Source organism: Cupriavidus alkaliphilus (assembly GCF_014191175.1).
In the GTDB taxonomy this organism is placed as follows: domain Bacteria; phylum Pseudomonadota; class Gammaproteobacteria; order Burkholderiales; family Burkholderiaceae; genus Cupriavidus; species Cupriavidus alkaliphilus.
On sequence record NZ_JACHWE010000003.1, the window covers coordinates 666,503 to 711,348 of the forward strand.

The 44,846-nt window shown below is 70.6% G+C and carries 35 protein-coding genes and 1 pseudogene (1 of these 36 cut by a window edge); 20 read left to right on the forward strand and 16 right to left on the reverse strand.

Features of this window, described 5'->3' with window-relative positions:
- On the reverse strand, nt 1–444 hold the 5' portion of the coding sequence (locus FHX60_RS14675) for an FAD-dependent oxidoreductase (protein WP_183283765.1). 1,032 nt of this gene lie to the left of the window's left edge; the window shows 444 of its 1,476 coding nt (coding positions 1–444); the start codon lies at nt 442–444; its stop codon lies off the left edge, out of view.
- Entirely contained in the window at nt 437–1,465 is a 1,029-nt protein-coding gene (locus FHX60_RS14680; protein ID WP_183283766.1) for a LysR family transcriptional regulator, read from the reverse strand. The genes FHX60_RS14675 and FHX60_RS14680 overlap by 8 nt, the downstream gene beginning before the upstream one ends.
- Before the next feature lie 217 nt (nt 1,466–1,682).
- Here FHX60_RS14680 and FHX60_RS14685 point away from each other — a divergent pair, with 217 nt between their 5' ends.
- On the forward strand, nt 1,683–3,191 hold the full coding sequence (locus FHX60_RS14685; RefSeq protein ID WP_258397096.1) for a glycine betaine ABC transporter substrate-binding protein: 1,509 nt from the start codon (nt 1,683–1,685) through the stop codon (nt 3,189–3,191).
- Here FHX60_RS14685 and FHX60_RS14690 read toward each other — a convergent pair.
- A complete protein-coding gene (locus FHX60_RS14690) occupies nt 3,188–4,606 on the reverse strand; it encodes an aminotransferase-like domain-containing protein (protein WP_112776929.1) in 1,419 nt (472 codons plus the stop codon). The two genes, FHX60_RS14685 and FHX60_RS14690, sit on opposite strands and share 4 nt — an antisense overlap.
- Before the next feature lie 156 nt (nt 4,607–4,762).
- Here FHX60_RS14690 and FHX60_RS14695 point away from each other — a divergent pair, with 156 nt between their 5' ends.
- Genes FHX60_RS14695 through FHX60_RS14705 form a run of 3 tightly spaced genes read left to right on the forward strand, consistent with a single transcriptional unit; the run spans nt 4,763 to nt 8,142 of the window.
- Complete coding sequence (locus FHX60_RS14695) at nt 4,763–4,948, forward strand: DUF2970 domain-containing protein (protein ID WP_092316343.1); 186 nt, start codon at nt 4,763–4,765, stop codon at nt 4,946–4,948.
- 13 nt (nt 4,949–4,961) lie between these two features.
- Nucleotides 4,962–6,287, forward strand: coding sequence for a c-type cytochrome (locus tag FHX60_RS14700; protein ID WP_183283768.1), 1,326 nt, complete (start codon nt 4,962–4,964; stop codon nt 6,285–6,287).
- A gap of 7 nt (nt 6,288–6,294) precedes the next feature.
- Nucleotides 6,295–8,142 carry an NAD(P)/FAD-dependent oxidoreductase gene (locus FHX60_RS14705; RefSeq protein ID WP_183283769.1) on the forward strand — a complete coding sequence of 616 codons (1,848 nt, stop codon included), beginning with the start codon at nt 6,295–6,297 and terminating at the stop codon, nt 8,140–8,142.
- Between the two features lie 7 nt (nt 8,143–8,149).
- Here FHX60_RS14705 and yihG read toward each other — a convergent pair whose 3' ends face one another.
- Nucleotides 8,150–9,052 carry a 1-acylglycerol-3-phosphate O-acyltransferase, YihG family gene (gene yihG, locus FHX60_RS14710; RefSeq protein WP_112776926.1) on the reverse strand — a complete coding sequence of 301 codons (903 nt, stop codon included), beginning with the start codon at nt 9,050–9,052 and terminating at the stop codon, nt 8,150–8,152.
- 205 nt (nt 9,053–9,257) lie between these two features.
- A complete protein-coding gene (locus tag FHX60_RS14715; RefSeq protein WP_183283770.1) occupies nt 9,258–10,214 on the reverse strand; it encodes a SphA family protein in 957 nt (318 codons plus the stop codon).
- A gap of 245 nt (nt 10,215–10,459) precedes the next feature.
- On the opposite strand from FHX60_RS14715, the gene FHX60_RS14720 reads away from it, so the two are divergent.
- The 14 genes and pseudogenes from FHX60_RS14720 to FHX60_RS14785 all read left to right on the forward strand — a co-directional run bounded on the left by FHX60_RS14720 (nt 10,460) and on the right by FHX60_RS14785 (nt 28,155).
- Nucleotides 10,460–11,245 carry a hypothetical protein gene (locus FHX60_RS14720; protein WP_183283771.1) on the forward strand — a complete coding sequence of 262 codons (786 nt, stop codon included), beginning with the start codon at nt 10,460–10,462 and terminating at the stop codon, nt 11,243–11,245.
- A 31-nt stretch (nt 11,246–11,276) separates the two neighbouring features.
- A pseudogene (locus FHX60_RS14725) lies at nt 11,277–11,725 on the forward strand (BamA/TamA family outer membrane protein); the annotation flags it as partial.
- A 154-nt stretch (nt 11,726–11,879) separates the two neighbouring features.
- On the forward strand, nt 11,880–13,124 hold the full coding sequence (locus tag FHX60_RS14730; protein WP_183283772.1) for a formylglycine-generating enzyme family protein: 1,245 nt from the start codon (nt 11,880–11,882) through the stop codon (nt 13,122–13,124).
- A gap of 58 nt (nt 13,125–13,182) precedes the next feature.
- Nucleotides 13,183–14,256, forward strand: a complete 1,074-nt coding sequence (locus tag FHX60_RS14735) for an HAD family hydrolase (RefSeq protein ID WP_183283773.1) — start codon at nt 13,183–13,185, stop codon at nt 14,254–14,256.
- A gap of 54 nt (nt 14,257–14,310) precedes the next feature.
- Nucleotides 14,311–16,068 carry an arylsulfatase gene (locus tag FHX60_RS14740; RefSeq protein ID WP_183283774.1) on the forward strand — a complete coding sequence of 586 codons (1,758 nt, stop codon included), beginning with the start codon at nt 14,311–14,313 and terminating at the stop codon, nt 16,066–16,068.
- A 69-nt stretch (nt 16,069–16,137) separates the two neighbouring features.
- Nucleotides 16,138–18,804, forward strand: coding sequence for a fused MFS/spermidine synthase (locus FHX60_RS14745; protein WP_183283775.1), 2,667 nt, complete (start codon nt 16,138–16,140; stop codon nt 18,802–18,804).
- Nucleotides 18,801–19,775, forward strand: a complete 975-nt coding sequence (locus tag FHX60_RS14750; protein ID WP_183283776.1) for an AAA family ATPase — start codon at nt 18,801–18,803, stop codon at nt 19,773–19,775. The genes FHX60_RS14745 and FHX60_RS14750 overlap by 4 nt, the downstream gene beginning before the upstream one ends.
- Before the next feature lie 19 nt (nt 19,776–19,794).
- Nucleotides 19,795–20,817, forward strand: coding sequence for a DUF58 domain-containing protein (locus tag FHX60_RS14755; RefSeq protein ID WP_112776922.1), 1,023 nt, complete (start codon nt 19,795–19,797; stop codon nt 20,815–20,817).
- The gene (locus tag FHX60_RS14760) at nt 20,814–21,329 is read left to right on the forward strand and encodes a DUF4381 domain-containing protein (RefSeq protein WP_183283777.1); all 516 of its coding nucleotides are present in this window, start codon (nt 20,814–20,816) and stop codon (nt 21,327–21,329) included. The genes FHX60_RS14755 and FHX60_RS14760 overlap by 4 nt, the downstream gene beginning before the upstream one ends.
- Nucleotides 21,316–22,383 carry a vWA domain-containing protein gene (locus FHX60_RS14765; RefSeq protein WP_183283778.1) on the forward strand — a complete coding sequence of 356 codons (1,068 nt, stop codon included), beginning with the start codon at nt 21,316–21,318 and terminating at the stop codon, nt 22,381–22,383. Before FHX60_RS14760 ends, FHX60_RS14765 begins: the two co-directional genes overlap by 14 nt.
- Nucleotides 22,383–24,044: a VWA domain-containing protein gene (locus FHX60_RS14770; protein ID WP_183283779.1), complete on the forward strand. Its 1,662-nt coding sequence runs from the start codon at nt 22,383–22,385 to the stop codon at nt 24,042–24,044. The genes FHX60_RS14765 and FHX60_RS14770 overlap by 1 nt, the downstream gene beginning before the upstream one ends.
- Before the next feature lie 11 nt (nt 24,045–24,055).
- Nucleotides 24,056–25,432: a BatD family protein gene (locus tag FHX60_RS14775; protein ID WP_260163915.1), complete on the forward strand. Its 1,377-nt coding sequence runs from the start codon at nt 24,056–24,058 to the stop codon at nt 25,430–25,432.
- Nucleotides 25,433–25,466: 34 nt separating this feature from the next.
- Nucleotides 25,467–27,164: an aspartate-alanine antiporter gene (aspT, locus tag FHX60_RS14780; RefSeq protein ID WP_183283781.1), complete on the forward strand. Its 1,698-nt coding sequence runs from the start codon at nt 25,467–25,469 to the stop codon at nt 27,162–27,164.
- A gap of 112 nt (nt 27,165–27,276) precedes the next feature.
- Entirely contained in the window at nt 27,277–28,155 is an 879-nt protein-coding gene (locus tag FHX60_RS14785; protein ID WP_183283782.1) for a class II glutamine amidotransferase, read from the forward strand.
- A gap of 30 nt (nt 28,156–28,185) precedes the next feature.
- On the opposite strand, the gene FHX60_RS14790 is transcribed toward FHX60_RS14785, so the two are convergent.
- The 11 genes from FHX60_RS14790 to FHX60_RS14840 all read right to left on the reverse strand — a co-directional run bounded on the left by FHX60_RS14790 (nt 28,186) and on the right by FHX60_RS14840 (nt 42,391).
- On the reverse strand, nt 28,186–30,597 hold the full coding sequence (locus tag FHX60_RS14790; RefSeq protein ID WP_183283815.1) for a spermine/spermidine synthase domain-containing protein: 2,412 nt from the start codon (nt 30,595–30,597) through the stop codon (nt 28,186–28,188).
- A gap of 56 nt (nt 30,598–30,653) precedes the next feature.
- Nucleotides 30,654–31,400 carry a protein-L-isoaspartate(D-aspartate) O-methyltransferase gene (locus FHX60_RS14795; RefSeq protein ID WP_258397089.1) on the reverse strand — a complete coding sequence of 249 codons (747 nt, stop codon included), beginning with the start codon at nt 31,398–31,400 and terminating at the stop codon, nt 30,654–30,656.
- Between the two features lie 113 nt (nt 31,401–31,513).
- The gene (locus FHX60_RS14800) at nt 31,514–34,294 is read right to left on the reverse strand and encodes an Hsp70 family protein (RefSeq protein WP_183283816.1); all 2,781 of its coding nucleotides are present in this window, start codon (nt 34,292–34,294) and stop codon (nt 31,514–31,516) included.
- Between the two features lie 16 nt (nt 34,295–34,310).
- Nucleotides 34,311–36,158: an Hsp70 family protein gene (locus FHX60_RS14805; RefSeq protein WP_183283783.1), complete on the reverse strand. Its 1,848-nt coding sequence runs from the start codon at nt 36,156–36,158 to the stop codon at nt 34,311–34,313.
- Nucleotides 36,155–36,745 (reverse strand): DUF2760 domain-containing protein, encoded by a 591-nt coding sequence (locus FHX60_RS14810; RefSeq protein WP_112776914.1) that lies wholly within the window; start codon nt 36,743–36,745, stop codon nt 36,155–36,157. Before FHX60_RS14810 ends, FHX60_RS14805 begins: the two co-directional genes overlap by 4 nt.
- Before the next feature lie 37 nt (nt 36,746–36,782).
- Nucleotides 36,783–38,750, reverse strand: coding sequence for an RNA polymerase sigma factor RpoD (gene rpoD, locus FHX60_RS14815; RefSeq protein WP_183283784.1), 1,968 nt, complete (start codon nt 38,748–38,750; stop codon nt 36,783–36,785).
- Nucleotides 38,751–39,080: 330 nt separating this feature from the next.
- Entirely contained in the window at nt 39,081–39,539 is a 459-nt protein-coding gene (locus FHX60_RS14820; protein ID WP_092316295.1) for an Lrp/AsnC family transcriptional regulator, read from the reverse strand.
- 56 nt (nt 39,540–39,595) lie between these two features.
- A complete protein-coding gene (locus FHX60_RS14825) occupies nt 39,596–40,159 on the reverse strand; it encodes a cysteine dioxygenase family protein (RefSeq protein ID WP_183283785.1) in 564 nt (187 codons plus the stop codon).
- A gap of 201 nt (nt 40,160–40,360) precedes the next feature.
- Complete coding sequence (tolA, locus tag FHX60_RS14830; protein WP_112776911.1) at nt 40,361–41,125, reverse strand: cell envelope integrity protein TolA; 765 nt, start codon at nt 41,123–41,125, stop codon at nt 40,361–40,363.
- 127 nt (nt 41,126–41,252) lie between these two features.
- The gene (locus tag FHX60_RS14835) at nt 41,253–41,621 is read right to left on the reverse strand and encodes a VOC family protein (RefSeq protein ID WP_183283786.1); all 369 of its coding nucleotides are present in this window, start codon (nt 41,619–41,621) and stop codon (nt 41,253–41,255) included.
- A 74-nt stretch (nt 41,622–41,695) separates the two neighbouring features.
- Nucleotides 41,696–42,391, reverse strand: a complete 696-nt coding sequence (locus FHX60_RS14840; protein ID WP_112776909.1) for a TetR/AcrR family transcriptional regulator — start codon at nt 42,389–42,391, stop codon at nt 41,696–41,698.
- 347 nt (nt 42,392–42,738) lie between these two features.
- Between FHX60_RS14840 and FHX60_RS14845 the strand changes: the two genes are divergently transcribed.
- Complete coding sequence (locus tag FHX60_RS14845; RefSeq protein WP_183283787.1) at nt 42,739–44,463, forward strand: AMP-binding protein; 1,725 nt, start codon at nt 42,739–42,741, stop codon at nt 44,461–44,463.
- 57 nt (nt 44,464–44,520) lie between these two features.
- The coding region (locus FHX60_RS14850; protein ID WP_311729258.1) for a carboxyl transferase domain-containing protein at nt 44,521–44,846 on the forward strand (326 nt) is incomplete at its 3' end.

A 44,846-nucleotide genomic window follows, 5' to 3' on the forward strand; every position in this document is an offset into this window, starting at 1 on the left:
CACCTGGCGGTACCAGCGCAGGTAATCCATCCATTGCAGGCGCGGGATCTTGTCCAGCGCCTGCCACGCGGCCTCGCCGAACTGGGCCTCGTACCAGGCGCGGAAGGTCAGTGCCGGCAGGCCCAGCGCGGGACCGGTCAGCTGCTTGGGCGAGCGCAGCGTCTCCATGCGCGCGGTGGTCGCCCACGGGCCTTCATAGCCCGCCGGGGCGCGGTCGAAGGCGCGCACGCGCATACCGAGGTGGGTCAGCGTGGCGCTTGCCGCGAGGCCGGCCATGCCGCCGCCGATCACGGCGACGTCCAGCACCTCCTGCCCGTCGACGCTGCGCGGCATGGTCCAGGCCTTGGCGGGCAGCTCCAGCCAGGACAGGTCCTGGCGCAGCCGGGCTTCGAGGGCGGCCAGGCCCGGGGGCGGGGGAACGGTCGCAACGGTGGGGTCAGTCATGGCTAGTCAGTCTCGAATCCTGGGTTGGACGGTCCGTGGCATCGCCCGCATCATCCGGGCCGCCCGCGTCACCATAGAGCGATTGCAGCAGCGCGCCGTGCTCCGCCGGCTCGCGCCGCACCAGGTCGGGCAGCAGCGCGGCAGCGGCGTCGGCCACCGCCTGCACCAGCCCCTGCACGGCGGCGCTGGCAGGGCGTGCCTGCGGCGTGATCACCCCGAAAAAGAACGGGATATCGGCATCGATGGGCCGCACCGCGATATCGGTCAGCGGCAGCCCGCGCGCGGTCACCGGCTCCAGCAGCGCGATGCCCAGCCCGGCGCGCACCAGGGTCAGGGCGCTGATCGAGGTGTTGGTGTCGATCACGCCCGCCGCCGGCACCCCGGCGGCGGCCAGCGCGCGGTCGACGCGGCGGCGCAGCCGGTAGGGGTTGTGCATGGTGATCAGGCGGCGGCCGCGGCAGTCATGCAGCGCGATGGCGGGCTGCGCCGCCAGCGGGTCGTCGGCACGCAGCGCCGCCACGCAGGCGGACTGGCCGATCCAGTGCACGGTCACGCCGCGGTGCTCCAGCGGCAGGCTGTTCAGGCCGATGTCGGCGGCGCCGGTCAGCACCGCGTGCACCACCTGTTCGGGCGACTGGCTCTGCACCGCGACGCGCTCCGGCGCGCACAGCCCGCGCGCGAACGCCAGCGCCAGCGCCGGCGGCAGCAGGCCCGCGGCCAGTGCCGGGGTGGCGGCAATGCGCAGCGGCCGGCCATCGCCGCGCGCCAGCGCCGCGGCGCGCGTGCGGATCTGCTGCATGCCCGCCAGCGTCTGCTCGACCTCGTCGTAGAGCAAAAAACCCTGCTCGGTCGGGCTGACGCGCGGGCCGCTGCGGGTGAACAGGGCGAAGCCGAGTTCCGCCTCCAGCTCCTGGATCAGCCGCGTGATGGCCGGCTGCGAGCGGCCGAGCAGCCGCCCGGCGGCGGTGACGCTACCGGTGGTGACGACTGCGGCGAAGGCTTCCAGTTGCCGGATTTCCATTGGGCGGTGGTTGACGTTGGCAATGTATATGTAATCTGGATTCTGACGTGTCCATCATGCAATTGGCAAATACTATTTCGGGATAAGGCTATGCCGCGGCTATGATGTAGAGATGCCGGACGCACACCGGCCCACCAAAAGGACGGATGTGTTTGCCTGGCTCCCCGGCAATTGGCATGACCATGTAAGGGCCACGCTGTGGCGCGTGGCACTTTTGGTGCTGACAACGGCACTTGTGATTGCGGAGCCCGCGCAGGCCGCCGACCCGCTGCGCGTCGGCTCCAAGCGCTTTACCGAGTCCTACGTCCTTGGCGAACTGCTGACGCAGGCTGCTGGCCCGCCTGGCACCGCGCAGCACCATCAGGGGCTGGGCAATACCGCGATCGTGTTCGAGGCGCTCAAGGCCGGCAGCATCGACCTCTATCCCGAGTACACCGGCACGCTCGCCGCCGAGATCCTGAAGCTGCCGCCTGGCGCCGGCCTGGAGGACATCCAGCGGGCACTGGCCCCGCTGGGGCTCGGCGCCACGATCCCGCTCGGCTTCGAAAACACCTACGCCCTGGCCGTCTCCGATACCCGCCCGCTCCACCTGCGCCGGCTCAGCGACCTGGCCGCGCAGCCACGGCTGCGGCTGGGCCTGTCGCATGAATTCCTCGGCCGGGCGGACGGCTGGCCCGGTCTTGCCAGCCGCTATCGCCTGCCGCAGCAGCCGGTCGGGCTGGACCACGGCGTTGCCTATGAGGCGCTGGCAGCGGGGCAGGTGGATGCCATCGACATTTATTCGACCGACGCCAAGATCCTCAAGTACCGGCTGCGCGTGCTCGAAGATGACCGCCGCTATTTCCCGCGCTATGACGCCGTGGTGGTGTACCGGCTGGACGTGCCGCGGCGCTTCCCGCAGGCGTGGCAGGCGCTGCAGCGCCTGTCGGGCCGCATCAGCGCGGCCGACATGGTGGCGATGAACGCCGCGGCGGAGATCGACCGCAAGCCGTTCGATCTCGTCGCGCGAGAGTTCCTGGCCCAGGGCCCGAACCCCGGCACCGAAACCGCCGCGGCGCCGGCATCCGAGGCCGCTGCGGCCGGTACCAGCGGTCGCGGCCTGCTCGGCGCACTGCTTGGGCCCGATACCAACCGGCTGGCGCGGCGCCATGTCGGCCTGGTGGCCGGCGCGGTCGGTGCGGCCACGCTGGCCGGCGTGCCGCTGGGCATCCTGGCCGCGCGCCGGCGGCGCACCGGCCAGGTGGTGCTGGGTGCCGTCAGCGTGCTGCAGACCGTGCCGTCGCTGGCCCTGCTGGCGATGCTGATCCCGCTGCTGGGCCGCATCGGCGTGTGGCCCGCGCTGGTGGCACTGTTCCTGTATGCGTTGCTGCCGATCGTGCGCAACACCGCCACCGGACTGGAGCAGGTGCCAGCGGGCATGCGCGACGCAGCCCGCGCGCTCGGGTTGCGCGGTGGCCAGGTACTGCGCTACGTCGAGCTGCCGCTGGCGTTGCCGGTGCTGCTGGCCGGCGTCAAGACCGCGGCCATCATCAGCGTGGGCACGGCCACCATCGCGGCGTTCGTCGGTGCGGGCGGTTTCGGCGAGCGCATCGCCACCGGGCTGGCGCTGAACGACACCACGCTGCTGCTCGCCGGCGCGATCCCGGCCGCGGTGCTGGCGCTGGCGGTGCAGGCTGCGTTCGAGGCGCTGGAGTGGGCGCTGCGCCGCCATCGCGGCGCGCGCTAGCCGGCCGGCTGCTGCGCGATGAGCCGCCCCAGCGTGGCCACCGCGGCCTCGGCCTCGTCGTTCCACAGGTGGCCATAGTTGAGCCGGATGCAGTTGCGGTAGCCTTGCCGCGCCGAAAAAATCGGCCCCGGCGCGATGCCGATACCGGCTTCCAGCGCGGCATGGTGCAAGGCCAGTGCATCGAAGCCGGCCGCGAACTCCACCCACAGGAAATACCCGCCCTCGGGCCGCGACACCCGCACCTGTTCCGGAAAATGCCGGCCGATCGCATCGATCATGCGGCCCTGCTGCATCTCCAGCACGTGGCGCAGCTTGCGCAGGTGCTTGTCGTAGCCGCCATGCTGCAGGTATTCGGCCAGCGCCACCTGCGCGGGCACGCCGGCCGACAGCGTGGTCATCAGCTTGAGCCGCTGGATCGCCTCGCCAAAGCGGCCCGGCGCGACCCAGCCGATGCGGAAGCCCGGCGCCAGGGTCTTGGAGAACGAGCTGCAATGCATCACCAGCCCTTGCGTATCGAAGGCCTTGGCCGGCAGCGGGCAGCGGTTGCCGAAGTAGAGCTCGCCATAGACGTCGTCCTCGATCAGCGGCACCTGATGGCGCGCGAGCAGGGCCACCAGCGCCTTCTTCTTGTCCTCCGACATGCTGGCGCCGAGCGGGTTCTGGAACTGCGTCATGAACCAGCACGCCTTGACCGGGTGGCGCGACAGCGCCGTGTCGAGCGCGCCCAGGTCGATGCCTTCGGCGGGGTCGACCGGGATTTCGACGGCCTTGAGCCGCAGCCGCTCCAGCGCCTGCAGCGAGGCATAGAAGCCGGGCGATTCGATCGCGACCACGTCGCCCGGCTGCGTCACCGCCATCAGGCACAGGTTCAGCGCCTCGAGCGCGCCGTTGGTGACGACCAGGTCTTCGGCCGGCTGCGGCGCGCCTGCGCCGAGGTAGCGCAGCGCGATCTGGCGGCGCAGCGCGGCATTGCCGGGCGGCAGGTCGTTGACCGAGTACCACGGGTCGAGCGCGCGGCCGGCACGCGCCAGCGACTTGCCCAGCCGCTCCCACGGGAACAGCTCGGGCGACGGAAAGGCCGAGCCGAACTGCACCAGCTCGCGGTCGCGCGCGCCTTCGAGCACGGCGAACACCAGCTTGGAGATGTCCACCTGCGTCGACACCTGCCGCGACGGGCGCGCCTGCGGCTGCGGCAGCTCGCGCCGCGCCGCGCCCGCCACGTAGTAGCCGGAGCGCTCGCGCGCCCGCACCAGTCCGCGCTCTTCCAGCCGGTAATAGGCCTGGAACGCGGTCGACGGGCTGACGCCGTACTGGGCCACGGTCTTGCGGATCGACGGCAGGCGCGTGCCCGGGGGCAGGCTGCCGTTGCGGATGTCGGCGGCCAGGGTTTCGGCCAGGGCTTCGTACCGTTTCATGGTGGGGGCAGGGCGGCGTCGGTCAGGGGATTATCGCCCGGGCGCAACCAACTGATACGTAATTTTTCCAGTTATCTGATGCTGGTATGGCAGGCGGCGCCGGACCATAATCGGCCTCTCGACCCGATACCCGTTGCCGTTGTGCCAGGAGATGCCATGAACCCGTTGAGGCTGTTGCGGACCGTGCTGTGGGGCTTCTTCGGCCTGCGCCAGGGCAGCGAGCACCAGCGCGACCTGGACAACCTGCGCCCGGTGCCGCTGATCGCGACCGGCGTGGCCGTCGCCGCCGCACTGGTGGCCTGCCTGGTGCTGGCGGCCAACTGGGCCGTGTCGGCGGCATGACCTGACTGCACCCATGCGCTTCCCTTGTCACGGGCCGGGCCTCGCTGTGTCCCGCGCGTTGCGCAACCTGGCCGGCCTGGCGCTGGCGCTGCTGCTGCCCGCGGGCCTGGCGCAGGCCGCCGGCGACGCGCAGCAGGTCGAGCGCGGCCGTTACCTGGCCCGCATCGCCAACTGCGCCGCCTGCCATACCAGCGCGGGCGGCAAGCCCTTTGCCGGCGGGCTGCCGATCCGCACCGCGGTCGGCACGCTCTATTCGACCAATATCACGCCCGATGCCGGCAGCGGCATCGGCGCCTACACGCTGGCCGAGTTCGACCGCGCCGTGCGTCACGGCGTGGCGCGCGACGGCAAGCGCCTGTATCCGGCGATGCCGTACCCGTCGTATGCGCGCATGCAGGGCGACGACGTGGCGGCCCTGTACGCCTACCTGCGCGCCGAGGTGGCACCGGTGGCGCAGCGCAACCCCGCGCCGCAGATGCGCTGGCCGTTCGGCATGCGCGGCCTGCTGGCGGTGTGGAACGTGCTGTTTCTCGATGACAAACCGGTCCGCAACGAGCCGTCGCGCGACGCCGCCTGGAACCGCGGCGCCTACCTGGTGCAGGCGGTGGCGCATTGCGGCGCCTGCCATACGCCGCGCGGCACGCTGTTCGCCGAGAAGGGCCTGGATGAGCGCAGCCGGCATTTCCTGTCCGGGGCCAGCGTGGAGGGATGGTCCGCCACCAACCTGACCGGCGACCAGCTCACCGGGCTGGGCGCCTGGTCGCGCGCGGACATCGCGGAATTCCTGCGCACCGGGCGCAATGCGCACGCGACCTCGTTCGGGCCGATGTCCACGGTAGTTTCCACCGCCACCCAGTACATGACCCCGGCCGACCTCGACGCGGTTGCCGCCTACCTCAAGTCCCTGCCGGGCGCGCGCGGCGAAGACAAGCCGTTCCGGCACGATCCCGCCACGGCGCAGCAGCTGCGGCAGGGCCGCTTCGACCTGCCCGGCGCGCGCCAGTATGCGGTGTTCTGCATGCCTTGCCATGGTGCCGACGGCAAGGGCTTCGCCCGGGTATTCCCGCCGCTGGCCGGCAGCCCGACCGTGGCCGATCCGGATCCGGCATCGCTGGTCAACCTGCTGCTCGACGGCGCCGTGACCGCTCGGGTGGGGACCGCGCCGTCGGACTACCACATGCCCGGCTATGGCTGGACCCTGGACGACCAGGAGCTGGCCAACGTGCTGACCTTTATCCGCGGCAGCTGGGGCAACCGCGCCACGCCGGTGGCAGAGGCCGACGTAGCCGCGCGGCGCCGGGCGCTGGCCGCGCAGCGCCAGGCCGACGCCCAACCATGAGCCGCCGATGACGATCACCCGAAGAGACTTCCTCAATGGCACCGCGCTGGCCATTGCCGCGGGGCTGGCGCCGGCGCAGCTGCTGCACGCGCAGCCGCGCGCGGGCGCGCCAGCCGCCGCGTACCCGCCGGCGCTGACCGGGCTGCGCGGCAACCATGCCGGCACCTACACGCTGGCCCACAGCCTGGCGCGCGAAGGCGCGAAGTATCCCGCAGTGCTGGCGCGCGAGGCCTTCGACCTGGTGGTGGTGGGCGGCGGTCTCAGCGGCCTGGCGGCGGCGTGGTTCTACCGCCGCCGCTTCGGCGCCAACCGCCGCATCCTGATCCTGGACAACCACGACGATTTCGGCGGCCACGCCAAGCGCAACGAGTTCACGGTGCGCGGCAAGCGGCTGGTGACCTATGGCGGCAGCGCCGAGATGCCGGCAAGCGCGGCAGGCGACGCGGCGGTGCGCGAGCTGCTGGCCGGGCTCGGGCTCGATGCCGCGCGTCCGCCCGCCGCGTCCGCGGACCCGTATGCCGCGCTCGGCATGGGCCGCGCGGTGTTCTTCGATGCCGAGCACTTCGGGCGCGACCAGTGGGTGGCGGGCGACCCCTTCGGCGAAGCGATCGACGCGCGCAGCGGCGCGCGCGCGGGCGGCCCGGATGCGGCGGCGCTGTCGCGCTTTCTGGACCGCGCGCCGTTGCCCGCGGCGGACCGCGCCGCGCTGGCGCGGCTGGCCGCCGGCACCACCGATTACCTGCCGGCGCTGTCGGGCGCTGAACGCAGCGCGGCGCTGCGCACCATGCGCTACGCCGCCTTCCTGCGCGACAAGGCCGGCATCGGCCTGGCCGGGCAGCGCTTCCTGCGCAGCCGCAGTCTCGATGCCTACGCACTCGATGCCGACGGCATCTCGGTGGCCGACGCCATCGCCATCGGCCTGCCCGCCGGCGCCAACATGCCGGCGCCGGCGGGCAATGCGCGGCTGGGCAAGTCGCCCGGTTCGCGGCTGTGGTTTGCCGATGGCAATGCCTCGCTGGCGCGGCTGCTGGTGCAGAGCCTGATCCCGGGCGTGGCGCGCGTGGCCGCGCCGGCGCAGGTGGTATCGGCGGCGTTCGACTACGGCCGCCTGGATCGCGAAGGCGACCCGGTGCGCCTGCGCCTGAACAGCACCGCGATCGCGGTCGAGCCCGACGGCCCGATCACGCGCGTGACCTATGGCTTCAGCGGCAACCTGCATCGGGTCGAGGCGCGCCACGTGGTGCTGGCCGGCTACAACATGATGATCCCGTACCTGCTGCCGTCGCTGCCGGCGCAGCAGAAGGCCACGCTGCACAACGAGGCCAAGGCGCCGCTGGTCTATACCAAGGTGGCGCTGGACCACTGGCAGGCGTTTGCCGCGCTGCGCACGCGCCGCATCCATGCGCCGGCCATGCCCTACACCGATCTCTGGCTGGAGCCGCCCGCGGGCCGGGAACCCTCCGACCCGGCGGTGCTGCACATGCTCTATGTGCCGACCGTGCCCGACAGCGGCATGCCCGCGCGCGACCGCTTCCGCGCCGGCCGCGCCTTGCTGCTGGGCACGCCCTTCGATGCGATGGAGCGCGACATCCGCGCGCAGCTCGACCGCATGCTGGGGCACCAGGGCTTTGCCTCGAAGGACGTGATCCGCGGCATCACCGTCAACCGCTGGGCGCACGGCTACAGCTACATGCCCGACAGCCTGGCCGGCGAGAACGTGGCGCCCGAGGCGGCGTGGCCCGGGCTGGCCGGCGTCGGCAACATCAGCATCGCCAACAGCGACAACGCCGGCAGCCCTTCGCTGACGGCGGCGGTGGCGCAGGGCAAGCGCGCCATCGAGCGGCTGCCCGGCTAGCGCCCGCTCAGCCCTGGCGCGGCGGCGTCAGCGCGTCGATCTCCGCATCCTTGGACTCCCACTGGCGTGCCAGCCAGTGGTGGAATTCGGTGCGGAAGGCCTTGTCGCTGCCGTAGTCGGCGTTGCAGAAGGACGGCGGCACCGGCAGCTGGCGCATGCGCACCAGCACCGGGCCCGCCCGCCCGCAGGCCAGGTCCCAGAAGCCTGGCGCGCCTTGCGGGTAGACGATGGTGACATCGATCAGCGAGCGGAACTTGTCGCCCATCGCGTTCAGCGCCACCGCCAGCCCGCCGGCCTTGGGCTTGAGCAGGTGGCGGTAGGGGGAATCCTGCGCGGCGTGCTTGGCCGCGGTAAAGCGCGTGCCTTCGGCAAACACCATCACGCTGGTCGGCACCAGCGAGAACTTGGCGCAGGCGCGCCGGGCGGTTTCCTGGTCCTGGCGCCGCAAGGCCGGATTGCGGCGCAGCTCGGCCTTGCCGTGGCGCTTCATGAACGGGAAGTCCAGCGCCCACCAGGCCAGGCCGATCACCGGCACATAGATCAGCTGCTGCTTCAGGAAGAACTTCAGCAGCGGGATGCGGCGGTTCAGCGCCCGCTGCAGCACGAAGATATCGGCCCACGACTGGTGGTTGCAGTTGACCAGGTACCAGTCGGCATAGCGCAGCCCCTCGTTGCCCCGGATGTCCCAGGGTTCGCGCTGGATCCACGCGAACCAGCCGGCGTTGCCGGAGATCCAGGCGGTGGCGATGCCATTGAGCAGCGGGTCGATGCGGCGCCTGGCCGCGGCGAACGGCAGCGCCAGCTTCAGCAGCGCCAGCGGAAACAGCAGCGCGCACCAGAACAGCGTGCTGCCGATCAGCAGGGTCCAGCTCAGGATGCCGGTGACAAAGGCGAAGCGGCCGCGCGGCACCGGCGCCCGGCGGCGTGGCGGCACGGCAGGGGCGGCGGAGGCGGGCTGGCTGGCGTCGGCGGAATCGGGGGCGGCGGTGGAAGCGCGGGAAGATGAGGGCAACGTCGTCATGGGCGCCAGTTTGCAGGCAGGAAAGGAATTGGAGCTTGCGCTTGATCAACGCAGACGCTGGCTCGTGGGTATCTCAAGTTGACGCGCGATGCCTTCAGAACACCAGCGTCGCCGTGCCCATGAAGGTGTTGGTGCTCTTCAGCCGGTTCTTGCTCGCCACCGACGGCACCCAGCGCAGGCCCAGCGACAGCAGGCTCTTGGCGCCGACCTTGGTGTCGTAGGTGACGATCGGGCCCACCGCCCAGTCATGGCCGCGGAAGCCGTTCAGGCGGTCCGCCAGCGGCCCGCTGTCGTCGCCCAGCTGCTGCGTGGTGCCGGCGATCAGGCCCACGCCGGCGCCGTTGGCAAAGCGCTTGAGCAGCATCGTGTCGAGGGTGAACAGCGGCGCGTTCTGGTAGTCGGTGGCATGGTTGCGGGTGTAGAACTGGATGCCGGCAACGGCGTCGAACTCGAGCCCGTGTTCGGGGAACAGCCTGGTGTAGGCCACTTGCGGAATGAAGGTCCAGTTGTTCAGGCTGGGATTGGCCAGGGCGTTGGGATCGTACTTGCCGGTCGGCGCCCACACGTTCAGGCTCAGCGCCACGTGTTCGGTCCTGGAAAAATGGTAGCCGGCGATGACCGGCGCGAACGAGATGTCGAACAGGTTCGAGGTGGTGTCCTGGGTGCTGACGCCGCGGCCGCCGACGGCAAGGTTGGCCGTGACCTTGGTCCACACATAGGGCAGCGTAAAGCTGGAGGCGAAGTTCCAGGCGCCGGTGTCGGTGTCCCACACTTTCATCACCGTGGCCAGGGTGAAGGCGATCTTGCCGTCGATGCCGACCGAGGCCTTGCCTGCGATCGGCACGGTGCGGCTGCCGCCGATCGAGCCGTCGAGGTAGATCTCGCCGACATTGACGATCAGCGCCGGCTCGGGCGACACCACCCCCGCATTGGGGACCACGCTGGTGCCGGTGACGGGGCGCCCGAGCGCGCCTTCGGTGGCGTGGGCGCCGGCGCAGGCCAGCAGCAGCGGGGCAGTCATGGCAAGCCGTTGTGCGAAAGTCTTTGGCATGGGCATCAACAGGTAGGACCGGCCGGCCAGCGCGTGCGGGCGGTGCCCGCGCCGGTTTTTCGACATTGCATACTAGCAGCAAACCCCCGCGTCGCTGTTGGCGCGAAACACGCAAAAACTTTCATTACGGCATCGCAAATATTTACTTCACAAGGCCGAAGCCGCTCTGCCATGATGGCTCTCGCCATATTGGAGCCGCGATGGTAGCGATTTCATTGAGCGCGGCCCCCGGGGGAAATGTGTTCATGCAGAAGTCCAGGTGTGCTGCAGTGTGCGTGGCGGCGGTGGCGCCGATGTTTGCCTTCGCCGCCGGCCCGTCGAGCGACGACATGAATGCGTCGAACAATCCGCTGAGCCCGACCATTACCCTGAACCTGCAGGACCAGTACGTGGGGCGTTATTACGGGCTGGGCGACGAGGACGGCAATAGCGTGCTGCTGCGCGGCACCGTGCCGCACAAGCTGTTCGGGCTGCCGCAGATCGTCCGCTTCACCCTGCCGGTGGTCACCACGCCCGGCGTTGCGCCCGATGGCAGCAAGACCGGGCTGGGCGACCTGAACCTGTTCAACCTGGTGCTGGTGAAAGGGCTGGGCATGGAGTGGGGCATCGGCCCACAGCTGACCATTCCCACCGCTTCGCGCGACCAGACCGGCACCGGCAAGTGGCAGGCCGGCCTGGCGGCGGTGGGCATCTCGCCGCAGCAATGGGGCCTGCTGGGTGGCCTGGTGACCTGGCAGCATTCCTTTGCCGGAGCGGGCGACCGCCCCACGCAAGATAACCTGACCGCGCAGCCGTTCGTGATCTACAACCTGCCACAGGGCTGGTACCTGCGCAGCAGCGCGACCTGGAATTTCGATCTCCGGCGTGGCAGCTATTACATCCCAGTCGGCGTTGGCGCCGGCAAGATCTGGAAGATCGGCAAGGACACCTACAACCTGTTCGCCGAACCCCAATGGACGCTGAAGCATGATGGCAGTGGCGTACCCAAGTTCCAGGTGTTCATGGGGCTGAATATCCAGTTCCCGCTTTAGCGCGAGCGGCGACGCAAAGGCCCAGCCGACCGCGAGCTTCAGGTTTGGCGATGCCGGCGAGCCGGGCAGCTTCGACCGGACCCAGCGTATCGGCAAGGCCGGCCCGGTGATCGACTACGACTCGCGCGCCAACATCTTCTACCCCCGCCGCGGCAGCTATGCCGAACTCGAGGCGCAGTTCGCGCGCGGCGGCTTCGGCAGTACCCAGTCGTTCAAGATGTACAACGCACGCGGCTTTACCTGGCTGCCGCTGGCGCGCAACGTGATCCTCGGCCTGCGCGCCGATACGCGCTTTTCCAGCGGCGACGTGCCGTTCTATGCGCAGCCGTCCGTCGACCTGCGCGCGTGCAGACGGGGCGCTACCAGGACCGCAATGCGTTCGCGGCGCAAATGGAATTGCGCTGGGACGTGACCCCGCGCTGGTCGCTGCTGGGCTTTACCGGCATCGGCAAGGCCTATGGCCGCTGGCACGATTATTCCTCCAGGCGGGCAGCGCCTGGCGCTGAGGCGCTGCAGCTGCGAAAAAGCTTAATTCACTGCGCGCTGAAATCATAAAACGCTGACTTCTGATTGAATAAGCCATCTGACATCATTGTTTGCGCTGAATCAGAGCGGTTTTTGCAGAGACAATGGAATGAGCGGACAACGTGAAGGTGGCAATCCCGACGCAGGTGCGGGGCGTTCCGGCTCGGCGGCGCGGGCGCCAGCATGGCGCGGCGCAAGGCGGGTGTGGCTGCTGGCCCTGCTGAGTGCCGGGCTGGCCGCAGGCTTGGGCGGCAGCTACTGGTATCTGAAGGGCCGTACGCCGGCGTCGCCGGCTATCGTCGTCGGCGATGGCAAGAACGGTCCCGCCGGCATGGTGCGCGTGCCGGGCGGCGAATTCCTGATGGGCAGCGACAGCAAGATGGCGCAGCCCAATGAAAAACCGGCGCACAAGGTGCGCGTGCATGCGTTCTGGATGGACCGGCACCACGTCACCAACGCGGAATTCCGCAAGTTCGTCGAAGCCACCGGTTATGTCACCACTGCCGAGCGCGTGCCCGACTGGGAAACGCTGCGCGTGCAGCTGCCGCCCGGCACGCCGCGCCCGCCCGACAGCGCCATGGTCGCGGGCGGCATGGTCTTCGTCGGCACGCCGCGGCCGGTGCCGCTGCAGGATTACTCGCGCTGGTGGCGCTATGTGCCCGGCGCCGACTGGCGCCATCCGGCCGGCCCCGGCAGCTCGATCGAGGGCAAGGACAACCACCCGGTGGTGCAGGTCTCGTACGAAGACGCACAGGCCTATGCCAGGTGGGCCGGCAAGCGGCTGCCGACCGAGGCGGAATGGGAGTTCGCCGCGCGCGGCGGACTGGAGCAGGCGACCTATGCCTGGGGCGAGCAGTTCGCCCCCGACGGCAGGCAGATGGCCAATGTCTGGCAGGGCCAGCAGAACCAGCCGTTCCCGGTGGTCAGCCCCAAGGCGGGCGGGGCGCTGGGGACCAGCCCGGTCGGGACCTTTCCGCCCAACGGCTATGGCCTCGCCGACATGACCGGCAATGCCTGGCAGTGGGTCGCGGACTGGTACCGCGCCGACCAGTTCCGGCGCGAAGCCGGCAAGGCAAAGCCGATTGAAAACCCGATGGGCCCGCTGGTGTCCTGGGACCCCTCCGAACCCGGCGTGCCGGTCAACGCGCCCAAGCGCGTCACGCGCGGCGGCTCGTTCCTGTGCAACGAGGACTTCTGCCTGAGCTACCGTCCCAGCGCAAGGCGCGGCACCGATCCCTTCAACAGCATGTCGCACCTCGGCTTCCGGCTGGTGATGGACGAAGGCCGCTGGGCCGAAATGCAGCGGCGGCCGCCGGTGGCGATGGCCGGATCCGCCAACCCGGCAGCGCGCTGACGACGCGCGCGGACCACGATTCTTTCCGGCAGGACAACACGCGTCAGGAGCGAGCAATATGACCATGGCAGCGCCCCCCGCAATCCTTGCCAGCCAGACGCGCAAGGCCATCGCCGCGCTGGCGCTGGCCGGCCTGGCACTGGCCGGCTGCTCGACCTCCGCCACCGCGCCGGCTGCGCCGGATGCGGCCGCGCAGCCGGTGCAGACGGCGGCCACGGCGCTGCCGTCGTGGCGCGAGGGTGCGGCCCGGCAGGCGCTGCTGAAATTCGTCGCCGACGTGACGCGGCCGGGTTCGCCCGGCTTCGTGCCGCCCGAGGAGCGCGTCGCCGTGTTCGACAACGACGGCACGCTGTGGAGCGAGCAGCCGCTGTACTTCCAGTTCTTCTTCCTGCTCGACCAGATCCGCGCCGCGGCGCCGCAGCATCCGGAGTGGCGCAGCAACCCGGCCTTCAAGGCGCTGATGGCCAACGACATGCAAGCCCTGATGCGCAACGAAAAGGCGCTGGCCGCGCTGGTTGCCAAGGCCAACAGCGGCATGACCGTGGACGAGTACGACCGCACCATCCGCGACTGGCTGGCAAAGTCCCGGCATCCCAGGTTCAACCGGCCGTACACCGAACTGGTGTACCAGCCGCAGCTGGAACTGCTGTCCTACCTGCGCGCCAACGGCTTCAAGACCTACATCGTCTCGGGCGGCACCATCGATTTCATGCGGCCGTGGAGCCAGGCCATCTACGGCATTCCGCCCGAACAGGTGATCGGCTCCTCGCAGGCGGTGCGCTACCAGGTGCGCGACGGCAGGCCGGTGCTGGTGCGCGACCCCAAGCTGGATTTCATCGATGACGGGCCGGGCAAGCCGGTCGGCATCTACCGCCATATCGGCCGCCGGCCCATCCTCGCGGTGGGCAACTCCGACGGCGACCTGCAGATGCTGGAGTACACCACGGGTGGCGACGGCCCGCGCCTGGCCGTGCTGGTGCATCACGACGATGCCGAGCGCGAGTTCGCCTATGACCGCCAGTCCAAGGTGGGCAAGCTCGACAAGGCCCTTGACGCGGCCCGCGCCAAGGGCTGGACGGTGGTCAGCATGAAGCGGGACTGGCAGCAGGTCTATCCGGCCGGCAAGCCATGACCACACGTATCAGCAGCAAACCGACCGTAACGGGTCAATGAGCGGAGGCGGGACATGCACAGAGTTGAAGAACGCATAGTCAGAGGGCGGAGTTCCAGGCTGGCGATGCTGGCCGTGGCCGCCGTGGTGGTCGCGCTGGCAGGCTGCGACAAGAAGGAAACCCCGCCCAAGGCGCAACAGCCGGCGGCGCAGGCGCCTGCCGCGACGCCGGCAACGGGCGCGGCCGCACCGGTACCGGCCCGCGAGAATCCGCCGGTGGCGACCAGCGCGCCGGTTGCCGCGGCCTCCGCGCCCGCGCTGGCGGCGCCGGCGGCATCCGGCAAGAAGCCGAACATCCTGGTGATCTTTGGCGACGACATCGGCCAGACCAACATCAGCGCCTACAGCCATGGCGTGGTGGGTTACCGCACCCCGAATATCGACCGCATCGCCCAGGAGGGCATGCTCTTCACCGACTACTACGGCGAGAACAGCTGCACGGCTGGCCGCTCCACCTTCATCACCGGTGAAGTCGGGCTGCGCACGGGACTGCTGAAGGTCGGCATCCCGGGCGCCCCGGTCGGCCTGCAGGCGCAGAACGTGACCATCGCGCAGGCGCTGAAGCCGCTGGGCTATGCGACCGGCCAGTTCGGCAAGAACCACCTGGGCGACCGCAACGAATACCTGCCCACCGCGCACGGTTTCGACGAGTTCTTCGGCAACCTCTATCACCTGAACGCGGAAGAGGAGCCAGAGCGCCCGTACTACCCGAAGAACGACGAGGCCTGGGTCAAGGCCAACGCGCCGCGCGGCGTGATCCACTCGTTCGCGGATGGCAAGGTCCAGGACACCGGGCCGCTGAACCGCAAGCGCATGGAGACCATCGACGACGAGACCACCACGGCGGCGATCGGCTTCATGGACAAGCAGGTGAAGGCCGACAAGCCGTTCTTCGTGTGGATGAATACCACCCGCATGCACGTGTTCACCCACGTGCGTGAGTCGATGCGGGGGCAGAGCGGCATGCCGGGCAACGAGTACGCCGACGGCATGATCGAGCACGACGGGCATGTCGGCAAGCTGCTCAAGGCGCTCGACGACCTCAAGGTGGCCGACAACACCATCGTGATCTACAGCACCGACAACGGCCCCAACCAGTTCAGCTGGCCGGATGCCGCGACCACGCCGTTCCGCAGCGAGAAGGACACCAACTGGGAAGGCGCGTTCCGGGTGCCGGCAATCATCCGCTGGCCGGGCCGGATCAAGCCCAACACGGTGTCCAGCACGATGATCTCCGGGCTCGACTGGTTCCCGACGCTGCTGGCCGCGGCCGGCGATACCGATATCAAGGAGCGCCTGCTCAAGGGCACCAGCCTCGGCGGCAAATCGTTCAAGGTGCACCTGGACGGCTATAACTTCCTGCCCTACCTGACCGGGCAGACCAACACCGGGCCGCGCCAGGACTTCTTCTACTTCAACGATGACGGCCAGCTGGTGGCAATGCGCCACAACGACTGGAAGTTCGTGTTCTGCGAGCAGCGCCAGCCGGGCGGCTTCCAGGTCTGGGCCAACCCGTTCACCTGCCTGCGCGTGCCCAAGGCATTCAACCTGCGCATGGACCCCTATGAGCGGGCCGATACGGTTTCCGACCAGTACTACGACTGGACCGCGAAGAACGCCTACATGATCAGTTATGCGTCCTCGCGGGTGGCGCCGTTCCTCCAGTCGTTCAAGGACTATCCGCCCAGCCAGCGGCCGGCCAGCTTCACCATCGACCAGATGACCGAGGCGGTGATGTCGTCGCTCGACAGGGGCGCGGCCGGCGGCAAGTAGCCTTCGGCGTGACCGGCCAGCCGGCTTCCGCTGCAGGGGCTGGCTGGCCCATTCCACAGGGATCGCACCATGGCAGAAGCGCGCGCCGGCGCAGGCTCCGGCAAGGATAAGGTGCGGTATGCGACGGCCATGAACGGGCAGGGCGCCCGGGCCGCCGCGCAGGCGGGGCAGGACAAGCAGGCGTGGCATGACGCCGCGCTGGTGCCTGCCCTGCTGCTTTTTGCCTCGGGCACCGCGGGGCTGGTCTTCCAGGTGCTCTGGATCAGGCAGCTTGCCCTGGTGGTGGGCGTCGAGGTGCACGCCGTCACCACGGCAGTGAGCGCGTTCTTCGGTGGCCTGGCACTGGGCGGCTGGGTCTTCGGCCGCATCGCCGACCGCCATGGTGATCCGCTCAGGCTGTATGCCTGGCTCGAGATCGCGGTGCTGGTACTGGGCGTCGGCGCGACCCTGGCACTGGCGCAAGCCGCCGCGCCGTTTGCCTGGCTGGAGGGCCGCGTAGGCCTGCTGGCGTGGGCTTTGCCGTTCGTGCTGGTGATCCTGCCGGCGGCCGCGATGGGCGGCACGCTGCCGGTGCTGATGCGCGTGCTGGGGTCGCGCCCGGGCCGCGTTGGCACGCACGGCGGGCGGCTCTACGCCGCCAACACCGCCGGCGCGATCGCCGGCACGCTGCTGGCGGGCTTTGTGCTGGTGCCCGGGCTTGGCATCCTTGGCAGTGCCATCGCGGCGGGCGTGCTCAACGGCGTCGCGGCACTGGGTGCCTGGCTGCTGGCGCGGCGGGCAACTAGTCCGTCCGCTCCCATCGGCGCCCACGCGGCGCGCGGTGCCGCCGATGCCGCCACGGATGCTGCCGCCGGCGATGTCGCCAACGGCCGGCTCGCGCTGCTGCTTTACGCCGCCGCCGGCGGCATTGCGCTGGGCTACGAGGTGGTCTGGTCGCAGGCCATCGTGCAGTTCCTCAGCACGCGCACCTTCGCCTTCACCGTGGTGCTGGCCACCTATCTGGCCGGGCTCGCCATCGGCAGCGCGCTGGCCGCGCGCCATGCCGACCGCGTGCGCGACCCGTGGGGCGCGTTCGGGCTGCTGGTGGCGGCGGCCGGGCTGGTGGCTTTGCTGGAATTCGTGTTGCTGGGTGAATGGCTGCTGCGCGCACAGGGCAGCCTGTCGGCGTGGGTGCAGGGGCTGACTGCAAGCCCGCTGCTGGCGGCCTGCGCGCGCTTTGCGCTGGCGGCGCTGACGGTGGTGTTCGTGCCGACGCTGCTGCTAGGCGCGGCGTTCCCGTTCGTGCTGCGCGTCAGTGTGGACAGCCGGCGTATCGGCGCGGGCGTGGGCAGCGTGATCGCGCTCAACACGCTCGGCGGCATCGCCGGCACGGCGCTGGCCGGCTTCGTGCTGGTGCCGTACCTGGGGCTGGTGCGCACGCTGTCGCTGCTAGCGGTCGCGGCGGCGGCGGTCGGCGTGGTGGCGGTGGCGCTGGGCAGCGGCGTGCGGCCCGCGGCGCGCTGGGCGGTGCCGATGTTGGGCGTGCTCGCGGTGATCGCCGCCGCGCTGGCGCCGCCCGACCGGCTCGCCACGCTGCTGGCGCGGGCGCGCGGCGGCGAACTGGTGTTCTACGAGGAAGGGCGCGGCGCCACCGTGGCGGTGGTCGAGCAAAGCTCCGCCACCAACCGTTTCCGGCGCCTCTACATCCAGGGCGTGTCCAATTCCGGCGATGCCATGACCTCGCAGCGATATATGCGGCTGCAGGCCCTGCTGCCCTTGATCGTGCACAACGGCACGCCGAAGTCGGCGCTGGTGATCGGGCTGGGCACCGGCATCACGGCGGGCGCGACGCTGGCGTGGCCCGGGCTGGAGCGGCGCGTGGTGGCGGAGCTGCTGCCGCCGGTCGCGCGCGCGGTGCCCGGCTTCAAGGGGAATTTCGGCGTCACCACCGACCCGCGCGTGGAGATCCGCCTGCGCGATGGACGGCGCGAGCTGCTGCAGAGTCCGCAGCAGTACGATCTGATCACGCTGGAGCCGCCGCCGCCGTCGGCCGCAGGGGTGGCCAACCTGTATTCGACCGATTTCTACCGGCTCGCAGCGGCGCGGCTGCAAGCTGGCGGGCTGGTGGCGCAGTGGCTGCCGCTGCCGACGCAGAACGACGAAGACACGCGCATGCTGGTGCGCAGTTTCCTGGACGTGTTCCCGCACGCCACGCTGTGGACCACCGAGCTGCACGAGATGCTGCTGGTGGGTTCGATGTCGCCGCTGGCGCTGGATGTGGCGCAGGTCCGTGCGCGCTTTGCGCAGCCCGAGGTTGCCGCGGCGCTGCAGGCGGTGGGCGTGCGCTCGGCGGCGGCACTGCTGGCCACCTGGGTCACCGACCGGGCCGGGCTGGACTGGTATGCGGCCGACGCCCCGGCCGTGACCGACGACCGCCCGCGCATCGAATACGCCGGCTGGGTCCGCCCCGATGCGTTCCCGCAATCGTTGTCCAGGCTGCTGGCGCTGCAAAGCGACCCGCCGCTGGCGGGCGCCGACGATGCCTTCTGGCGCGAGCTGCGCCACGAGCGCGAGATCCTGCACACGTTCTACCGTGCCGGCCTCGATGCCTACCGAGGCGACCGCGAAGCATGGGCCAGCCATATCACGCAGGCCATGCGCGCCGATCCCGACAATCCCTACTACGCGTGGTTCGTCGGCGGCCAGGCCCGCCGCGCCCCGGCCGCACCAGCGAACGCCCCAAGGAACGCCCCATGAGCACACGCGACGACGTCCTCGCCCTGCAACAGCGCATGGGCGAATCGATCGTGGGCCAGCAGCGCATGATCGAGCGCCTGCTGCTGGGCCTGCTGGCCGACGGCCACCTGCTGGTGGAAGGCCTGCCGGGGCTGGCCAAGACCCGCGCCATCAAGATGCTGGCGCGCAACCTCGATGCGCGGCTGTCGCGGATCCAGTTCACCCCGGACCTGCTGCCGGCGGACATCACCGGCTCGGAGATTTACTTCAGCGAAGGCGGCAAGGGCGAGTTCCGCTTCCAGCCCGGCCCGGTGTTCGCCAACCTGGTGCTGGCCGACGAGGTCAACCGCTCGCCGGCCAAGGTCCAGGCGGCGCTGCTGGAGGCGATGGAAGAGCGCCAGGTCACCGTCGGCGGCACCACCCACAAGCTCGAGCCGCTGTTCCTGGTGATGGCGACGCAGAACCCGATCGAGCAGGAGGGCACCTACCCGCTGCCCGAGGCGCAGATGGACCGCTTCCTGATGCATGTCAGCGTGGGCTATCCCGAAGCGCAGGCCGAGGCCGACATCGTCAGGCTGGCGCGCGCGGAAGAGGCGGGCGGCGCGGCGGCTGGCGCAAGCGCGGCGGTGCGGCTCTCGCCCGAGGCCATCTTCGCCGCGCGCGCGGCCATCCATGGCATCCACGTCAGCGAGGCGGTCGAGCGCTACATCGTCGCGCTGGTGCAGGCCACGCGCGCGCCCAAGCCCGTCGACGACGACCTCGACCAGTGGATCCAGGTGGGCGTGAGCCCGCGCGGCTCGATCGGGCTGGACAAGGTGGCGCGCGCGCATGCGTGGCTGCACGGGCGCGACTTCGTCACGCCCGAGGATGTGCAGGCCGTGGTCGGCGATGTGTTCCGCCACCGGCTGATCCTGTCGTACGAGGCGCATGCAGCCGGCATCGGCGCCGATGCCGTGATCGAGCGCCTGGTGCAGCAGGTGGCGGTGGCCTGAACAACCGCGAGGGCTTCCCATGCGCTTGCCGTTCCGCGCCATCGCCCGCGCCGCCCCGGCGGCGGCGCACCCACCGTCTTCGCAGGCGGTGCCCGGTGTCAGCGTGGATGCCGCGGCGCTGGCCCGGCTCGAGGTGGCCGCGCGCGACTTCCATTTCCTGCCGCGCCAGCCGGTGCACAGCGTGCTGGCCGGGCGCCATGCCTCGCGCGTGCGCGGGCGCGGGCTGACCTTCGAGGAATTGCGCCTGTACCTGCCCGGCGACGATATCCGCAGCATGGACTGGCGCGTGACCGCGCGCACCGGCCGGCCCCATGTGCGCGTCTACACCGAGGAAAAGGACCGCCCGGTGCTGCTGGTGGTGGACCAGCGCATCAACATGTTCTTCGGCAGCCGGCGCGCGATGAAATCGGTCAGCGCGGCCGAGGCGGCGGCGCTGGCCGCGTGGCGCGTGCTCGCCGAAGGCGACCGCGTCGGCGGGGTGGTGCTGGGCGACGACCGCATCGAAGCGTTTGCGCCGCGCCGCAGCCGCGACGCAGTGCAGCAGCTGCTGGGCGGCATCGCGCGTTTCAACCAGGCCCTGCGCGCCGACGCGCCGGCGCGCCGCGCCGCGGGGCAGCTCAACGCGGCGCTGGAGCGCACCGCGCGCATGGCGCGCCACGACTGCCTGGTGATCGTCGTCAGCGATTTCGACGGCCATGACACCCGCACCCGCGACCTGATGCTGGCGCTGGCGACGCACAACGATGTGCTGACCATCCTGGTCCACGACCCGTTCCTCGGCGCGCTGCCGGGTTCGGGGCAGCTGGTGGTCAGCGATGGCGAGCTGCAGGTCGAGCTGGGCTTCGGCCACGCCGCCACGCGGCGGGGCATCGCCGGGTTTGCCGATGCCCGCGCCAGGTCGCTGCTGGACTGGCACCATGCCATGGGCGTGCCGCTGCTGCCGCTGTCCGCCGCCGAGGAGACCGCGCCGCAGTTGCGGCGGCTGCTGGGCCGGCCGCTGCAGCAGGCGCCGGTGCGGCAACGCGCGGGGGCGGCGCCATGAGCCTCACGCACAGCGCCGCCCCGGCGACCCTGGCAACGCTGGCCGACCTCGCCGTGCCGCCGCCGCCGTCGTGGACACCGCAGACCATCGGCTGGCCGATCGCCGGCGGCGTGCTGCTGCTGGCGCTGGCCTGGGCCGGCTGGCGCGCGTGGCGGCGCTACCGCGCCAACCGCTACCGGCGCGAGGCGCTGGCCGAACTGGCGGCGCTGCCGCAGGACCCGGACCCCGCACACCGCGCCGCGGCCTTGCGCGCGATGGCGGCGCTGCTCAAGCGCACCGCGCTGGCGGCGTGGCCGCGCGCGCAGGTGGCCAGCCTGGCCGGCGGCGGCTGGGCCGAGTTCCTGCGGGCGCATGCGGGGCGGGCACAGGATGTCGCGCCGCAGCTGGCGGCCCTGGTGCAAGACGCCGAGTACCGCGGCGACGCCGCGCTGGCGCAATGGCCCGACACCGAGGTGCGCGCCGTGGCCGCGGCATGCCGGCGCTGGATCGCGGAGCACCATGTACCAGTTTGAATATCCCTGGCTGTTCGCGCTGCTGCCGCTGCCCCTGCTGCTGTGGTGGTGGCTGCCGCCGTACCGCGAGGAAAGTCCGTCGGTACGGCTGCCATTCTTTGGCGAGGTCGCCAGTGCCGCCGGACTGACGCCGGCCGCCGGTGCCGTGGTGCGGCGCCGCAACCGGCTGCAGTGGGTGCTGGCGCCGCTGGCGTGGGTGCTGGTGGTGACGGCGCTGGCGCGGCCGCAGTACCTCGAGGCGCCGCTGCAGAAGGTGCAGCCCGCGCGCGACCTGCTGCTGGCGCTGGACCTGTCGCAGTCGATGGACACGCGCGACTTCCGCGATCCGTCCGGCGCGCTGATCCCGCGCGTGCAGGCGGTGCGGCAGGTGGTCAGCAATTTCGTGGCGCGGCGCCCGGGCGACCGCATCGGCCTGGTGGTGTTTGGCGACGCGCCATACCCGCTGGCGCCGTTCACGCTGGACCACCAGCTGGTGCAGACGCTGATTGCCGGCCTGCTGCCCGGCATGGCGGGGCCGAGCACGGCGCTGGGCGATGCCATCGGGCTCGGCATCAAGATGTTCGGGCACAGCGAAGCGCCGGAGCGCGTGATGATCGTGCTGACCGACGGCAACGACACCGCCAGCCGGATGCCGCCCGAGCGCGCCGGCGGCATCGCGCGCGAGCGCAAGGTGATGGTACACACCATCGGCATCGGCGACCCCAACGCCGCGGGCGAGCAGAAGGTCGACCTGGAGGTGCTGCAGCGGCTGGCGGCGCAGACCGGCGGGCGCTATTTTTTCGGGGCCGACCAGGCCGGCCTGGAGAGCATCTACGCGACCCTCGACCAGATCACGCCGCATGACCAGAAGACGCTGTCCTGGCGGCCGCGGCGCGAGCTGTTCATGTGGCCGCTGGGGGCGGCGCTGGCGCTGGTGCTGGCGTACCAGATGCTGATGTTCGGCTATTCGGCGTGGGTCGCGCGGCCCAGGCCACCCCGGGCCGATGTCGCGGAACCGGCGGAAGCGCCGGAAGCGGCGGGCGCGATGGCGGATGCCGCCGGAGGCGGGCGCTGATGCCGGCCTGGCTCGACACGCTCGCTCACTTCCATTTCCTGCGCCCGTGGTGGCTGCTGGGGCTGCTGCCGGCCGCGCTGCTGGTGTGGGCGGTGCGGCGCCGCGGCGACGTGCGGCGGCGCTGGCGCGACACCATCGCACCGCACCTGCTCGACGCGCTGATGCTCGGCGAACGCCGCCGCCTGGCGCTGCGCCCGGTACACCTGACCGCGCTGCTGCTGGCGCTGGGCGCGGTGGCGCTGGCGGGCCCGAGCTGGCGCCAGGAACGCCCGCCGTTCCTCGACGACAAGGCGCCGCTGGCGATTGCCGTGGACCTGTCGCCCAGCATGGACGCCATCGATGTCACGCCCACTCGGCTGGAGCGCGCCAAGCTCAAGATCAAGGCGCTGCTGGCGCGCCGCGACGGCGGCCGCACCGCCATCTACGCCTATGCCGGCTCGACCCACCTGGTGCTGCCGCTGACCGACGACGCCACCCTGCTGCAGACCTTCGCCGAGGCGCTGCAGACCCGCATCATGCCGGTACCCGGGCGCGACATGGCGCAGGCGCTGCGCGTGATCGACGCCGACCTGAAGCATGAGCCGGTGCCCGGCACCATCCTGTTCCTGACCGATGGCGTCGACCCCGCCGCCGCGGCGGCGTTCCGCGCCCAGGCCGGCAGCGGCCGCAGCCAGCCGGTGGTGCTGGCGCTGGGCACCGAGCAGGGCGGGCCGCTGCGCAATGGCGCGGGCGGCTTGGTCGAGCAGGACGGAGCGCGCGTGTTTGCGCGGCTGGACGTGGCGGCGCTGGAGCGCTTCGGCGATGACAGCGGCGTGCCGGTGGCGACCTTCACGCCGGACAGCGACGACGACGTGGCCTGGGTGCAGCGCCACGTGCAGTCGCATCTCGAACAGATGCAGGCCGGGGACCGTACGCGCTGGAAGGATGAAGGGTGGTGGCTGGTGCCGCCGCTGGCGCTGCTGGCGATGCTGTGGTTCCGCAAGGGCTGGACCGTGCGCTGGAGCGCCGGCCTGCTGCTGGCGCTGGCGCTCGGCGCGCCGCCCGAGGCGCGTGCGCAGTCATCCGCGCCAGCCACGCAAGCCAGTGCGGTACGCCCATGGCGCTTTGTCGACCTGTGGCTGACGCACGACCAGCAGGGCCGGCGCGCCTTCGAGCAGGGCGACTTTGCGCGCGCCGCGACGCTGTTCGAGGACCCGATGTGGCGTGGCATCGCCCAGTATCGCGCCGGCCAGTACGCGCAGGCGGTGCAGAGCTTCGCGCGGGTCGATTCCGCGCAGGCGGACTACAACCAGGGCAATGCGCTGGCGCGGCAGGCCCAGTACCGGCAGGCCGCCGCGCGCTACCGCCAGGCGCTCAGGCGCCAGCCGCAGTGGCCAGCGGCAAGCGCCAACCTGGCACTGATGGAAAAGCTGCTGGCGCAGCAGTTGCCGCAGGAAAAGCCGGATCCCGACGACGGCGAAGAGCCGCCCGACCTGCCGCCGGACCAGGTCAAGTACGACGCCGCGAAGCCGTCGGCGCCGGGCGGCAAGTCGCTGCAGGTGGTGCTGACGCAGGACGCCGAGATGTGGATGCGCGCGATCCAGACCACGCCCACCGACCTGCTGCAGCGCAAGTTCGCGCTGCAGCATGGGCAGGCGGCGCCTGCACCGGACGCGCGATGAGGCGCCACGCCATGCCGCCTCGCGCGTGGCTGCGGCGCGCCGCGCCGCTGGTGCTGCTGCTGGCGGCGTGGCTGTGGCCGTGGCTGGCGCGAGCGGCCGCCGGGCCGATCGTGCGCGTCGAAGTGGGCGCGCGCCAGCCGGTGCTGGTGGGCCAGCAGGTCGGCATCGACATCACCATCCTGGCGCCCAACTATTTCCTGTCGGCACCCGAGTTCCCGCCGCTCGAGGTGCCGGGCGCGGTGGTCACCTTGCCCGATGCACGCGCCGTGAATTCCACCGAGACCATCGACGGCGTGGCCTATGCGGGCATTCGCAAGACCTACGCCTTCACCGCCGAACAGGATGGCGAGTTCCCGCTGCCGGCCGCGACCATCCAAGTGACCTACGCCGGCGATGACGGTGCGCCGCGCGAGGGCAGCGTCACCTTGCCGGTCACCACGATCCGGGCCGGCACGGGAGTCTCGAGCCGCGCGGCGGCGGGCGCCGCCTCCGGCCGGCGCTTGCTGCCGGTGGCGCGGCTCAGCGTGACGCAGGCGCTGGACCACGACCCTGACCACGGCGTGGTCCGGCTGCAGGCGGGCGATGCACTGGTGCGCACCGTCACCACCTTTGCGCCGCGGACCCAGGCGATGATGATCGTGCCGCCGCATGCCGAGTCGCCGCGCGGCGTGCGCATGTTCCGCGCCGATGCGCGGCTGTCCGACCAGGCCCGCGACGCGCCGGAACCGGGCGGCACGCGCGTGGATACGCTGACCTATGTCTTCGAGCGGCCCGGCACCTATACGCTGCCCGCGGTCACGGCGGACTGGGTCGATCCCGCCACGCGGCAGCCGGCCAGGTCCGAAGCGCCGGCGGTAAAGGTCGAGGTGGCCGCCGCGCGCAAGGGCGGGGCGCTGGCGCCGGGCGGGCCGCCGGCCGGTGCGCTGCCGGGCGAACGCGGCCTGCCGTGGCGCACGCTGCTGTGGGTCGCGGGCGCGCTGCTCGGCGCCGCAGCGCTGGCGCTGCTGTGGCGCCGGCTGCGGCCGCGCCTGGCGCGCCTGCAGCAACGCCGCGCCGAGCGCCGCCGCGCCCGCGCCGAGGGCGCCGATGCACGGCTGGCGGCCACGTTGCGGGCCTGCCGCGCGGGCGATGCGGCCGCCGCCAGCCAGGCGCTGGGCGGCTGGACCCGGGCCGCCCACGGCACCACGCCCGCGGCCTGGGCCGAAGCTGCCGGCGATGCCGCGCTGGCCGACGCCGTCACCGGCCTGCAGCGCCACCTCTACGGGGCGGCGCCGGCCCCGTCCGCCTGGGACGGCAATCCGCTCGCCCAGGCGCTGGGCCGCCACGCCAGGCCCACACCGCCGCGCCGGCACCGGACCCCGCCGGCCCTGCCACCGCTCAATCCCTGATCCCGCCGAATTCCACGAACCCAAACCGCGCCCCATGACCTGTACCGTTGAGCTCTTTGCCGCCAACCCGTTGCTGGTGCTGTTCATCACCGTCGGACTCGGCTACTTCGTCGGCAAGGCGCGGGTCGGACCGATCCAGCTGGGGGGCGTGTGCGGCACGCTGATCGTCGCGCTGTTCATGGGGCAGACCGGCTGCCAGATGCATGGCGAACTGAAGGACTTGGCCTTTGCCCTGTTTATCTTCGCCATGGGCTATTCCGGCGGGCCGCAGTTCTTCGCCAACCTGAACCGCTCGAGCCTGCGCTATATGGTGCTGCCGGTAGTGGAGGCGGTGGTGGTGCTGGCGATTGCGCTCGCTGCGGCAGCCTACCTGGGCTTCGATCCGGGTACCGCCGCCGGGCTGGCCGCCGGCGCCGCGACCGAGTCGGCGGTGGTGGGCACGGCCGCCGAAGCGCTCAAGCACCTGGGCCTGGATGCCGCCACCGTGGGGCGCTACGAGGCCAATATCGCCACCGCGTATACGCTGACCTACCTGGTCGGGCTGATCAGCATCGTGTTCTTCACCAGCCAGATCGCGCCGGCACTGCTCGGCATCGACCTGCGCAAGGCCGCGCGCGAGGTCGCGGCGCGCATGGAGGCCGCATCCGACGATGACGTCGCCACCCAGCCGGCGCTGCCGCGGCTGATCGGGCGCGCCTACTCGGTGCAGCAGGCCGCCGGCATGACGGTGGGCCAGCTGCAGCACCAGGTCGGCGGCAGGGCTTCGGTGGTCAAGGTCCTGCGGGGCGGGGCCAGCATCGAGCTGCGCGATGACAACGCCGTGCAGGCCGGCGATATCCTCGCCGTGGTCGGCATCCGCAGCAACCTGCTGAAGGCCGCCGCGCTGATCGGCCCGGAAGTGCTGCTGCCCGAGGCGCACACCGATGCCATCCAGCTGGTGGAAAAGCAGGTGGTGGTGAACAAGCGCCGCGTCAACGGCAAGACCCTCGGCGAGCTGGCGCGCCTGGCCGGCGCGCGGCGGCTGCGCGAGGTCTGGGTGCTGGAAGTGCGGCGCTCGGGGCTGTCGCTGCCGATCACGCGCTCGACGCCGCTGCAGCTGGGCGACGTGATCACCATCGTCGGGCTGGAGCCCTCGCTGTCCGAGGCCATCGGCGGCATCGGCATGGAGGCCAGGGCCGCCGAGGTCACCGACCTGGTGTTCCTGTGCGTGGGCATCCTGGCCGGCTTGCTGGTGGGCACGCTGAGCGTGAGCCTGGGCGGCATGCACATCTCGCTGGGCAGCGGCGGCGGGGCGCTGCTGAGCGGGCTGGTGTTCGGCTGGCTCCAGTCGCGCAAGCCGTCGCTGGGCACCTTTCCGGCGTCCGCGGTGCAGATCCTGAAGGACCTCGGGCTGGCGGTGTTCGTTGCCTGCGTGGGGCTGTCGGCCGGGCCGGATGCGATCGCGCTGATCCGCGAGCACGGCGCGGTGCTGCCGCTGATCGGGCTGGCGGTGTCGCTCGGACCGGCGTGCCTGTCCTTGTGGATCGGGCACAAGCTGCTCAGGATCGAAGGCCCGCTGCTGGTCGGCGCGATTGCCGGGCAGCATGTCAGCACTCCGGCGATCAGCGCGATCCTGGCCGCCAGCCAGAGCTCGGTGCCGCTGCTGGGCTACACCATCACCTATGCCATCGCCAACGTGCTGCTGCCGGTGCTGGGACCGGTCATCGTCTCGCTGGCCTACCGCTTCACCTGAGCCCCGGGTGCCTGACGGACCATTTCTTTGCCGTTCGCGCCGCGCCGTCCTACAACTGGAGTGTGGGGCGGAGGGCACCGCGCCGCACCCGCACAGGACAAGGAGGAGCACTATGTGCCGCTGGCTGGCTTACTCGGGCAGATCCGTTGCATTGGAAACGGTGCTGTTCCAGCCGGAACACTCGCTGATCGACCAGAGCCTGAATTCCCGGCTCGGCCATACCACCACCAACGGCGACGGCTTCGGCGTCGGCTGGTACGGGCGCCATGCCGAGGTGCCGTTCCGCTACCGCTGCCTGCACCCGGCGTGGAGCGACACCAACCTGCGCGAGACCGCCAGGGCGGTGCGCGCGCCGATGTTCGTCGCCCACGTGCGCGCCGCCACCGGCACGCCGACGCAGGAAACCAACTGCCATCCGTTCCGCTTCGGCCGCTGGCTGTTCGTCCACAACGGCCTGATCCGCGACTATCCGCTGGTGCGGCGCGACCTGATGATGGCGGTGGCGCCGCACCTGTTCCGCTGGATCGAGGGATCGACCGATTCCGAGGTGATGTTCTTCCTGGCGCTGACCTTCGGGCTGGAGCGCGACCCGGTCGGCGCGCTCGAGCAGATGGCCGGGCTGATCGAGGACGTCGGCCAGCGCCACGACGTGCAGTTCCCGCTCAACATGACAGTGTGCGTGACCGACGGCCGGCAGATCGTGGCGGTGCGCTATTCGAGCGAGACCAACTCGCGCTCGCTGTTCCACAGCACCTCGTTCCGGCAGCTGCGCGAACTCTATCCGGATGACCCACGCATCGCCGCCGCGGGCGACGACGCCTTCCTGGTGCTGTCGGAGCCGCTGATCGACGTGCAGGGCGTGTGGGAGGAGATTCCCGAGAGCACCATCCTGGTGGCGCGCGGCGGCGAGATCGAGCGCCACCGCTTCGTGCCGCGCCTGCCGAGCCAGCCGGCAGTGCAGGCCGCCCAGCGCAACGCGGCCGCGGGCTGACGCGGCGGGCTCGGCGGCACTACGCAAGCCTCAGGGGCACGCCAGCGCGGCGCCGGCATACAGCAGCAGCGCCACCAGCACCACCACGGTAAAGCCGGCGTGGATCGCCAGCAGCGTGGCCAGCACCGCCGCCACCACCGAGGCACAGGCGTTGATGCCCCAGGCCCACGGCACCAGCGTGTGGTCGCGCGCCGCGAGCCCGGACAGCCCGAGCGGGAACGGCATCCCCATCAGGAAGGCCAGCGGCGCGATCAGCGCCACCGCGATGGCGACGCGGGCGGGATCCGGCCAGGCAATCAGCAGCGGGAACACCTCAGGCAGCGCTATCAGGTAGAGCAGCGCCACGGCGCACACGCCGCCGATCGCCAGCGCCACCTGGCGCCGGCCGCGCCCGGGGCCGGCGCGCGCGGGCATGCGCGGGGCAAAGCGGCTGCCCAGCCCGGCAAAGCACAGGAACGCGCACAGCACCACCGCCACGGCATAGAGCGGGTGGCTCAGGAACAGGATGAATTTCTGGATAAAGGCGATCTCGACGAACATGAAGCCAAGGCCGACCGCGACGAAGTAGAAGCCCGTGCGCGCTGCCGGCAACCGTGACGCTGGCGCGCGCCGCCGCAGCACCCGCAGCGGCACGCCGATCAGCAGCAGCGCCGCGGCCGTGGCCTGCAGCAGCGTCGCCACCAGCACCGGATAGCCCCAGTCCAGCAACGGCAGCCCGCCCTGCGCCTTCAGCGAGATCAGCTCCGGCAGCGTGCGCCATTTGAAGAAATGGAAGAAGTAGGGCCGGTCGTCGGTGGCGGGCCGCACGTCGAACTTGTAGCGCGACAGGAAAAGCTCGCGCTCGGGGCCGAGCAGCGCCTGCGCGGCGGCGAAGAAGTCCGGCTGGTCGAGCACGTTGTAGCGGTTGGCCGCGCCGGGCCGGATGCCGGGATGGTATTCCACGTCGAACGAGCGGGCCCGGCTGAAGTCGAGCAGCGCGCCGATCTCCGCGGGCTGGAAGTCGCCGTGCTTGACCACCAGCGTGGCCGTCTTCCAGCCGCGCAATAGCACCAGCCGGCGCGACGGATCGGGCACGCCCGCGCGCGCCATCGCCGCCACGGCGGTGGCGAACAGTTTGGGAATATCGCGCGGCGGCAGCGAGACCCAGCGCGTAATCGCCAGCAGGCCGCCGGGCCGCAGGTGGCGCAGGTAGGCCTCGAACGCTTCCACGGTATAGAGGTAGCTTTCGGAGAGCGCATACAGGCCCGCCGACGAGGTGCTGAAGGAATCCAGCAGCGCCACCTGGATCAGGTCGTAGCGCTGCCGGCTGGCCGCCAGGAAGCCGCGCGCCTCGCCGACATGCACCTGCACCCCGGCCGCGCTGTACGGCTTGCCCGAAAACGCGCCGAAGCGGTCCTGCACCAGCGCGATCACCTGGGGATTCAGCTCGACGGCATCGACCGCGCTGGCGCCGTGGTAGAGCGCCTGCAGCACGTCGGCGCCGGCACCGCTGCCCAGCACCAGCACGCGCGGCGCCGGCAGCAGGTGATACGGCAGCGCCGAGGTCAGGTCGCCCAGGTAGGCCAGCGGCTCGGGCCGGCCGTCATAGCGGTTGAGCGCGCTCAGGCCGTCGCCGTCGGTAAACACGGCAAGCTGCGGCGGCGGTTCCGCGGTGGCATTCAGGCTGAGCCCGGGCGCATGGCGCAGCGGGATCGACGGACTCTCGAGCACTGTTACCAGGCCGAGGGGACTGGAGCGCTGCGCCACCACGCGCGCGTCGCCGATGCGCAGGGCCTGGCTCAGTTCCTTGTACTCCGACGGCCGCAACGCCATCCAGCCGGCCGGGATGGCCGCCGGCACGGCTGCGGCCGCCAGCAGCAGCGCCGGCAGCCAGGGGCGATGCGAGCGGCATTCCAGGCAGGCCAGCGCCGCCGCGGCCATGCCCGCCATGCTGACCAGGCGCAGGGCATCGATCGGAGCGAGCACGAACAGCGCTGCGATGATGCCCAGCGAACCCAGCCCGGCGCCGAGGATATCGAAGCTGTAGAGCCGGGGCACCTGCAGCGGGAAGCGGGCAAAGCCCAGGCACACGCTGGTGGCCGCGCACAGGAAGGGCACGAACAGCAGCAGGTAGATCGCCACCAGGCGCAGCGGCTGCGTGGGCTCCCAAAGGATTTCCAGCGGGTTGAAGCCGACGCGCTGCGCGAGTTCGAAGCAGACCAGGGCGCTGATGCCGAACAGCAGCGCGCCGCCGGCAAACACCGGCACGAAATGCCGCACCAGCGCCGGCTGCGCCAGTGCCACCAGTGCTCCCGCGGCGCCGTAGCCGAGCAGGGCCACGCTGATCATCATGTAGGCGAAGTGATGCCACAGGATGATCGAAAGCAGCCGCATCAGCAGGATTTCATAGCCCAGCGCGGCGGCAGAGAGCAAGGCCAGGGCAAACAGCGGCGGGCGTGGCATCGCGCTCATCGGGCTCATCGCGCTCATCGCATGAGGCGGCCAGCCGGTGGCGCGCCTCAGTGCTTGCCGACCAGCGGCACGAAGCGCACCGGCAGGATCTGCCGGGTGCTGACGCTGCCGTCCGCGGACTTTTCGACCAGCAGCAGGTACTGCGTCAGGAACTGCGCGCCCACCGGGATCACCATGCGCCCGCCCGGCTTGAGCTGCCGGATCAGCGGCGGCGGCACGTGGCTGGCCGCGGCGGTGACGACGATGGCGTCATAGGGGGCATGCTCGTCCCAGCCGTAGTAGCCGTCGCCCACCTTGCACGCCACCTGCCGGTAGGCCAGTTGCTTCAAGCGCTCGCAGGCCTGGCGCCCGAGCGGCTCGATGATCTCGATGGTGTAGACCGCGCGCGCGAGCTTGCTCAGCACCGCGGCCTGGTAGCCGGAGCCGGTGCCGATCTCGAGCACGCTGTCGCCAGGCTGGACCCGCAGCAGGTCGGTCATCAGCGCCACGATATACGGCTGCGAAATGGTCTGGCCATGGCCGATCGGCAACGGCCGGTTCTCATAGGCGTGCGGCTTCTGCGGGTCCGGCACGAACTCATGGCGGGGCACCTGGCCCATCACGGCCATGACGCCCGGGGCGATGCCGTGGCTGCGGCCAGGCACGCCGGCGCCGGCGTCGATCGCGGCGATCTCGCTGACCATCTCCGCGCGCTGCTTCAGCCGGGCATCGTCGGCCGCGCGGCACAGCCCGGGCGATGCCATGGCGGCAACGGCGAGCAAGGCGATAAAGGGATGGCGGGTGGACGGCTGCACGATGAGTCCCCAGGGAGCCTACCGTCATCGTAGGTCATCGGCTGCGCCGGCGCCGGCAAGTGGCAGGCAAGGCGCTTGCCGTGCCTGCCGGCGCGCTCCAGCCCCGGGCGGGGCTAGCCCGCGATCAGCTTGAGGCCGGCCGGCAGCGCCTCGCCGAATACCCGACCTTCGTCCGCGGCATCCAGCGCCACCATCTCCCGCACCATCGCGATCCAGCCCGGCGGCGCGTTGGCGGCTTCCAGCCGGCGCACCACGTTCGCGCGCGGTTCGTCGGGCAGGTCGCGGGTGCGGTCGCCGGTCATGCGCGCGATCTGCACCGCGGCGAACGCGGCCGGCTCGACCTTTTTCCAGTCGAGCGCCAGGATGGCGTCCAGCCACTGGCCGGCGGTGTCGGCCGGCACCACGCTGTGCGCGCTGCCGTAGAACGGCATGCGCGCGCCGATGCGGCCCACCGCCCACCAGCCCTGGTTGTTCTCGGACGGCTTGCGCAGCCGGGTCAGCAGCCAGTCGGCCAGCTCGGTCTTGGCGTCGACGGGCAGGCGCTCGAGCGAGCCGGCCAGCCGCACCATGTCGGCATAACCGCCACGGGTGGGCCCGGAAGGTTTCTTGAAGCGCGCGCTGCCCGGCGGCTGCAGGTAGAAGGCCATGTCTTCCAGCAGGCGCAGCTGCGCGCTTTCGTCCAGCCCGCCGGCGGCGCGCCGCCACAGCGTCCACCATTCCGACCAGTTCTGGCTTTCGTTGACGTACTGGATGCCCTGGTCGTACTGCGACCAGAGCTGCGCGACGCGCCATTCGTCGAGCGGGTAGCCAAAGCCGGGACGCACGCAATAGCCCGCCAGGTTCAGCCACAGGCGCTCATGGTCCGCCGTGCGGCGGCGGCGCCTGGCGCGCTCCCACAAGGCGCCGAAGAGCTCGCGCAGCAGCGCGCTGTCCCACTGCTCGCGCGCGCCCAGGATCTGCTCCAGCTGCGCGCGCAGGCGCTTGACCTCCTTCGGCCCGACCTCCTGCGAACGCGCGCCGAAGGTGCGGTCGATCAACTCCAGGGCCTGCGGCAGCGACGGGTGGGCCGTTGGCGCCGGCGCGGCCGCCGCGGCGTCGTTGCCGCGCAGCTGGAACTCGAGGCGCCAGCGCTGCGCGGCATCGCCGGTGTTGATGCAATGGACTTCGAGCGTGCCGACCTCGGTCAGCGACGTAGTGATCTGCACCGGCGTTTCGCGCGGGCCGCCGGCGCCGCGTGTCGGCACCACGGTGGCGATCGGCGGCAGGCGCACGAAGTCGCCGCCGGACAGGTCGGTCAGGGCGCCGGGCTGGTAGGGCGTCTCGGCCACCGAAGACACCAGGTGGAACTGCACCGGGTCACCCAGCCGCAAGGCGAAGGTGCGATCGCTGAGCGGGATCTCGTGGCCTTCCTCGGTGCCGCGCGGCAGCAGGCAGATGCCTTGCCGGCCCGTGGCGCCGTCGTCCAGCACCAGGAAATAGCTGCGCGCCGAGCCGCCGCCGATGCGCGGTGCCTGGCCGGCGCGTGCGCGCGCATACGCGACCGCGCCGCGTGCCACGGCAATGTCGGGATCGGCGTTGTGCAGCACCTGCAGCGGCGCGCCGCGCCAGCCGCCCAGCGTGTCGGCGATGCGCTCCGCCAGCGCCTGCGCGCGGAACACGCCGCCGTTGAGCAGCAGGGTGTCGGGCACCGGGAGCGCGTCGTCGGGCGCGTCCACCATGCCGAGCGCGGCACGGGCCTGCGCCGCGTGCTGGCCGAGGAAGGCGGCCACGTGGCGGGTCACGGCGGGATCGGCGGCATAGGGCAGGCCGAACTCGACGATGGCGCCGCGCGCGCGCCGCGGCCGTTCGCTGGCCGGCACCCTGGGGAAGAAGCCGTCGACCACCAGCTGCTCGACCTCCTGCCGCGTCACCTGCACCGAGCGCGCGCCACCGACCAGCCGGGAGCCCGCGCCGAGCAGCGTCACGTTGACGGCATCGGGCGCGTTCGCGCCCAGCAGTTGTTCCTTGGCGGCGCGGCAGCGCGCCACCAGCTGCGACAGGCTCGCGGCCGACAGGCGGGGCTGCGCCGGCGCGCCGTCGCCCAGGCGCGCTTCGACCTGGTGCGCCAGCCCCAGGTCCATGTTGTCGCCGCCGAGCATCAGGTGGTTGCCCACGCCGATGCGTGTCAGTTGCGGCTGGCCGTCCTGCATCGCCACGCGGATCAGCGTGAGGTCGGTGGTGCCGCCGCCGACGTCGCAGATCAGCACCAGCCGGGTTTGCGCAAGGTCCTGGTCCAGCGTGTGGCGATGGTAGAACAGCCAGTCGTAGAGCGCAGCCTGCGGCTCTTCCAGCAGCCGCAGCGCGGGCAGGCCCGCGAGGCGCGCGGCTTCGAGCGTCAGCGCGCGCGCGCCCTCGTCGAACGAGGCCGGCACGGTGAGCACCACGTCCTGCTGTTCGAGCGGCGCGTCGGGGAAGCGGTGGTTCCAGGCGGCGCAGACGTAGCCGAGATAGCTCGCGCTGGCGACGACAGGCGAAATCTTGTCGAGATCCTCCTCGCCGCCCCAGGGCAGGATCGGCGCGGTGCGGTCGACCGAGGCATGCGACAGCCAGCTCTTGGCGCTGGCCACCAGCCGGCCCGGCACCTGCGCGCCCAGCGTCGCCGCGAGGCGACCGAACACGGTGCGGCGCGCGGCCGCGCTTGCGGCCGATTGCCAGGGCAGCTGCAGGTCATCGCCGTTGAGCTCGCCTGGCGCCGCGTGATAGCGCACCGAGGGCAGCAAGGGGCGGGCCGCGACCTCGCCCGGCGCGACCAGCTGGTCGATGTCGAACACGCGGATATCGTCGGAACCGGCCCGGGCATAGGCCACCACCGTGTTGCTTGTGCCAAGGTCGATGCCGACGATGTACTGCTTCATCGCCGCTGCCGCGGGATCAGGCATCGGCGTTGCCGCGCACGTCGAATTGCACCTTCCAGCGTTCGCCGCTGGCGCGCGGCACGGCCTCGAGCTCCAGCGTGCCGGCCTCGGTCACGCGCGCATGCAGTCTGACCGGCACCACTTCGCCGGCGGTGCGGCCTTCGGCGGGCAGCGTTGCCTGGATTTCTTCCAGTTCCTGCAGTTCCTCCGGCCCCCAGAAGTCGAGCAGGGTGCCGACCTGGTCCTGGCGCCGCACCGACGAGCCAAAGAAGCGGAAGTGCACCGGTTCGCCGACCACCAGGCCGAATTCCTGCGGCGGCAGCTCGGCCTCGGTGCCTTCTTCCATGCCGAACGGGGCCACGCACAGTGCCTGGATCGGCGGCTCGAAGCCCGGCACGGCGGGCATCGACGATTCCACCGCGACGTAGTAGGCGCGCGCGGTGCCGCCGCGGATGCGCACGCCCTTGCCGCGCCGCACGTAGCCGTAATAGGCGGCGCCGCGCGCCACCGCCAGGTCCAGCTCGGCGCCGTCGAGCAGGCGCGCCGGCGCCGCGCCCTCGGCAGCGAGCCAGCCGTTGAGCGTCTGCAGGATGCGCTCGACCAGCAGGCCCGACTTGAACACGCCGCCGTTGAACAGCACGGCGGTGGGGCACAGGAAGCTGGCGCCATCCGGCTGCATGGCCTGCAGGCCTTCGATCTCGGCCAGCGCTCCCGCTTGCCGGCCCAGGAACGCCGCCAGGTGGCGCGTGATGGCCGCGTCCTGCGCGTACGGCAGGCCCAGCTGCGTCAGGCCGGCGCGGGCCCGGGTCACCGGGCGCGCCGCGGCGTCGACTTGCGGGAAGAACCCTTCGAGGATGGTCTGGGTCAGTTCGGCGCGGGTCAGCTCGGTGCGGATCGAGCCGCCGATCAGCCTGGCGCCGCGGCTGGGCACGACCAGCGGCACGCTGTCGGTGGCCGGGTCGGTCAGCAGCGTTTCCTTGGCGGCGCGGCAGGCGTAGGTCAGCGCGCGCAGCTGCCACGGATCGGCCTGCGTGCCCTGTGCCGCCAGCTTGCGCGCCACCACGTGCGCCAGCGCCAGGTCCATGTTGTCGCCGCCCAGCAGGATGTGGTCGCCGACCGCGATGCGATGCAGCTCCAGGTTGCCGTCGCGCTCGATCACGGCGATCAGCGACAGGTCAGTGGTGCCGCCGCCGACATCGACCACCAGAATGATGTCGCCGACCTTGACCTGCTTGCGCCACTGGCCGGCGCTCTTCTGGATCCAGCTGTAGAGCGCGGCCTGCGGCTCCTCCAGCAGGGTCATGCGGGCATAGCCGGCCGCCGCGGCGGCTTCGGCGGTCAGCTCGCGCGCGGCGGGATCGAACGAGGCGGGGATCGTCACGGTGACGTCCTGCTCGCCGAACGGTGCGTCGGGGTGGGCCTGGTCCCACGCTTCGCGCAGGTGCGTCAGGTAGCGCACCGAAGCCTCCAGCGGCGATACGCGCGGCACTTCCGGCGGGGCGTCGGCGGGCAGGATCGCCGCGCGGCGGTCGACGCCGGGATGGCACAGCCAGCTCTTGGCGCTGGACACCAGCCGGATCGGCGTGCCCGCGCCGCGGCTGCGCGCCATCTCGCCGACCGCGAAGTCGCGCGCGGCGCTCCACGGCAGGTTCAGGTCGCCCGGGGCCAGTTCGCTGGCGTGCGGCAGGTACAGGAACGAGGGCAGCAGGTCGAGGTCCTCGACCGCGCCGGGCGCGGTCAGCTGCGCGATCGGCAGCACGCGCTGGCTGGTCTTCTCGCCATCGCTGGCGGCCAGGTCGACGTAGGAGACCGCGCTGTGGGTCGTGCCCAGGTCGATGCCGATGGCATAGCGGGCCTCGCTCATAGCTCCACCTCGGCGGGGGCGATCACGCTGGCGTCGTGGCGTTCGGCCAGGCGCGGCAGGCGCACTTCCTCGACCTTCCAGCCGCGATGGCTGATGGCGCCATGGAACGGCGCGCTGCCGACCACGTTGCCGGTCAGGCGGATCGCGCTGGCGTCGAAGCCATCGGCCAGCGTCACGCGGCTGCCCTCGGCTTCCTCGCGTACCGGGCGGATGGTGAAATGCTCGCGCAGCACCGCGCGGCAGCCATCGTGAACCAGGCGCGCGGCGGCGCCGATCTCGGCGTCGGCATAGCGCGCGATGTCTTCCTCGACGAAGTCGACGAAGCGGGCGTCGCGCTGCAGCAGTCCGAGCAATTGCAGCGCGGCCACCGGGCTGGCTTCCTTCAGCGCGGGCGCGGGCTCGGCAACCGGCGCGGCAGCCGGGGCCGGAGCGGGTGCCGTCACCGGTGCCGGGGCCGCCTGCGCGGCGGTTTCGCCCGCGCGCAGCCGCTTGATGCCGGCGGCCAGCTCGCGGTTGCCAAGGATGGCGAAGAACGTGCCCATGGCAAGCGAGAGCCTGCCAAAGAAAGAGAGGTTCGGGTCAGGCATGGATAACACTCCTCTGTGCGCGGAGGCGGAGGACCGCTCAGGCGTCGCGCAGATAGGTGATCAACTGGTCCGCGCGGCTGGGATGCCGCAGCTTCTTCATCGCCTTGCTTTCGATCTGGCGGATCCGCTCGCGCGTGACATCGAACTGCTTGCCGACTTCTTCCAGCGTGTAGTCGGTCGACATGTCGATGCCGAAGCGCATGCGCAGCACCTTGGCTTCGCGCGGCGACAGTTCGTCGAGCATCTCGCGCACCACCGCGCGCAGGCCGGCCTGCAGGGCGGCGTCGGCGGGCGTGGCGGTGTCCGAGTCGGCGATCATGTCGCCCAGGCTGGTGTCGCCGTCCTCGCCCACCGGGGTCTCCATCGACACCGGCTCCTTGGCGATCTTCATGATCGAACGGACCTTGTCCTCGGTCATGTCCAGGCGCTCGGCCAGCACCGCCGGATCGGGCTCCTTGCCGGTCTGCTGCATGATCTCGCGCGACAGGCGGTTGAGCTTGTTGATCTGCTCGATCATGTGCACCGGCACGCGGATGGTGCGGGCCTGGTCGGCGATGGCGCGCGTGACCGCCTGGCGCACCCACCAGGTGGCGTAGGTGGAGAATTTCCAGCCGCGGCGGTATTCGAACTTGTCGACCGCCTTCATCAGGCCGATGTTGCCTTCCTGGATCAGGTCCAGGAACTGCATGCCGCGGTTGGTGTATTTCTTGGCGATCGAGATCACCAGGCGCAGGTTGGCCTGCGTCATCTCGTGCTTGGCCTGGCGCATCTGGCGCTCAGCGGCCAGCATCTTGCGGTTGACCGCCTTCAGTTCGGCCAGCGACAGCGCCGCGCGCGCCTGGATGTCGATCAGCTTCTGCTGGTGGGCTTCCAGGTCCGGCAGCGCGCGCGCGACCGCGGCGCTGCAGGGGCGCCCTTCGGCGGCCAGGCCCTGGCCCCAGGCCAGGTTGGTCTCGTTGCCGGGGAAGCGCGCGATGACGTCCTCGCGCTCCATGCCGCAGCGCTCGACCAGCAGCTGCACCACCTGGCGCTCGATCGCGCGCACCTCGTCGACCATGGACTGGACGTTGGCGCACAGGCGCTCGATGGTGCGGGCGGTAAAGCGGATCGTGCGCAGCTCCTCGCGCACCGCGTCGCGCGCGGTGGCAAAGGCCGGTGCGGCCGCGCGGCCGGCTTCGCTTTCGGCGCGCATGCGCTCGAACTGCTCGGCGACGCGCGCGAAGCGCTTCATGCACTCTTCGCGCAGCCGCGCCAGGTCGGCTTCGGCGCTTTGCTGGCCGCTGCTGCCTTCATCGGCGCTGTCGTCGTCGTCTTCATCGGACTCGTCGGCGCTGTCGAGGCTGCTGTCGTCGGCGTCATCCGCGGCGGCGGCGACCGGCTCGGCGATGGTTTCGTCGCTGAGGCCGTCGACCACGTCGTCGATGCCGATCTCGTTGGCGGCGACCTTGGCCGACAGCTCGAGGATCGTGGCGACGGTGAACGGGCACGCCGAGATCGCGTGCACCATGTTGTTCAGGCCTTCCTCGATGCGCTTGGCGATCTCGACTTCCTGCTTGCGCGTCAGCAGCGTGGCCGAGCTCATTTCGCGCATGTACATGCGCACCGGGTCGGTGGTGCGGCCGAACTCGGAATCGACGGTGGCCAGCGCGACCTCGGCTTCCTCTTCGGCCTGCTCGTCGGAGGCCACCACCGGGCCGTCGCTGAGCAGCAAGGTCTCGGCGTCCGGGGTCTGCTCGTAGATCTTCACGCCCATCTCGGCGAAGGTGCCGACGATGCTTTCCATCGCGGCCGTGTCCGTGAAGTTTTCGGGCAGGTGGTCGCTGATGTCCGCGTGCGTCAGGTAGCCGCGCTGCCTGCCGAGCTGGATCAGCGCGCGCAGCTGCTGGCTGCGCGCGGCGGCTTCGGCCGTCGGATCAGTGTGTGCCGCGGCCGGGCTGGCCTGGCCGGTGTCCTTGACTGCTGCTGCTCGTGTTTTGGCTGCCGTTCGTTGTGCGCCACTTGTCATTGACTGCTGTTTCCTTCGTGCATCGCGTGTCGACGGCAGTGCGCACGAGGGCGCGCGTGATTCCAACCTGCTGTCAAGGCTCGCGTGGGGTTCGGCGGGGGCGGGACGGATAACCGTTCGCCGCGGCCGTTTGAATAGGGGCCGCATATTCTACAGCCATTGCTGCGTCGCAGCAGGTTCCGGGCCCGGAATGCGTGGCGGCTAGTCTGCCGGAATGCGTGATATTTGCAACAGAATGCGCTGAAAAGCGCGGCAGAAGCCGCTGCCGTGGCGGGAATTGCGAGTGCCGGCCGGACCCGGCGCCTGCGCTACGGCCGGCCAAGTGCCGCCTCAGGCATAGTCCAGGGGCAGCGCGGTGGTGTACTTGATCTGCTCCATCGCGAAGCTGGAGCTGACATCGGCCAGTTCGGCACCCTGGATCAGCTTCTTGTAGACGCGGTCGTAGGCGGCGATATCGGGCACCACCACGCGAAGCAGATAATCGGTGTCGCCCGCCATGCGATAGAACTCGGTCACTTCCGGAATCGACGACACCAGTCCGTGGAACTGCTTGAGCCATTTCACGTTGTGCTGGCTGGTGCGGATGGAGACGAACACGGTGACGCCGGCATTGAGCTTGCCGGCGTCGAGCAGCGCCACGCGCTTGCGGATCAGCCCGGCTTCCTCCAGCTTCTGGATGCGGCGCCAGCACGGCGTCGAGCTCAGGCCGACCCGCTCGCCGATTTCCGCCACCGGCAAGGTGGCGTCTTCCTGCAGCAGGGCAAGGATCTGTTTGTCGTAGCGGTCCATGGCGCGTGGCGGTCAGGTGGAGAGGGCGCGGCCACACCAGGCGCGGAGCGGGGCGGCTAGGCGTCGGCGGGCACCAGCAGGTTGACGCCGGTCGCAATATGGTCGCGGCTGACCCCGTAGAGATGCAGGGAAACCGCGATCTCGTCGCTGGTGTTGCCGAGCGCGTGGATATGCTGCAGGCCGCCCGGCACGCTGAAGGTATCGCCCGCGCCGCGCGTGACGGTGTTGGCGTGGCGCGCGTGCCGGCTGGCGGGGTCCCATCGGTAGTGCTGCTCGGTCAGCGTGCCGCGCAGCACGCGGTAGGCGCACCAGGTGCGGTGGCCATGCACCGGGCTGGTCTGCCCCGGGCGCCAGACCAGCACCATGGCCGAGAAGCGTTCCAGCGGATCGCCGTAGACCAGGTGCCGGGCATAGGTGTCGGCCGAGCCCAGCAAGGCCCCCGGCGGCAACGCCGCCAGCAGCGTTTCGGTGTCGGGCAGGTGCTGCGCGATGTGGCTGGCAACCAGGCGCGCGCTGTTGCTGAAGATGTCGGCGAGGTCGAGCGCCAGCCGGTCGAGCGGGGCGCCGGCCGGCCGGGCGGCGGCAAGTGGGGAGGCAGTAGCGGGAGAGGCGGTCGTCATGGCGGACTTCGTCGGCTTGTTCTTGTCTATTCATGATATGGACCGGCGGTAGCACAGGCATGCGATTTGTCCTTCCAGGCAGGCTGGAATTGTAATCCTATTCCGCAAAAACCCGTTTTATTGGAATATGGTTCCAGCGCGCCGCCGTTGGTGCGATAACGCACGCTACGGGATGCGGGTGCGGTCTGGGACGGCGAGGGCCTAGCCGCCCTCGTCCTTGGGCCAGAACGTGATCAGGATGTTGGACGGCGCCACGCCGTTGCTGTCGCGCGGCAACGGGTCCGAGCGCTGCACCGCGCGCAGCACCGCGCTGTCCCAGCCGGCATTGCCGCTGGACCTGGCAAGCCGCGTCGACAGCAGCGAGCCATCGGGCGCCATGTGCACGGCGACCACCGCCGCCGGATTGCCGGGGACGTCCTCGTTGAAGATGATGTTGGGCTTGACCCGCTGGCGCACGCGCTCGGCATAGCCCGACGATGGCCTGGCCGACGATCCGGAACCGGCCCCGGTGTTGGCCGTGGCGCCGGCGCCGCCCGCCTGCGCGCGCAGGCGCGCCAGTTCGGCCTGGCGCTCGGCATTGCTGGCCTGGCGCTGCGCTTCCATGGCCTTGCGTTGCGCCTCCTTGCGCGCCGCTTCGGCAAGGGCCTGGCTTTCGCGCTGCCGCCGCTGTTCTGCCTCGCGTTCGGCCTCCCTGGCCTTGCGCTGCTTTTCCTGCAGCGAGATGTCGGCGTCTTCCTCCTCGACGGGCCGCGGCGTCGGCGCCGGCCTGACGGCCGGCTCGGGCGCGGTGGCCGCAGGGACGGGCTCCCACAGTTCTGCCGCGACCCCGGTGGGCACGGCATTGCGCCAGCGCACGCCGTAGTACAGCAGGGCCCCCAGCAGCAGGTGCATGAGCAGGGCCAGCAGGAAGCAGGTCAGCGTGCGCCGCTCGCGCACGGGCTGGTAGGGAGAGGCGGCGGTCTGCATGGTCCTTGGATGCGGCGGAAACCAGGCCATTTCATTCTATGAGGCGCCACCGCATCAACCAAGTGCAGGACGGTACAGGCGCCGCCTGCCGGTGTCTCGCCAAAGGCTCGGCAGGGCCGCCTCGGCCTCAGCCCCTGGTGAAGATCTCGAGGAAGTGCTTGCTGGGATCCTCGAAATAGATGCGCCGGCCGCCGTCATCGGTATTGACCTCGCCGGGGCGGCGCCGGTACGGGTCGGCCCAGTACGTGAGCTGGTGCGCGCGGATCCGGGCAAAACCGTGGTCGAACTCGGCGTCGCTGACCAGGAAGGCATAGTGCTGCATGGCGATCTCGCCCTGCGCGTCCATGAAGTCGAGCGTCACGCCGTTGTCGAGCGCCACGCCGAGGAAGGGCCCGAACGGCTCGGCCGGCGGGCGGCCCAGGACCTCGCACAGGAAGTCGGCTGAGGCCTGCTTGTCGTGAGAGAAGACGATGGTGTGGTTGAGCTGGATGGCCATGTCGCAATCTCCGTGCTGGGAACAACGCCGCCTCCAGCGTACAAGGATTTTGCGCGCGACGCCCGGCGCGCCGGTCAGGCGCCGTCCAGCTTCCTCAGCGCCGCGCCGACTTCGCCATGGAAGGCGCGCAGCGCCTCCAGCTCGATATTCGCCGGCTGCAGCGCGGGCCACAGCAGGGCCACCATGCCCGCGGCGGTCTTGTCGATATCGACCTCGCGTTCGCGCGCGATGGCATCCCACAGGATATGCTCCATCGGCCCCAGGATGGCGGAGCGCAACAGGCTCAGCGGCAGGTCGGCGCGAATCTCGCCATGTTCGCGGCCGCGCGCGAGCAGCTCCATCAGCGGCGCCGTATAGCGGCGCTGCAGCGGCACGAACTCCTGCCCCAGCTCCGGCCCCTTGGCCCGTCCTTCCGACAGCACCAGCGCGCACAGCCCCGTGCCCTGGATCAGGAACAGGCGCAGGTGCGTCTTCACGTAGAACGCCAGCTGGGCCTTGGTGCTCTGGTCGCGCGGCATGCCGCGCTCGACCGCGTCGATGATTTCGTCGTACCAGTCCTCGATGACCCGCACGCACAGCTTGCGCTTGCTTTGGAAATACGTGAACACCGTGGCCTCGGACACGCCCAGGCGCTGGGCGATCTCGGTGGTGGTGGTCTTGTCGTAGCCCAGCTCCGCGAACACCTCGCGGCTGACGCGCAGGATGTCGCGGATGCGTTGTTCCGCCCTGGCGCCGGACGGGATCCGGCGTGTGGCGGCGTTGTCTTCCATGGTGGCGGTTCCCGGCAGGCGAAAGCGCGAATGATAGGCCGTACCCCCGTTTGGAGGCGCGGAACTGCGGCAGCGCGGACCAGGCGGTCGCCGCGCAATGCCGTCACATCGTACTTCATTTTGGCATGAAGTTGAGTAAGCCTCAAATTAAGGTTGAATTTTCCCGTCCGCCCGTATACCTTTTGGTCATTCCGATGTGACGAGACCGGACATCCCATTCAGATCCGGCGGCACAGGCAGCAGCTTCGATGGGGGTTAACCCTGAATTCCGGGGAATCCCCCGGTGAGATTCACGATCTTGAGTTGCGCTCAATTCAAGTCGAAACCCGACGCGCTTGGAGACAATGATGAAGATGCAGGGAGAGCCGCTTCCCACCATTCTGCCGGCAGGCGGGCTGTCGCATGTCCGTGGCGACACCAGTATTGCGCTGTCCGAGCAGACCGTGCCGGCGCTGCTGGCACAGACCGTGGCAGCGTTCCCGGAACGCGAGGCCGTGGTCTTTCGCGAGCAGGGCGTGCGCTGGACCTGGCGTGAGTTTGCCGACGCCATCGATGCGCTGGCCTGTGGCCTGCATGCGCTGGGCCTGGCCCGGGGCGATCGGGTCGGCATCTGGGCGCCGAACCGGGTGGAGTGGCTGGTGACGCAGTTCGCCACCGCGCGGCTGGGCCTGGTGCTGGTCAACATCAATCCGGCCTACCGGCTGGCGGAGCTGGAGTACGCGCTGAACAAGGTCGGCGTCAAGGCCATCGTCGCCGCCGAGGCCTTCAAGACCTCGCGCTACCTCGAGATGCTGCAGGCGCTGGCGCCGGAGCTGGCCACCAGCGCGCCGGGCACGCTGCAGGCCGCGCGGCTGCCGTCGCTGCGCTGGGTGATCCGCATGGGCGAGGGCGAGACCCCCGGCATGATCCGCTATGCCGAGGTGCTGGCGCGCGGCACTGGCGTTGCGCGCGCGGAGCTCGACCGCATCACCGAGCAGCTCGATCGCCATGACGCGATCAACGTCCAGTTCACCAGCGGCACCACCGGCGCGCCCAAGGGCGCCACGCTGACGCATCGCAATATCGTCAACAACGCGCGCTTTATCGCCATGGCGATGCGCTTCTCGGAGCAGGACAAGCTGTGCATTCCGGTGCCGTTCTACCACTGCTTCGGCATGGTGCTGTCGGTGCTGGCGTGCGTGTCGACCGGCGCGGCGATGGTGTTCCCGGGCGAGGCCTTCGACCCCGAGGCCACCATGCGCGCGGTGAGCGAAGAACGCTGCACGGCGCTGCATGGCGTGCCGACGATGTTTATCGCGCAGCTGGACCATCCGCGTTTCGCCGACTACGACTTCTCCTCGCTGCGCACCGGCATCATGGCCGGATCGCCGTGCCCGATCGAAACCATGAAGCGTGTGGTGGCGCAGATGCATATGTCCGAGGTGACCATCGCCTACGGCATGACCGAGACCAGCCCGGTGTCGTTCCAGAGCAGCACCGCCGATCCGCTCGACAAGCGCACCACCACCGTGGGCCGGATCCAGCCGCACCTGGAAGTCAAGATCGTCGACGCCAGCGGTGCCACCGTGCCGGTGGGCGAGAAGGGCGAGCTGTGCACGCGCGGCTATTCGGTGATGCTCGGCTACTGGGACGACGAGGCCCGCACCGCCGAGGCCATCCGCGACGGCTGGATGCACACCGGCGACCTGGCCACCCTGGACGCAGAGGGCTACTGCAATATCGTCGGCCGCGTGAAGGACATGCTGATCCGCGGCGGCGAGAACATCTACCCGCGCGAGATCGAGGAATTCCTGTTCCGCCATCCCAAGGTGCAGGCGGTACAGGTGTTCGGCGTGCCCGATCCCAGGTACGGGGAGGAGGTGTGCGCGTGGATCGTGCTGAAGCCGGGCGAGAGCGCCACCGAAGACGAGATCCGCGCGTTCTGCCGCGACCAGATCGCGCACTACAAGATTCCGCGCTACATCCGCTTTGTCGACGAGATGCCCCTGACCGTGACCGGCAAGGTGCAGAAGTTCGTGATGCGCGACCAGATGGTGCGTGAGCTGAACCTCGATGAATCCAGGACGGCCTGAGCGCCGGGCCCTAAAGATAAATCCTACCCAACAGATAACCGACTGCCCGAGGCCCTTATGGCGGTAATTGAAACCAAGCTGAACGCCCGCTCCGAGTCGTTCAGGACCAATGCGCAGGCAATGCAGGATCTGGTTGCCGACCTGCAGGCAAAGATCGCGAAGCTGGCCGAAGGCGGCGGCGCGGCTGCCCGGGACAAGCACCTGGCGCGCGGCAAGCTGCTGCCGCGCGAGCGCGTGCAGCAGCTGCTCGACCCCGGCACGCCGTTCCTGGAGCTGTCGCAGCTGGCTGCGTATGACATGTACGACGATGCCGCGCCCGGCGCCGGCATCATCACCGGCATCGGCCGCGTGGCCGGGCAGGAATGCGTGATCGTCTGCAACGA

Bases quoted from the DNA above. Each gene is read 5' to 3' on its own strand.
- FHX60_RS14750 (WP_183283776.1), top strand. From the start codon at position 18,801: ATGAGCACACGCGACGACGTCCTCGCCCTGCAACAGCGCATGGGCGAA.
- FHX60_RS14680 (WP_183283766.1), bottom strand. From the start codon at position 1,465: ATGGAAATCCGGCAACTGGAAGCCTTCGCCGCAGTCGTCACCACCGGT.
- FHX60_RS14700 (WP_183283768.1), top strand. From the start codon at position 4,962: ATGCGCTTCCCTTGTCACGGGCCGGGCCTCGCTGTGTCCCGCGCGTTG.
- FHX60_RS14755 (WP_112776922.1), top strand. From the start codon at position 19,795: ATGCGCTTGCCGTTCCGCGCCATCGCCCGCGCCGCCCCGGCGGCGGCG.
- FHX60_RS14825 (WP_183283785.1), bottom strand. From the start codon at position 40,159: ATGACGACCGCCTCTCCCGCTACTGCCTCCCCACTTGCCGCCGCCCGG.
- FHX60_RS14740 (WP_183283774.1), top strand. From the start codon at position 14,311: ATGCACAGAGTTGAAGAACGCATAGTCAGAGGGCGGAGTTCCAGGCTG.
- FHX60_RS14765 (WP_183283778.1), top strand. From the start codon at position 21,316: ATGTACCAGTTTGAATATCCCTGGCTGTTCGCGCTGCTGCCGCTGCCC.
- FHX60_RS14705 (WP_183283769.1), top strand. From the start codon at position 6,295: ATGACGATCACCCGAAGAGACTTCCTCAATGGCACCGCGCTGGCCATT.
- FHX60_RS14760 (WP_183283777.1), top strand. From the start codon at position 20,814: ATGAGCCTCACGCACAGCGCCGCCCCGGCGACCCTGGCAACGCTGGCC.
- FHX60_RS14735 (WP_183283773.1), top strand. From the start codon at position 13,183: ATGACCATGGCAGCGCCCCCCGCAATCCTTGCCAGCCAGACGCGCAAG.
- FHX60_RS14745 (WP_183283775.1), top strand. From the start codon at position 16,138: ATGGCAGAAGCGCGCGCCGGCGCAGGCTCCGGCAAGGATAAGGTGCGG.
- FHX60_RS14805 (WP_183283783.1), bottom strand. From the start codon at position 36,158: ATGAGCGAGGCCCGCTATGCCATCGGCATCGACCTGGGCACGACCCAC.
- rpoD (WP_183283784.1), bottom strand. From the start codon at position 38,750: ATGACAAGTGGCGCACAACGAACGGCAGCCAAAACACGAGCAGCAGCA.
- FHX60_RS14720 (WP_183283771.1), top strand. From the start codon at position 10,460: ATGCAGAAGTCCAGGTGTGCTGCAGTGTGCGTGGCGGCGGTGGCGCCG.
- FHX60_RS14800 (WP_183283816.1), bottom strand. From the start codon at position 34,294: ATGAAGCAGTACATCGTCGGCATCGACCTTGGCACAAGCAACACGGTG.
- FHX60_RS14695 (WP_092316343.1), top strand. From the start codon at position 4,763: ATGAACCCGTTGAGGCTGTTGCGGACCGTGCTGTGGGGCTTCTTCGGC.
- aspT (WP_183283781.1), top strand. From the start codon at position 25,467: ATGACCTGTACCGTTGAGCTCTTTGCCGCCAACCCGTTGCTGGTGCTG.
- FHX60_RS14690 (WP_112776929.1), bottom strand. From the start codon at position 4,606: ATGAAACGGTACGAAGCCCTGGCCGAAACCCTGGCCGCCGACATCCGC.
- FHX60_RS14770 (WP_183283779.1), top strand. From the start codon at position 22,383: ATGCCGGCCTGGCTCGACACGCTCGCTCACTTCCATTTCCTGCGCCCG.
- tolA (WP_112776911.1), bottom strand. From the start codon at position 41,125: ATGCAGACCGCCGCCTCTCCCTACCAGCCCGTGCGCGAGCGGCGCACG.
- FHX60_RS14775 (WP_260163915.1), top strand. From the start codon at position 24,056: ATGCCGCCTCGCGCGTGGCTGCGGCGCGCCGCGCCGCTGGTGCTGCTG.
- FHX60_RS14835 (WP_183283786.1), bottom strand. From the start codon at position 41,621: ATGGCCATCCAGCTCAACCACACCATCGTCTTCTCTCACGACAAGCAG.
- FHX60_RS14840 (WP_112776909.1), bottom strand. From the start codon at position 42,391: ATGGAAGACAACGCCGCCACACGCCGGATCCCGTCCGGCGCCAGGGCG.
- FHX60_RS14730 (WP_183283772.1), top strand. From the start codon at position 11,880: ATGAGCGGACAACGTGAAGGTGGCAATCCCGACGCAGGTGCGGGGCGT.
- FHX60_RS14785 (WP_183283782.1), top strand. From the start codon at position 27,277: ATGTGCCGCTGGCTGGCTTACTCGGGCAGATCCGTTGCATTGGAAACG.
- FHX60_RS14810 (WP_112776914.1), bottom strand. From the start codon at position 36,745: ATGCCTGACCCGAACCTCTCTTTCTTTGGCAGGCTCTCGCTTGCCATG.
- FHX60_RS14820 (WP_092316295.1), bottom strand. From the start codon at position 39,539: ATGGACCGCTACGACAAACAGATCCTTGCCCTGCTGCAGGAAGACGCC.
- FHX60_RS14845 (WP_183283787.1), top strand. From the start codon at position 42,739: ATGAAGATGCAGGGAGAGCCGCTTCCCACCATTCTGCCGGCAGGCGGG.
- FHX60_RS14715 (WP_183283770.1), bottom strand. From the start codon at position 10,214: ATGCCAAAGACTTTCGCACAACGGCTTGCCATGACTGCCCCGCTGCTG.
- FHX60_RS14790 (WP_183283815.1), bottom strand. From the start codon at position 30,597: ATGCCACGCCCGCCGCTGTTTGCCCTGGCCTTGCTCTCTGCCGCCGCG.